The 57,671-nt window shown below is 45.8% G+C and carries 53 protein-coding genes (1 of these 53 running past the window's edge); 33 read left to right on the plus strand and 20 right to left on the minus strand.

The annotated features are described in order from the left end of the window. Nucleotides 1–196 precede the first annotated feature (196 nt). From RIH33_RS16445 to RIH33_RS16480, 8 genes are all read left to right on the plus strand, one after another. Entirely contained in the window at nucleotides 197–478 is a 282-nt protein-coding gene (locus tag RIH33_RS16445) for a uracil-DNA glycosylase family protein (RefSeq protein ID WP_406655248.1), read from the plus strand. Nucleotides 479–582: 104 nt separating this feature from the next. Then, nucleotides 583–936, plus strand: a complete 354-nt coding sequence (locus tag RIH33_RS16450; protein WP_406654975.1) for a hypothetical protein — start codon at nucleotides 583–585, stop codon at nucleotides 934–936. Between the two features lie 294 nt (nucleotides 937–1,230). Then, nucleotides 1,231–1,776, plus strand: coding sequence for a DUF7010 family protein (locus tag RIH33_RS16455; RefSeq protein WP_406654976.1), 546 nt, complete (start codon nucleotides 1,231–1,233; stop codon nucleotides 1,774–1,776). A 127-nt stretch (nucleotides 1,777–1,903) separates the two neighbouring features. Further along, nucleotides 1,904–2,452, plus strand: a complete 549-nt coding sequence (locus tag RIH33_RS16460) for a dihydrofolate reductase family protein (RefSeq protein ID WP_406654977.1) — start codon at nucleotides 1,904–1,906, stop codon at nucleotides 2,450–2,452. A gap of 332 nt (nucleotides 2,453–2,784) precedes the next feature. Then, entirely contained in the window at nucleotides 2,785–4,545 is a 1,761-nt protein-coding gene (locus tag RIH33_RS16465) for a helix-turn-helix domain-containing protein (protein ID WP_406654978.1), read from the plus strand. Between the two features lie 103 nt (nucleotides 4,546–4,648). After that, nucleotides 4,649–5,644: an NAD(P)-dependent alcohol dehydrogenase gene (locus RIH33_RS16470; protein ID WP_406654979.1), complete on the plus strand. Its 996-nt coding sequence runs from the start codon at nucleotides 4,649–4,651 to the stop codon at nucleotides 5,642–5,644. Nucleotides 5,645–5,677: 33 nt separating this feature from the next. Beyond that, nucleotides 5,678–6,388: a DUF4386 domain-containing protein gene (locus RIH33_RS16475; protein ID WP_406654980.1), complete on the plus strand. Its 711-nt coding sequence runs from the start codon at nucleotides 5,678–5,680 to the stop codon at nucleotides 6,386–6,388. Nucleotides 6,389–6,514: 126 nt separating this feature from the next. Then, entirely contained in the window at nucleotides 6,515–7,528 is a 1,014-nt protein-coding gene (locus RIH33_RS16480; protein WP_406654981.1) for a serine hydrolase domain-containing protein, read from the plus strand. A gap of 86 nt (nucleotides 7,529–7,614) precedes the next feature. Here RIH33_RS16480 and RIH33_RS16485 read toward each other — a convergent pair whose 3' ends face one another. Continuing rightward, nucleotides 7,615–10,731 carry a T9SS type A sorting domain-containing protein gene (locus tag RIH33_RS16485; protein ID WP_406654982.1) on the minus strand — a complete coding sequence of 1,039 codons (3,117 nt, stop codon included), beginning with the start codon at nucleotides 10,729–10,731 and terminating at the stop codon, nucleotides 7,615–7,617. A gap of 700 nt (nucleotides 10,732–11,431) precedes the next feature. Here RIH33_RS16485 and RIH33_RS16490 point away from each other — a divergent pair. From RIH33_RS16490 to RIH33_RS16575, 18 genes are all read left to right on the plus strand, one after another. Then, nucleotides 11,432–12,382 carry an SDR family oxidoreductase gene (locus RIH33_RS16490; protein ID WP_406654983.1) on the plus strand — a complete coding sequence of 317 codons (951 nt, stop codon included), beginning with the start codon at nucleotides 11,432–11,434 and terminating at the stop codon, nucleotides 12,380–12,382. A gap of 51 nt (nucleotides 12,383–12,433) precedes the next feature. After that, entirely contained in the window at nucleotides 12,434–13,528 is a 1,095-nt protein-coding gene (locus tag RIH33_RS16495; protein ID WP_406654984.1) for an MBL fold metallo-hydrolase, read from the plus strand. 26 nt (nucleotides 13,529–13,554) lie between these two features. Continuing rightward, nucleotides 13,555–14,373: a helix-turn-helix domain-containing protein gene (locus RIH33_RS16500; protein WP_406654985.1), complete on the plus strand. Its 819-nt coding sequence runs from the start codon at nucleotides 13,555–13,557 to the stop codon at nucleotides 14,371–14,373. Between the two features lie 11 nt (nucleotides 14,374–14,384). Next, complete coding sequence (locus RIH33_RS16505) at nucleotides 14,385–14,891, plus strand: hypothetical protein (RefSeq protein ID WP_406654986.1); 507 nt, start codon at nucleotides 14,385–14,387, stop codon at nucleotides 14,889–14,891. Nucleotides 14,892–15,286: 395 nt separating this feature from the next. Then, entirely contained in the window at nucleotides 15,287–16,078 is a 792-nt protein-coding gene (locus RIH33_RS16510; RefSeq protein WP_406654988.1) for a class I SAM-dependent methyltransferase, read from the plus strand. Between the two features lie 429 nt (nucleotides 16,079–16,507). Then, a complete protein-coding gene (locus tag RIH33_RS16515; protein ID WP_406654989.1) occupies nucleotides 16,508–16,960 on the plus strand; it encodes a GNAT family N-acetyltransferase in 453 nt (150 codons plus the stop codon). A gap of 88 nt (nucleotides 16,961–17,048) precedes the next feature. Then, a complete protein-coding gene (locus tag RIH33_RS16520; RefSeq protein ID WP_406654990.1) occupies nucleotides 17,049–17,291 on the plus strand; it encodes a DUF433 domain-containing protein in 243 nt (80 codons plus the stop codon). Then, a complete protein-coding gene (locus RIH33_RS16525) occupies nucleotides 17,275–17,598 on the plus strand; it encodes a hypothetical protein (protein WP_406654991.1) in 324 nt (107 codons plus the stop codon). The genes RIH33_RS16520 and RIH33_RS16525 overlap by 17 nt, the downstream gene beginning before the upstream one ends. 235 nt (nucleotides 17,599–17,833) lie before the next feature. Then, the gene (locus RIH33_RS16530) at nucleotides 17,834–18,625 is read left to right on the plus strand and encodes a DUF6090 family protein (RefSeq protein ID WP_406654992.1); all 792 of its coding nucleotides are present in this window, start codon (nucleotides 17,834–17,836) and stop codon (nucleotides 18,623–18,625) included. A gap of 68 nt (nucleotides 18,626–18,693) precedes the next feature. Then, entirely contained in the window at nucleotides 18,694–19,269 is a 576-nt protein-coding gene (locus RIH33_RS16535; protein WP_406654993.1) for a Crp/Fnr family transcriptional regulator, read from the plus strand. Nucleotides 19,270–19,347: 78 nt separating this feature from the next. Continuing rightward, nucleotides 19,348–19,848 carry an alcohol dehydrogenase catalytic domain-containing protein gene (locus RIH33_RS16540; RefSeq protein ID WP_406654994.1) on the plus strand — a complete coding sequence of 167 codons (501 nt, stop codon included), beginning with the start codon at nucleotides 19,348–19,350 and terminating at the stop codon, nucleotides 19,846–19,848. A gap of 17 nt (nucleotides 19,849–19,865) precedes the next feature. Next, nucleotides 19,866–20,324 (plus strand): zinc-binding dehydrogenase, encoded by a 459-nt coding sequence (locus RIH33_RS16545; protein ID WP_406654995.1) that lies wholly within the window; start codon nucleotides 19,866–19,868, stop codon nucleotides 20,322–20,324. 149 nt (nucleotides 20,325–20,473) lie between these two features. Continuing rightward, nucleotides 20,474–21,124, plus strand: coding sequence for a DNA alkylation repair protein (locus RIH33_RS16550; protein WP_406654997.1), 651 nt, complete (start codon nucleotides 20,474–20,476; stop codon nucleotides 21,122–21,124). Between the two features lie 60 nt (nucleotides 21,125–21,184). Beyond that, nucleotides 21,185–21,763, plus strand: a complete 579-nt coding sequence (locus RIH33_RS16555; RefSeq protein WP_406654998.1) for an SRPBCC family protein — start codon at nucleotides 21,185–21,187, stop codon at nucleotides 21,761–21,763. Between the two features lie 380 nt (nucleotides 21,764–22,143). Then, complete coding sequence (locus RIH33_RS16560) at nucleotides 22,144–23,013, plus strand: helix-turn-helix domain-containing protein (RefSeq protein WP_406654999.1); 870 nt, start codon at nucleotides 22,144–22,146, stop codon at nucleotides 23,011–23,013. Between the two features lie 69 nt (nucleotides 23,014–23,082). After that, nucleotides 23,083–23,301, plus strand: coding sequence for a hypothetical protein (locus RIH33_RS16565; protein WP_406655000.1), 219 nt, complete (start codon nucleotides 23,083–23,085; stop codon nucleotides 23,299–23,301). A gap of 98 nt (nucleotides 23,302–23,399) precedes the next feature. Further along, nucleotides 23,400–24,308 carry an NAD(P)/FAD-dependent oxidoreductase gene (locus tag RIH33_RS16570; RefSeq protein WP_406655001.1) on the plus strand — a complete coding sequence of 303 codons (909 nt, stop codon included), beginning with the start codon at nucleotides 23,400–23,402 and terminating at the stop codon, nucleotides 24,306–24,308. Nucleotides 24,309–24,482: 174 nt separating this feature from the next. Continuing rightward, nucleotides 24,483–25,193, plus strand: a complete 711-nt coding sequence (locus RIH33_RS16575; protein WP_406655002.1) for a membrane or secreted protein — start codon at nucleotides 24,483–24,485, stop codon at nucleotides 25,191–25,193. Between the two features lie 13 nt (nucleotides 25,194–25,206). Here RIH33_RS16575 and RIH33_RS16580 read toward each other — a convergent pair whose 3' ends face one another. Next, a complete protein-coding gene (locus tag RIH33_RS16580; RefSeq protein WP_406655003.1) occupies nucleotides 25,207–25,404 on the minus strand; it encodes a hypothetical protein in 198 nt (65 codons plus the stop codon). A gap of 1,107 nt (nucleotides 25,405–26,511) precedes the next feature. On the opposite strand from RIH33_RS16580, the gene RIH33_RS16585 reads away from it, so the two are divergent. Next, entirely contained in the window at nucleotides 26,512–27,645 is a 1,134-nt protein-coding gene (locus RIH33_RS16585; RefSeq protein ID WP_406655004.1) for a sugar phosphate isomerase/epimerase family protein, read from the plus strand. Here the strand turns inward: RIH33_RS16585 and RIH33_RS16590 are convergent. From RIH33_RS16590 to RIH33_RS16650, 13 genes are all read right to left on the minus strand, one after another. Next, nucleotides 27,642–28,367 carry a DsbA family protein gene (locus tag RIH33_RS16590; protein ID WP_406655005.1) on the minus strand — a complete coding sequence of 242 codons (726 nt, stop codon included), beginning with the start codon at nucleotides 28,365–28,367 and terminating at the stop codon, nucleotides 27,642–27,644. The two genes, RIH33_RS16585 and RIH33_RS16590, sit on opposite strands and share 4 nt — an antisense overlap. A 73-nt stretch (nucleotides 28,368–28,440) precedes the next feature. Next, nucleotides 28,441–29,748 (minus strand): DEAD/DEAH box helicase, encoded by a 1,308-nt coding sequence (locus tag RIH33_RS16595; protein ID WP_406655006.1) that lies wholly within the window; start codon nucleotides 29,746–29,748, stop codon nucleotides 28,441–28,443. 195 nt (nucleotides 29,749–29,943) lie between these two features. Continuing rightward, nucleotides 29,944–37,407, minus strand: a complete 7,464-nt coding sequence (locus RIH33_RS16600) for a S8 family serine peptidase (protein ID WP_406655007.1) — start codon at nucleotides 37,405–37,407, stop codon at nucleotides 29,944–29,946. Nucleotides 37,408–37,430: 23 nt separating this feature from the next. Next, complete coding sequence (locus RIH33_RS16605; protein ID WP_406655008.1) at nucleotides 37,431–37,571, minus strand: hypothetical protein; 141 nt, start codon at nucleotides 37,569–37,571, stop codon at nucleotides 37,431–37,433. A gap of 219 nt (nucleotides 37,572–37,790) precedes the next feature. Beyond that, nucleotides 37,791–39,407, minus strand: coding sequence for a tetratricopeptide repeat protein (locus RIH33_RS16610; protein ID WP_406655009.1), 1,617 nt, complete (start codon nucleotides 39,405–39,407; stop codon nucleotides 37,791–37,793). Nucleotides 39,408–39,483: 76 nt separating this feature from the next. Continuing rightward, nucleotides 39,484–40,776 (minus strand): hypothetical protein, encoded by a 1,293-nt coding sequence (locus tag RIH33_RS16615; RefSeq protein ID WP_406655010.1) that lies wholly within the window; start codon nucleotides 40,774–40,776, stop codon nucleotides 39,484–39,486. 63 nt (nucleotides 40,777–40,839) lie between these two features. After that, nucleotides 40,840–41,418, minus strand: a complete 579-nt coding sequence (locus RIH33_RS16620; RefSeq protein ID WP_406655011.1) for a GDYXXLXY domain-containing protein — start codon at nucleotides 41,416–41,418, stop codon at nucleotides 40,840–40,842. Further along, a complete protein-coding gene (locus tag RIH33_RS16625) occupies nucleotides 41,411–42,691 on the minus strand; it encodes a DUF2157 domain-containing protein (RefSeq protein ID WP_406655012.1) in 1,281 nt (426 codons plus the stop codon). Before RIH33_RS16625 ends, RIH33_RS16620 begins: the two co-directional genes overlap by 8 nt. 6 nt (nucleotides 42,692–42,697) lie before the next feature. After that, nucleotides 42,698–43,408 carry a hypothetical protein gene (locus tag RIH33_RS16630; RefSeq protein ID WP_406655013.1) on the minus strand — a complete coding sequence of 237 codons (711 nt, stop codon included), beginning with the start codon at nucleotides 43,406–43,408 and terminating at the stop codon, nucleotides 42,698–42,700. Between the two features lie 154 nt (nucleotides 43,409–43,562). Next, entirely contained in the window at nucleotides 43,563–44,000 is a 438-nt protein-coding gene (locus RIH33_RS16635; RefSeq protein ID WP_406655015.1) for an ester cyclase, read from the minus strand. Continuing rightward, entirely contained in the window at nucleotides 43,997–44,866 is an 870-nt protein-coding gene (locus RIH33_RS16640; RefSeq protein ID WP_406655016.1) for a PhzF family phenazine biosynthesis protein, read from the minus strand. Before RIH33_RS16640 ends, RIH33_RS16635 begins: the two co-directional genes overlap by 4 nt. 58 nt (nucleotides 44,867–44,924) lie before the next feature. Continuing rightward, nucleotides 44,925–45,467, minus strand: coding sequence for a sigma-70 family RNA polymerase sigma factor (locus RIH33_RS16645; RefSeq protein WP_406655017.1), 543 nt, complete (start codon nucleotides 45,465–45,467; stop codon nucleotides 44,925–44,927). Nucleotides 45,468–45,565: 98 nt separating this feature from the next. Further along, a complete protein-coding gene (locus RIH33_RS16650; RefSeq protein ID WP_406655018.1) occupies nucleotides 45,566–46,102 on the minus strand; it encodes a Crp/Fnr family transcriptional regulator in 537 nt (178 codons plus the stop codon). Nucleotides 46,103–46,308: 206 nt separating this feature from the next. On the opposite strand from RIH33_RS16650, the gene RIH33_RS16655 reads away from it, so the two are divergent. Next, complete coding sequence (locus RIH33_RS16655) at nucleotides 46,309–46,881, plus strand: cysteine hydrolase (protein ID WP_406655019.1); 573 nt, start codon at nucleotides 46,309–46,311, stop codon at nucleotides 46,879–46,881. Nucleotides 46,882–46,892: 11 nt separating this feature from the next. Then, nucleotides 46,893–48,128: an ATP-binding protein gene (locus RIH33_RS16660; RefSeq protein ID WP_406655020.1), complete on the plus strand. Its 1,236-nt coding sequence runs from the start codon at nucleotides 46,893–46,895 to the stop codon at nucleotides 48,126–48,128. Between the two features lie 51 nt (nucleotides 48,129–48,179). Here RIH33_RS16660 and fabF read toward each other — a convergent pair whose 3' ends face one another. The 4 genes from fabF to RIH33_RS16680 form a co-directional block, all read right to left on the minus strand. Then, on the minus strand, nucleotides 48,180–49,424 hold the full coding sequence (gene fabF / locus RIH33_RS16665; RefSeq protein WP_406655021.1) for a beta-ketoacyl-ACP synthase II: 1,245 nt from the start codon (nucleotides 49,422–49,424) through the stop codon (nucleotides 48,180–48,182). A gap of 49 nt (nucleotides 49,425–49,473) precedes the next feature. Continuing rightward, entirely contained in the window at nucleotides 49,474–50,022 is a 549-nt protein-coding gene (locus RIH33_RS16670; protein ID WP_406655022.1) for a TetR/AcrR family transcriptional regulator, read from the minus strand. An 88-nt stretch (nucleotides 50,023–50,110) separates the two neighbouring features. Further along, nucleotides 50,111–50,575: a hypothetical protein gene (locus RIH33_RS16675; protein WP_406655023.1), complete on the minus strand. Its 465-nt coding sequence runs from the start codon at nucleotides 50,573–50,575 to the stop codon at nucleotides 50,111–50,113. Nucleotides 50,576–50,804: 229 nt separating this feature from the next. Continuing rightward, complete coding sequence (locus RIH33_RS16680; RefSeq protein ID WP_406655024.1) at nucleotides 50,805–51,143, minus strand: single-stranded DNA-binding protein; 339 nt, start codon at nucleotides 51,141–51,143, stop codon at nucleotides 50,805–50,807. A 737-nt stretch (nucleotides 51,144–51,880) separates the two neighbouring features. Between RIH33_RS16680 and RIH33_RS16685 the strand changes: the two genes are divergently transcribed. Continuing rightward, on the plus strand, nucleotides 51,881–52,252 hold the full coding sequence (locus RIH33_RS16685) for a hypothetical protein (RefSeq protein WP_406655025.1): 372 nt from the start codon (nucleotides 51,881–51,883) through the stop codon (nucleotides 52,250–52,252). A gap of 19 nt (nucleotides 52,253–52,271) precedes the next feature. Here RIH33_RS16685 and RIH33_RS16690 read toward each other — a convergent pair whose 3' ends face one another. Next, on the minus strand, nucleotides 52,272–54,680 hold the full coding sequence (locus RIH33_RS16690; RefSeq protein WP_406655026.1) for an ABC transporter permease: 2,409 nt from the start codon (nucleotides 54,678–54,680) through the stop codon (nucleotides 52,272–52,274). Between the two features lie 185 nt (nucleotides 54,681–54,865). On the opposite strand from RIH33_RS16690, the gene RIH33_RS16695 reads away from it, so the two are divergent. The 3 genes in view from RIH33_RS16695 to RIH33_RS16705 are tightly spaced (at most 54 nt apart) and all read left to right on the plus strand, a layout consistent with a single transcriptional unit that may run on beyond the window. Beyond that, a complete protein-coding gene (locus RIH33_RS16695) occupies nucleotides 54,866–56,230 on the plus strand; it encodes a sigma-54-dependent transcriptional regulator (protein ID WP_406655027.1) in 1,365 nt (454 codons plus the stop codon). 27 nt (nucleotides 56,231–56,257) lie between these two features. After that, entirely contained in the window at nucleotides 56,258–57,613 is a 1,356-nt protein-coding gene (locus RIH33_RS16700) for a sensor histidine kinase (protein ID WP_406655028.1), read from the plus strand. Between the two features lie 54 nt (nucleotides 57,614–57,667). Further along, nucleotides 57,668–57,671: the 5' portion of an acyl-CoA thioesterase gene (locus RIH33_RS16705; protein ID WP_406655029.1), read on the plus strand. It continues 392 nt past the right edge of the window; only the first 4 of its 396 coding nucleotides appear in the window; its start codon is at nucleotides 57,668–57,670; the stop codon falls past the right edge of the window.

The following is a 57,671-nucleotide window of genomic DNA, read 5'->3' on the forward strand; positions in this document are numbered from 1 at the left end:
CCAGAAGACTATCGCCTTGCTTCAATCGATGAGCAGCCGTCTTCTTGAAGGTCTCAAAATCAAATTTGTCTTTGTTCATTTTTGTCAAGTTATGAATTTGTTCTAAAATCCTAACTTGACACACTTAATGTAACACTCTCAAGACGTTTTACCCAATGCCCCAAAACCAATAATTCAGGCAAGCACAACCTCGAAAATTGTAATTATAGGACAAGCTCCCGGACAAAAAGTTCAGAATAGTGGTATCCTATGGGATGATGCCAGCGGTGACAATTTAAGGGAGTGGTTAGGAGTAAGTCAACAGACTTTTTATGATGAAAAAATATTTGCCCTTATACCAATGGGCTTTTGCTTTCCAGGTGCAGGAAAATCGGGCGACTTACCACCAAGGCCTGAATGTGCTCCCTTATGGCATAAACAAGTTATAAAATCAATGCCAGAGGTGAAATTGACCTTATTGATTGGGCATTATGCCTAGAACTACTACTTGATAAACAATTCAAAAAAGACACTAACCGAAACTGTCGAGAACTATGATAAATATCTTCCAGATTTTCTTCCATTGCCAAATCCTTATTGAGATTGCAGTTTACTTACTGTACTGTAGGTTTATTATTTAATGTGGTCAGTCATGTAATGGTTAAAAACGGTCATCAGCCATTAACTCCAACCGTTCCCATTGAAGGCATTTTAGCCATGTTAGTCTATGGCCTTTTTCTTCTAACAGGGTATTATAAAAAAATAAGATTGTATAGGGCTTTTATGTTGATCTCAATTATCGTTTTTGGTTATGGTGGCGTCCTCAAGCATTATTTCATCTATCAAGAATCTCCAGAGTTATATCATTCTTTACTTATTGGTTTAATGGGTATTACAATAAACATGTTTGGTTTAATTGTAAACCTGTTAGCCGCAATGGGAAAATTTGAAGAATAAAAACTACCGCCAACAAAACACTATCATCCATAAGCTAACTGAGCTACCTGTCTGCCGACAGGCAGGTTCGCAAAGGCGAGTAAACTGAAATTAGAATGTGAGGAGCCTCGCTCCACATTGTTTGAAGTAGAATTTGCTGCAATTATGGATTGTTAAGCCGCTAAGTGTATCTTTAAACAAACTCAACTTAAAACACTAAAGTTGTGGTGGAGCATTTAAAAACAAGCATTTGCGAAAACATTCAGATTCAAAAAATCATAAAACCTATAAGAAAAAGGCTGACTGAATTAACCAATGAACAACAGAACACTTGAACAACAGCGGATTGAATTTATCAATCAAAAATTTCTTGCTATACCATTAGCTGGATTGATTATTTGGACTATAATCGGAATAATCGGAATCTTTTTCTCGGACTTTATTGCGGTTTGGTCAATTTTTATTGGAACGGGAAGTATTGTATATCTAGGACTATTTCTCTCAAAATTTACAGGTGAAAATTTTCTCGATAAACGTAAACCGAAAAACGAATTCGATACTCTTTTTCTTTTTACAGCTGGACAAGCGATTCTTGTCTATTCAATTGCAATACCATTTTTCCTTGTTGACTATTCTTCTCTTCCAATGACTGTGGGAATTCTGACTGGATTAATGTGGTTACCATTTTCCTGGATTATAAAACATTGGGTTGGAATTTTTCATACCCTGACTAGAATTATTACAGTTCTAACTCTTTGGTATCTCTTGCCAGAATATAAGTTTATAGCTATTCCTTTTGCAATCGTTTTGATTTATATTATTACATTAATAATCTTAAGAAACAGAAAGAGAACTGAATAAAAACGACACCACAGCAATGGCTATAAGTAATTGTTTGTTCTCGTCTACTTCTGAAAATCTCGCGAATGAATAGGGTTTCATCGGGCAGGATAGTTTCGTGCAGATAAGGAACAGCGAAAGAAATGATATGAGAAAAGTAATTGCGGCATTCAATATGACCATTGATGGAAACTGCGACCACACTGCGGGAATAGCAGACGAAGAATTACATCAGCACTACACTGACCTTTTGGATAATGCAGGCGTGATCCTTTATGGACGGACAACTTATCAATTAATGCAGTATTGGCAAACGCTGATAAAAGATCCATCAGGTGAAAAAGCTATGGATGATTTTGCCAAGGCCATAGACAAAATTCCTAAAATCGTTTTTTCTCGCAATCTCAAGAATACAGATTGGCAGTCTGCGAAAATTGCAACTGACCCTATTGAAAAAGTGATTAGTGAATTGAAGCGACAATCTGGTAAAGACATTTTCGTTGGAAGTCGCAGTTTAATCATACAGTTAATAAACCTGAATTTGATTGATGAATTACAGCTTTGTATTCAGCCGGTTATCGCAGGGAAGGGGTTACAGTTATTTGACCAAATAGAAGGTAGGGTTGTCCTGAAACTCATCAAGACAAAATCACTAAAGTCAGGTGCAACAGTGTTTTACTATGAGCCAACTCGATAGACCTAATCCCCGCTCATCGTAGCTGGTCAACACCAATATTTGCTACTCGTAGAAACCTGACTCATGAGAAAGCCTTTACTGCCAGGAAATATCATCTTTAACGATTTCGATTCTGCTGAATACCCATTGTTTAGGGGGGTATATGTGCGTTTTGTTAATGGGTGGTGGTGGTAGTGACCTACTGGCGGGCGTTGGACAGATCTCCCCTGTAAGAGTGTCCTTTCTCTCATTTCTTATGGGAAATCAATAAAATCAATTTATTTTCGAACTAAAGTACCACACCCAAACCCGTCATTCTGATCAGGCCAGCCCACACCAGAACGTCCATCGCCGTGCTGCCATTCGTCAATATGAGTACGGATGGCGAGAACGAATATTTCTGTGATGGCATCACGGAAGAGATCATCAACGCCCTGTCCAGGATCACACAACTCAAGGTGACGTCACGTACTTCCAGTTTCCATTTTAAAGGTCACAATGCTGCCATCCCTGAGATCGGCGAAAAGCTGGAGGTGTCAACCATCCTGGAAGGGAGCGTCCGCGTGGCGGGTAATATGCTCAGGATCACTGCACAACTGATCGATGTAGCGAGTGATTCACATTTCTGGTCAGAAACCTGGGACCGTAAGCTTGAAAACATCTTTGAAATACAGGATGAGATCAGTCTCCTTATTGCAGATAAGCTTAGAGAGCAGTTTGGCCATATGGAGATAGGGGATCACCTGGTCCATTCGCGCACTCAAAACCTCAATGCCTACGAGCTATTGCTCAAAGGAAAATACCTGTTTAATAAATGGAATCCTGAAGATGTAAACAAAGCGATCAGTCTCTTTGAGGAAGCCACCGGACTGGACCCGCTGCTGCTGGACGCTCACATGGGGCTGGCAGATGGTTATGGTTTTTTGGCCACGGCTGGTTTTGCACCCCGGGAGGCCTCCTGGAAGAAAGCTTTTGAGCATATGCAGATTGTGGAGCAGATCAATCCGGATCATGCCCCGCTCAATTATCAGCGGGCCAACCATGCTTTTTTCACTGAAGCTGATTTTCATAAAGCTTTCAAATATGCACTGAAGAGTATCGGGTCAAAGCCCAATTACCCGGAGGGGCAGCAATTCATGGCCTTCCTCTACTTGCTGAAAAATGACCTGGCCAAAGCGGAGGAGCACCTGCAGTATGCCCGTGCCATAGATCCACTCAATCAGGAAACACAGTTTTACCATGGCTATTATCTGTACCGCACGGAGGACTTTGAGCGGGCCGCTGAGGTCTTCAGGCAGTTACTGAATGCAAACCCCAGAAACTTACCAGCACTGATGGTGTATGCTTACTCTTTGCTTCATCTGGGGCAAATTGATCTGGTGCTTGAAGAAATAGCCCGGGAAGGGGAGCTCATGATGCCCGACGAAAAATCTGGCCTCAACGCACTGGCATACCTGATGAAAGGGGATAACCAAAGGGCGGCACCCTACATCCATCAGGTGGTCTCCCGATCAATGGACAATGCATCTTTTCAGGCGGATGCTTATGCCTTTTGGATCTATGCACAGCAATCCAGGGCCGATGAGGCCTTTGGGATTGTAGAAAAGTTGTTTACTCATCAGTCATCCATCCTGCTGCTCAATTATCATGATCCTCTGGCGAAGAACCTCAGGGGAGACGATCGGTTTGAGGACTACGCAGACCGCATTTATCCGGCCTTTCAGCCCAAAGCCGTCCCTGTCAAAACCAATACCTCACAGCTGGATGAAGCCACGGCAAAGGCCTGTGAGGAAAAGCTGCTGTCATTCGTGCAGGATGAACTTCCGTACCTGGATCCCACACTGAGCCTGAGGTCACTGGCTGGCCGAATCGAGCTCCATCCCAATCAGCTCTCCTGGCTGCTCAATGAAAAAATGGGCAAGAACTTCAATGAGTTTGTGAATGACTTCCGCATAGGGCATTTCAAGAAGCTGGCCACAAGTTCTGCTAACTCGCACATTTCACTGGTAGGACTGGCATTCGAAAGTGGGTTTAACTCCAAGACTGTCTTCAATACCTATTTCAAAAAGGTGGAAGGAATGACCCCCAGCGCCTTTCTGAAGCGCCAATCTTAGCCGAAAAGGTTCTATTTTATAATTCCGAACTCCTCCCTTTGGATTCGGAACAAATGCCGCTGCGCTTTCACTTTCATTTGCTTCATCATTAAAACTTGAAACGATGAAAGCAAACCAAATGAAGGCTATGATTGCCACCAGATACGGCACATCGGAAGTGCTGAAATTCACATTAGCAGAAAAACCAGTGCCTGGTCCGAAGGACGTGCTGGTGAAGGTAAAGGCATCTTCTGCCACTACAGCAGATACCATGATGCTCACCGGCAAGCCGTATATCGCCCGCCTGTTTGTAGGATTGACCAGACCAAAGTACCCCATTCCGGGCACTGGCTTTGCGGGGGTTATAGAAGCTGCAGGCAGTGCGGTTAGTCACTTCTCCGTAGGGGATGAGGTGTTTGGTGAGACAACACTCGGCTTCAGCGCCAATGCAGAGTACGTGGTGGTGCCGGCCAGTGGGGTTATACTGCCCAAGCCGGCTTCTTTGCCTTTCACAGAGGCCGCCAGCTATGGGGATGGTCATTTGACTTCCTACAATTTCCTCCGGCGAATAGCAAAAATACAGCCTGGTCAGTATGTACTGATCAATGGGGCCGCCGGCAGCCTGGGAACCTCGGCAGTACAGATCGCCAAATACCTGGGAGCCCATGTGACCGGAGTATGCAGCAGCAAAAATGTAGGAATGGTCAGATCTCTGGGGGCAGACGAGGTTATTGACTATCAAAAGCAGGACTTTACCCGGTTGACTACCCGCTATGATGTCATCTTTGATACCGTGGGCAAAAGCTCATTTACCCGGGCCAGAAAGGTATTGGCGGGGCACGGCGTTTACCTGTCGCCTGTACTTCGGTTTTCCCTGCTTGTGCAAATGCTCATCACCACCCTCTTCGGTAGGCAAAAGGCGAGGTTTGAAGCCACGGGTGTCAATGGAGAAGGGACTCTGAAAGCCTTGCTTCAGGAAGTACTGGAGCTTCATGAAAATGGAAAACTGAAAACCGTCATCGACCGGCAATACCCACTCGAAAGACTAGCTGAGGCACATCATTACATCTCCTGCGGTCACAAAAAAGGCAATGTGGTCATCGTAGTAGACGAAAATTAATATCAATCATTTAAACCCTTATCCTTCCAAATCATGAAAAACACGAACAGAAACCACGCCCTCATGGCGGGTGCCTCACTCCTCATGATGGCACTGGCCGCGGGCTATGCCTACGGCTATGTACACGCTGAGCTTATCGTACCTGGCGATCCGGCAGCCACACTTATTCACCTGAGCAATGCCAGAAACCTTTTTGGCAGTGGCGTGATCTCATGGATGATCATCCTCATCACAGACCTGCTGGTGGCCTGGAGTCTTTATCGGTTCTTTGTACAGGTGGATGCCCGGGTCTCGCTGCTCACTGGGTTGATACGGGCTGTCTATTCACTGGTTTTGGCTTTGGCCATCAGCCATCTGGTGGCGGCCTGGCAGATGCTCTATAGCCCGGACCAGGAGGCCAGAGTGGTGATGAATATGGTAGCAGGCTTTGAAAAATACTGGTCATTAGGGCTCATCCTTTTCGGTGTACACCTTTTTGGCCTGGGCTATCTGGCTTCAAAATCCACCGGCACTCCCAGTTGGGTGGGGTGGCTGCTGTACATGGCAGGGGTGAGCTATGCAGCCATCCATGCCGCAAAGGCCATGGCACCGCATGCTTCAGAACCCATCGCCATGGCCGAGATGATCCTGGCGGCACCTATGGCTATGGCTGAAATGGGCCTGGCCGTGTGGCTAATCTGGAAGGGAGGAAAGCCCGGAACATCCGTAACCAAAGTGGAGTCCGCTTCACTTCTCACGTCATGATTGATACCCGTGCATCATAGTTGATAGGCACTCATCAAACCTGATAGATTTCGCTGCATAGTTCTTTAGTCTGCATCACAGTAGTGAGGGACCTTTGTCAAAAAATGGAATACAAATAATTACCCTATGAAAAAGATTATATCATTGCCTGCACACCTTGCGATCATCGCGCTTGCCATAGCACTTAAGGGGTGTTCACTATTAACGCCGCTGCCTGACACTGTGGAGCAGGAATTGGAAAATGCCCTTGATCGGGGATTCGATGGCATCATCGTGTACGTGGAGCAGAGTGGAGAGTCTTCACTTTATTCTGCCGGTTGGAAAAACAGGGAAAATGGGGTTCCTGCCGACCCACATGACCTGTTTAAGATTGCCAGCATCAGCAAGTTGTACATAGCCGTGGCGGCCGCCCAAATGATCCATGACAAACGCCTGCCGCTGGATAGGGCACTTGCCGAGTACATTCCCGGACTGGTCGGTCGCATAGAACATGCCGAAGAGATCACCCTGAGAATGATGCTGAAACACCGGAGCGGCATTCCCAACTTCACCGATATGCCTGACTACCCCTGGAGTAATCCGCCGAAGGACAACAGAGAAATTCTTAAGTTGGTGCTGGACCGGCCTGCGGATTTTGAACCCAACCAAAAATATCAGTACTCCAATACCAATTATTTGTTGATTGGGGAAATCATGGATAGCACCCTGGGATATAGCCACCACCAGTACATCAAAGCCAATATTTTGAACCCTCTGGGGTTAAATCATACCTATAGCCTGCTGGGCGAGGTGGATTTGGATGCTGTGATGAGCGGGTACCATGTGGGGTATGAGCACGACATTAAATACAATGACTTTATACAGCCCGGAGGCTCTATGGTAGCCACGGCAGAAGAAGTGGGGATCTTTCTGCGCGCATTGATTGATGGATCTTTATTGGATGAGGACGAACAGGCCATCTATACTTCCCTTTATAAGTATGAACATACAGGTCTGTTGCCGGGGTACCAGAGCATCGCAAAATACAACCCGGATCTGGATGCGGTGATCGTGCAGTTTGTCAATACCAGCGGCCCTAACATGTGGATGAAATCTGAAACAGTGTACCGGCGTATCGTTCGGATTTTAAAGAAACAGTGAACCAACAGACCCTGGGTGCTATTCCAGACATCTGTGCTGATAGAACCAGGATTACACTGAGATATAAGCCGGAGACTTTTCTCTTACTACTCCTTTATAAATCGCACTATCTGCTCTTCATCTCCGTCAAAAATTTGCAACAAGTATATTCCAGGCGAAAGACTACTCAAATCAAGTGTGTGACCTGAATTTGTGATCATTTCCATGCATTGAGTGACCTCACCTTTTGTGGTGAAAATTTTGATGTGGAGGGAATCCGTCTGTTTATTTGATCTTATGGTGATCCGATCCTTTGTTGGATTTGGATATACCTCCCAGGTCTTGGTGTCCGCACTTTCGATATTTAGTGCCGTGATCACTTTCAGATCAATAGTGAATGTTTCACTATCATCTGTGCCATCATTTACGGATACAGGTACTTGGAGCAGACCAGTGAAATTTGGAGATGGTATTATGCTGGTTCCTGAAACGGAATAGTTATCTCCGGGAAGAACATTTAGTGTGAAATCATCAGGAAAAACATTATCCGGGTCTGTTACCAAGAAATCAGAAAGTGAAATTTTTACCGGGGTGTCTTTCAGGGTAAAAATGGGATTGTCAATTCCTGTGATTACGGGGATGTCGTTGACAGCAGCAACTTCTATGGAGATTTGAAATGCTGTGCTGCTGGCCTCCCCATCGTTGGCGGTGACAGGCACCAGCAATGTGCCATTAAAATCGAGCGCCGGGAGGACGTCATTATTGGATACAGTATAGTTTTCACCGCCGATGATGTTCAGCGTTAAGTCAGCAATGACGTTGTCAGGATCTGATATGAGAAAATCTGACACAGAAATCTGAATAGCAGTTTCTTCAAGGGTAGAGAAAGAGGTATTTACTTCATTGATGACCGGAATGTCATTCACGGCAGTTACTTCTACCCGTAGTTCATACTCTTCACTGCTATTAGTGCCATCATTGACCACTAGTGGCACGTAGAGCATCCCATTAAAATCTAAATCAGGGATTATTTGATTCTGAGCGATTAGATAGTTTTCCCCAGGCCTAATATAGATAGTGAAGTCTTCTGGGAAGGTATTGTCAGGGTCTTCTACCAGCAAGTTGGAACCCAGGTAGTTTAGAGGTGTATCCTCTGGAGTGGTAGTAGGGGAGCTGGTACCTGTCACGACAGGTACATCATTAACAGGAGTTACCTCTATCATGAGCCCAAAAGGTTGGCTATCATTAACTCCGTCGTTAACTACCAAGTCCACGAATATGAATCCATTAAAATTGGAAGCTGGGAGTATTCCATCTTCCAGGACGGAGTAGTTTTCTCCCTCGCTGATCTTCAGAGTGAAGTTTCCCGGAAAATCACTGTCATCATCAATTACCAGATGGGATAAGTTCAATTCCAGATGAGTATCTTCTTCGATAATGAGTGTTTGATTGACTTCCAGAATGATAGGAGGAAGGCTGATTTCTGAGGAAGGACGCTGCCAGACACTTGCTCCATTGGTGCCGGCAAAAAAGTGATCCTCGGTAAGTATGAGGGAGGTTAGGGATTTGTTAGTAAGCTGGTCGCTCACGTCGTACCATTCATCTCTTTGATCAGTTCCTATAAACAATCCCTGGTTAGTGGCTACATAGATTTGGTCCTCACCGATCACCATGTCTTGTATACCATACACCCCTACTGCTGTCGGGGTCCAGTTGACTCCCAGATCATCACTGAAATACAATCCCTGGGATGACCCTATGTAGAGCCTCCCATTGCGGATTTGCACTTCTTTAGTTGCGTATACTTGTTCAATGGAAATATCAGTCCAGGTCGCACCCAGGTCTTGTGAAACAAACAGTTCATTACCGGCAGTACTGGTTATGATCGTATCTCCTTGAATAAAGATGGTTTCGTAGCTGGTGTCTGTATTCAAACCATTGTTTGAAGCGAGGTTCCATGTATTGGCCATGTCCGTGGAAATATATACTCCTGTTCCATTGACAGCCGCAGCAAATACTCCGTTATCATAATGAAGAGCCTGAACCGATTTGTTAGTTCCGGGGTCCATGTGTCTGGTCCACAAGTCACCATTAATGGAAGTAGAGTACACGCCACTTCCAGACCCGAGGTAGACTTGATCCCCAACAATGATTATGTCATTGATAATATGACCACTCAGCCCCGAATTATTCCGCACCCAATTCCCCTTGAGGTCAGATCTAAAAATTCCCGCCCCTTTAGTTCCCACATAAAGAGATGATTCGCTTGCTGCTAAAGACCCAATAGTCATGGCGGTCATTCCATAGTTGCTTTCATACCAGGTTGCTCCTTCATCAATGGTGCTGTACAACCCTTCAGATGTACACATGATAATCCCCCCTTCTAAAAAAGAGATGTTGTTGACAAAGCTGTTGGTTTTGGTGTTTTGAACCTCTGTCCAGTTTAGGCCTTCGTCTTTCGTGTAAAAGAACCTTCCACCACCCGTGGTGAGATAAACACTGTCTCCTGAAACACCCATGGTTAATATGGTTCCGCCCAGGTTAATATTGGTCTGTATCCAATCATCTCCATTATGAGAGGAAAAGACATGGCCATCATCCGCGATAAATAGGACTTCTTCAGTGGCGGTCATTGAACTGATGCCGTTCGGACCCAGTCCCTCTACTTCAATTGCATCCCAGGTATCGCCGTTGTTGGAAGACCTGAAGAGTGATTGGCCTCCTCCATATACAGCAGAATTGAAAAAAGCCAAATCAAGCAGCTTTACTTCAGCGTTGCCCGCTCTCTTCTCTACCCAATTTGCTCCATTGTCTTCAGAGTAAAGCACCCCACTACTTGCATGGCTGTATACATATATTGTTGTACCCTGTATGGTCAGATCACTAAATGAACTGATGCCAGAGTAGCTAAGCTCCCAATTCTCTCCTTCATCCGATGAGATGTAAATTTCAAAAGTGGTTATGAGATACAAAAGACCATTACTTTCTTTGATACGCCAGGCATTTATATTGGAAGGGAGCGTGGTGTTTTTGCCTTCCCATGTGGCACCACTATTCATTGATTTGAATACGCCACCTCGGCCTGCAGCCACCACTAAGGCTGACCCGGTACTGGCAATGTCATTGGCCTGGCCTCCACTCGGACCACCACTTGAAAACCATTGTGCACTTACCAGCGTGTTGACAAGTAGAACAAAGCATATTGAGAGGTTGGACTTTTTCATGAGAGTAGGCGTTTTTTCTTGGTAAGTTGGATTGATTTACACCGCTATTGCCCCGGTAAAATAGTAGAATAATCATATTTCTATCAGATGTAATCAAAGATTATTTTTTGTGTAATCCGGAACCGTCGTAGATCTTGGCAGATCTCACCAGATCATACTATTCAGAACTGATGGCACATATCCGATAGCTGTGTTGTAGACAAGGGTGTTGGGGGAGAAGTATTCCCCATAGCCGATAGGGGTTTACTCAGGATTGGAAATCCACCAGGCCGGGTAGAAGGGTTGAAAATGTCTGATGGTTCGACGGAGCTCACCATGACATTTTCAACGGCAGTGATTCAAGATGCCCGTGCACTTCCTTGTCGTTGAATAGAGGAGCTCCAGTGATCCTATCTCCCTATAGCCGCTAATGGTTGGTTTGGGATTTAGTACTACATTTTGTAGGGTCACAAGCGGGTGGTGGTTGGCTGTGAGAAGCAAGAATGAAGGTATTGGGATTTAGACTTTGGAGGTTTCTAAAACCTCCAAAGTCTATTGTCTTATTTCGTCCCCACTCGTCGTTCCAAGCAATGCTCCACCGAACCCAGATCTCTCTCATAAAATTCCCCGACCTTTGAGCAAACAACAAACGACTTTTGAGCAAAGTCTTGCTTTCTGTTTCTCCTGATCTTTGTATCGTAAAAATCGAAACAAGACAGAGATGAACAATAACAATCCATTTGGAAAACAAGGATGGACACCTGATAGAATCGGGTCGCTTGCAGGCAAAACATTTGTAATCACAGGTACTACAAGCGGTACCGGATTTGAAGCCGCAAAAATCCTTTTGTCTAAAGGTGCCAAAGTGGTGATGCTCAACCGCAACCCTAAAAAGTCAGAGGATGTCATCGCGACCTACAAAAACGAGTTGGGCAACAACATCGATGTATCCTATGTGACTGTGGATCTGGGAAAACTGGCTTCTGAAAGGAAAGCGGCCGAAGAGGTGCTTCAATCGGTATCGCACATTGATGCTCTAATGCTCAATGCCGCCATAGCTCAAGTGCCTAAACAAGTGATGACGGAAGATGGTTTTGAGAGTCAAATGGGCACAAACCATTATGGCAATTTTTTGCTGCAGGGCTTGCTGTTTCCGCTGATTGAAAAATCCAAAGGGCGCATCGTGACTGTTGGGAGTATGGGATATAACATGGGCCTGAAAACCATCAAGTTTGACGACCTGAACTGGGATAAAGACTACACACCAAACGATGCTTATAGCCAAAGTAAGTTGGCGCAAATCATGTCTATATACGAGTTGCAGGATAGATTAAAAGCAACTGGGAAGACAGATGTAAAAGCCTATGCCTGCCATCCAGGTTCGTCTCGAACAAACCTCATCAATACCAGTGGTAGCTTTATGATGAAAATGATTTTTGGTTTGATGAAATTGTCGCCACTAACACAATCTGCCGAAAAAGGGGCGTACCCGGAACTGATGTGTGCTACCGAAGAGAACCTGGATCAGAAAGCGTTTTATGGCCCAACGGGTAGAAGTAACTGGGTGGGCCCGGTGGGTGCACACAATATAGAACCACACGCAAAAGATAAGGCTGTAGCCGAAAAGCTTTGGGAAGTGTCGGAAAAGGCTACGGGTATCGTATGGCCTTAAACCTGAGGTACATTTGTGCCGGTAATCAAGCATGGACTAATCAAAAAAATAATGGCGGTATTACTTTTCATCGTGGCAATCATTGGGGTGGGCACCTGGGTGTTCTTACAGACTGAAAGGTTTGGGAAACACCCATCAGGACAGCGGAAACTAAAAATAGAACAGTCCGCGAACTATGAAAAAGGAGGATTCAAAAACCTGAACCATACACCCACCCTGACTGAAGGCGTGAGCTATGGGAAGGTTCTATACGAGTTTTTCTTTTCGTCAAAGCCTAAGGAACCAACGAAACCTTTGTCTACTGTTAAAACAAGCCTGAAATCCTTAAAAGCTGATGAAAATGTTCTGGTTTGGATGGGGCATTCATCCTATTTTATCCAGTTGGATGGAAAGAAAATTCTCGTGGATCCGGTATTGAGTGGGAATGCCTCCCCACTTTCATTCACTACGCGGGCTTATAAAGGGGCTGATATTTATACCACAGACGACATCCCTGAGATTGATTATCTGTTTTTGTCTCATGATCATTGGGACCATATGGACTATCGAACACTTAAAAACTTAAGGTCCAAAATAAAAAACGTGATTACCGGCATTGGCAATGGGGCCCATTTTACACATTGGGGATTTAACCCAGAAATCATTTTGGAAGGAGACTGGTATGACTCATTTCAACTGGAAGAAGGGATAGAGGTGCACGTCACACCCGCGCGCCATTTTTCCGGGAGGGGACTGAAACGCAACCAAACGCTTTGGGCTTCCTTTGTACTGAAAACACCTTCATCATCTGTTTACATTGGTGGTGATAGTGGTTATGATACCCACTTTAAAAAGATCGGCGAAAAATACGGTCCGTTTGATTTGGCTATTCTGGAAAACGGGCAGTACAATGAAAGTTGGAGGTATATTCACATGCTGCCAGGAGAACAATTGAAGGCAGCAAATGATTTGGGAGCCAGGACCATTTTCCCTGTTCATTCGGGGAAATTTACCCTCGCCAATCATGATTGGGATGAACCCTTAGCAAAGATTACGGAATTGGCATCCGCCAATGACACGAGGGTAATCACTCCGAAAATTGGTGAAAAGGTTAACTTGAATGATGATCTTCAGCAGTTTGAATACTGGTGGAGATCTGTAGAATAACTTGGAAAGGACGTAAGATGAAACCAATGACAACCAATAAGGGCCGGGTATTTTTATCGGGAACCGTCCATAAAGACTACACGTGGGAGCACATATCGCCCGAGCACATCATCGTGTTTATCTATTCGGGTGAGATGACCTTATCCTATGGGAAAAGCACCCTGTCTTTTGTGGCCGGTGATACGATTCTCGTACCTAAAAATCAATTGATACGGGTCTTCAAAACACCTGTGGACGGACAGCCATTTAAAGCCGTTTCCATGCTGCTTCCCGAAGAGGAGCTGCGAAAATTTTATCAGGATCGCACGGTGCTGGAAAACTGGGAGGAGAATATGGCGAAGCAAAGACCCATCAAGCCGCATCCCTTATTGGAGAGCTTTTTTGGATCCTTGTTTTCCTACTTTGACATGCAGCATGAGCTCCCTGATTCGCTGGTGCCCATCAAAATACAGGAGGCACTGACCATCATTGATGAGGTGGATAAAAAAGCCAGTGCGATCCTTGGGACCTTCAGCGAGATCGGTAAAATCGACCTGGAAAGGTATATGGAAGAGCATTTTATGTACAACCTGCCGTTGGAGCGATTTGCTTTTCTCACAGGCAGAAGCCTGACCACATTCAAGTCTGATTTTAAGAAGGTTTTTAAGTCCACACCGGGAAAATGGCTTACAGAGAAAAGACTGAACCTGGCCCATTATAAGCTCACCACCAAAAAGCAAAAAGCCACCGAGGTATATCTTTCGGCAGGTTTTGAGAACCTTTCACATTTTTCGTTTGCCTTCAAAAAAGCATTTGGATACAGTCCGAGTAACATTACTAACCATCAACAATCAAAGGGATTTTAAACACAAAAGACATGGAAATATTAAAAGCAGCTACAGAGTGGGCGAGGGCAGAAGTTTTCTCCACACGATTCTTCATCATTTTTGCGATTTTGTTTTTAACCGCGGGTATCGCATTTTGGCAGCTCGGCAAAACCGAAATGGCCAAAGCCTACATCATCCCCATGCTGGTGGCAGGGGTACTGCTGATGACCATCGGGCTTGGTTTATTTTTCACCAACAAATCGAGAATTACCCAATTTGAAACAGCCTACCAGCAGGATGCCACGGCGTTTGTGGCATCAGAAATTGAACGTGCTGAAAGCACTATAAAAGAGTATAAAAACGTGGTTTTTACCGCCATCCCGTTGATCATCGCGGCGTGTGCGCTGGTTATTGTGTTCATCAACACGCCTATATGGCGGGCAAGTATGATCACGACCATTGCTATGCTGGTCGTTATACTGCTGATTGACGGTACAGCGCGTGCCAGAATTGAAGCCTATTATGAGCAATTGCAGTTGGTAGAGAAGCAAGAATGAAGGTATGGTGATTTAGACTTTGGAGGTTTCCAAAACCTCCAAAGTCTATTGTCTTATTTCGTCCCTCGGTATCTGTACCCTTCCCGCGTCATCTTTTACCCTTCCCTCGTGGTTTATGACCCTTTCCACGCCACCTACACACCTTTCCTCGGCATTCATTCCCCTCCCCATGGCGTGGGAGGGATGATTTCACCCGAGGGAGTCACTTTTAATGAAGCGGACTGTTTGTGGTACCGGGTTGTATTACTCTTTCTGTCTGTTGGGAGGTTTGTACAGGACTGAAAATCTGTTAGATTTGGTAGCGTTACAGGTGGACGGCAGATGTTGACAGCATTGTTCGGCTGAGTAGTAGAATTGCTTAAATAGTTAAAAAAAACAGAAATATTCAATCGGAAATGACAAGAGAAAAATGGTCAAAGGAATTGATTATAGGAGAATTGGAACGCCTTGCTCCCTTTCACCATAATATTGAATTGCCTTATGGTTTAAGTACCTATATACCGGAAAAAGCAAAAAGATCCATTGAAGAAAGTAGGTTTCCGAACCTAATAAAACATGCATTTCCTACACTACTAAATGAATTTGGAGGAACGCTCGAAGGAAAAAGGGTGCTTGATTTGGCATGTAACTGTGGAGGTTTTGCAATCGAAGCCAGTAAATTAGGTGCAAAACAAGTTTTAGGCATAGATTTAGTTGAGCATTACATTACTCAAGCAAACTTCTTAAAAGATATTTTGGGAATTCCCAATGTCGATTTTGAAGTAATGGACATTAACTCTATTGACGTAAAACTGACTGACCAATTTGATATTACTTTTTGCTTTGGGATTTTGTATCATTTTGAAAATCCTGTTTCTGTAATGCGGAAAATATGTGAGCAAACCAAAGATGCCATATTTATTGACACGTCTGTTCTGAAAACACCCAGGTACTTAAAATATCTCTACAACAAACCTGTTTGGCTCATGAATTTCCCCACTAAATCAGATCAGTCGGATCTCATTTCTTCCACGAGTTTGTGGAGAACACAAAAACAAGCTCAATTTCTTCCCAACGAAGAGGCTGTGGTTCAGCTTTTAAAATATTTGGGATTTTCCAAAATCACTAGAATTAAGCCTAATCAAAAAGGACTAGAAAAAAGGTATTACAAGGGTACAAGGATAAGTTTATTGGCGAGACGTCATTGATCTAAGAGATATTCCTAACAAAGAAAGTAAGGAGTATGGCCTGCTGTAAAGATTCCTCACAGAATGCATTTCAAACTTGCTATAATATTGGCTGGCAAGGAAATTAAATAAACACATAAGAGGCACTACTATCACCCAAAGTGAGTTGAATACGCCAAGGATTATTGGTTTCCTGGGGTATCTGGTGGGCGTTTTGTCACTTCTGGCGATCATAGGATTGTCAGGTTGGGCGAAATCCAAAAGAACTGGAATTTTCACCACCGTAATAAGCACAATTACTTTTATTCTTTTTATTGTGTCGATAATGTTTTAACAGCATGGAGTGTTTTTTTGGGATGTGCTGCACCCGGAAGATCATAGTGAAGCAATGGAACACGAACTCATTTTTTACTTTCGAGATATAAAATGGAAGCAAGATTGGAAATTGTAATGAAGCCGTTGACCTTGATGGATGAGGAAGAAGTTTATGGGCTTTTCAATAATGATCTGGTGCTTCAGTCGTATCCTGTAAAACCAATTGACACCAGAGAACAGACACCGGCTTTCATCCGGAGAATTACCACGGACGGGTGTTGGAGTTGGAAAATAACTCCACTGGAAGGCAGTGACCTGATAGGTATTTGCTCGCTTCATCATCTTGATGAAGTGAATAAAACCATCGAAATAGGAGGGACACTGCTTCCTCAATATTGGGGGAAGGGAGTAATGGGCAGCGCATTTGAAATAATCATAGAAAGGGCCCAAATGGATTTCAAGGTTGAGAAAGTGATAGGCAGGACCTTATCATCCAACATCCAGGCAATACAGCTGGTAAAAAAGCTTGGATTTGAGCTGGTCAGCGCCGGAGGTTCAGAAACTGTCCTTGCCAAGCCGCTGGTTTGACCTACTCAGGTTCTTTAGGCGAGTGTGGGAATATACTCAAGCAGAATCAGTCACATCATTTACCTCTTCAATTTCGTATCTTTGGTATATGGGCGTCATCGAAACACACATTAACATAGATCCTGAAATTCAGAACGGCCAACCCGTTTTTTCGGGAACTCGCGTACCTGTTCAGTCTCTTTTCTGGCATCTGGAAAAAGGTATCACTATAGCGGAGTTTTTGGAAGACTTCCCGAGTGTAAGTAAAGAACAGGTGATAGGTGTGCTTGAAATTGCTAACAAAATTGTGAACTCAGCTCACCTGGATCAAATCTATGAAGCTATTAATTGACGAGAATCTGCCTAAAAAGCTTAAACTTGATTTTCCCGAACACCAAATTTTCACGGTCAGCGATATGGGTTGGAACAGCAAGAAAAACGGTGAACTTCTAAAGCTCATGTTGGATCAGAAATTTGAGGTGCTTCTAACCTTTGATCGAAATCTTGAATACCAGCAGAACTTTGTGAAATACCCAATCGCAGTTTTCGTATTGAACGCTCAGGATAACACTTATATAACTCTGAAACCACTGGTTCCGGTCATTCAGCAACATCTGAATGAGGAACTGAAACATGGGCCGACCGAAATAAGCGCCTGAGTGAATAGAGGTAATTGTTCCGCAATCCCTCCAAAACCTGAATGTCATTGTTCAAACCTGCGAGGGAAAACCATAGGTCTACACCCGAAGTAATTACTTATTTTAGATCATCAGACCGTCCAGGGGCAGGGTGAGGATTACTTCATCAAAAGATGCCAGATAGGCCCCTGCGCCTATGACATTTGATAAACATGTATTAGCTTCAGTTTTCAGTATTAGAGCCAACCCCTCACCAATGATGAAATTCTTCAGAAAAATCAGACAAAAACTACTGACCGAAAATAGCTTCGGCAAGTACCTGATCTATGCCGTTGGTGAAATCGTGCTGGTTGTGGTCGGTATCCTGATTGCTCTGTCCATTAATAACTGGAGTGAAAAACAGAAGGATTTAGAAAAGGAGCAATTGATCTTAAAACAGCTTTACAGTGAATATCAGAACAATCTGGCCCAGCTGGACGATAAAGTTCTCATGCGCAATGAAGGACTAGAAGCTTCTTATGTATTACTTGATCAAATTGATCATCCGGAAATCATCGATGAGGAGGTGATATATAACTCATTCTGGAAAATTGTCAGAGATCCCACATTTGACCCCATTAAGAATGATATTGTGGGTACTGAGAACCTGCGCCTCATACGAAACGAAGAGTTGGTTAGGATTTTGTCCAATTGGTCTTCTGAGGTATACCAGGTTCAGGAGCTGGAGCTGGAGTATAAAAAATTCAGGACTGAAATCATTATTCCATGTTATAACAGGCTGGGTGTTGCCCGAAATTTGAACAATGCCCTGTGGAAAGATGGCTACTCGCCTCCGGAAGCGCTGGATAAGAAGAGTCTTTATAAATTCACCATAAAACCCACCAAAAAATCGTTGAACTTTCAGGAGATTCTTGCCGACGTTGAATTAGAGGGCATCATTAGTGAAGTGATAACATTCAATCAGGTGACTAATCTTCAGTCTCAGACCTTACGAGTGAGAATGGAAGATATGCTCAAAATCATAGAGCAGGAAATAGAGGAAAATTAACGCATAAACCCCGTGGCCCACGGTGAGAATCAACCTTGCACACCGTTTGGGAGAGAAAGTGGAAAGAAATGAACCCATACATTGCCAGAATCAAAGATTTATCCAACCATTTAGACCCTCAGGTTCGCTCAGAAATGGAGGGCGGGTTTGTAGATAAGAAATTTTCAAAGCGATCTTGCCTGCTCAGGCCCGGGCAAATATGCACCGCCCATTTATTGGTCAAAGACGGGATTGCCAGAAAGTATTACAGGCACCATGACAAAGAAATAACCACAGAGATCTACTTTCATGATGATGTGGCGGTATCTCTCGATAGCTATATCATGCGAAAGCCGGCAGATGTGTACATAGAGGCCCTGACAGACCTGGAGGTAACTATCATTGACTACAGTCGGTTCCTTAGTGTCAAAAAGAAGTACTCGGAAGTAATGATGCTGGATAAAATGTTCATAGAGTACTATGCCGTATGGTTTGAGCAAAGACTCAAAGAATTTCAGACGATGGATGCCTCAGAGCGATACCTCAACCTGCTCGAAAAAGAACCAAAGATTGTTCAGATGCTTCCGGTGACCATTATGGCCTCATATCTGAATGTTTCACTGGAAACCCTGTCCAGAATCAGATCAAAAATGACAACCACCTGATTATTTGACTTATGTCAAATTTCTGCTTGATGAAAAGTCCCACTTTTGTTTGGTGAAAACAGAAATATGGCCAATCAAATGAAAGCAGTTGTATTCGAGCGGTATGGAAAGCCCGAAGTGTTAGAAATTACAGAGATAGAAAAACCAAGCCCTGCTAAAGATGAGGTGCTGGTGAAAATTTATTCCACTTCGGTCACGGCAGAAGATCCAAAAATGCGAGGTTTTAATCACCCGCCACTTTTAAAGCTTCCAGTGGGGCTGATGTTTGGTTTCAAAAAACCAAAGTACCCTGTTTTAGGAATGGAGTTCTCAGGGATCGTAGAATCCGTAGGGCAAAAAGTAAGAAACTATAAGCCGGGGGATCAGGTATTTGGCTACTCAGGCCTGAGTTTCGGTACCTACGCCGAATACAAATGTATGCCAGCAAGTGGCCTGATGTACTTTAAGCCGGAAAATTTATCCTTCGAAGAATCGGCCTGTATGGTCAATGGGCCACTTTCAGCACTGGTGTATCTGAAGAAAAAAGGCAGGATCAAACGAGGAGTCAGGTACTCATATATGGAGCCTCCGGCTCAGTAGGTACTGCAGCGGTACAGTTGGCCAAATACTTTGGAGCGAATGTGACCGGCGTTTGTAGTACCAGAAACGTACAGCTGACCAGGTCTCTCGGCTCAGACTTTGTCATTGACTACACCATGCAGGATTTCACCCGAAGCGATAAGAAGTATGATTTGATATTTGATACTGTCGGTAAAACCTCGATGAAAGCATGCATGAAATTACTCACACCCAAAGGTAAATACCTGCTCACCGACTTTGGATTTTCCCATATGGTTGCGGCATTCATTTCTTTGTTCAGCAGCAGAAAAGTCATTATTTCCTCGTCCAATTTCCACTGGAAGCGAGAAGACCTGATGTTTTTGAAGGAAATAGCAGAAAAGGGGTACTTCAGGCCCGTTATTGATAAGGCCTTTCCTTTGGAAAAGATTGTGGATGCACATACCTATGTCGAGCGCGGACATAAGGTTGGTAATGTGCCAATTTCGGTCAGGTGAGTAATGGCCAGGAGCCAAAGGAGCACGGGAAGTTTGAGACCATCTTTAAGGAGGCTTACCAGAGGCCCTGGTCAGGATAGCTCTGATGCTTTGAATGCACAGACAGATTCACTAATTTCATAACAAATCAAAAACGGATTAGCGAAAGAATGACAGCCCGGGAATTCATCGATACTTTGGAGGTAGTTAGTGGTGAATATTCCGGAGCCATTCCTAAAAGAGAGATATTTTCTTTGGCGAAGGAATTTCAGCAGATGCCCGTCACGGAGGTGGTAACATTGCTGAGAGAGGGGAATGATGATCACAGACTGGGTGCAGTATCGATCCTGGACTGGAAAGCTCGTGATAAGGAAACCTCAGCAGAGGAAAAAGAAGAAGTTTACCGGGCCTATATCAATAACCATCAATGGATAGATGATTGGGGTATGGTGGACAGGGCCGCGCCGTATGTCGTCGGAGGGTATTTGTTTGATAAGGACAAAACGGTGCTTTATGATCTGGCAAGATCCCCACATCCTATGGAAAGAAGAACTGCGATTGTGAGTACTTACTATTTTATTAGAAAGAATAAGATAGACGACACTTTCAAAATCGCGGAAATCCTTGCAAATGACCCAGACGAATACGTCCAAAAAGCTGTGGGTAGCTGGGTGCGGGAGGCTGGCAAGAGGGACGAGAATAAGTTAAAAGACTTTCTGAATAAGTTTACACCAGGCCTACCAAGAATTACCTTGCGGTACGCCATAGAAAAGTTAGATCCTGAGACCCGAAAACATTATTTGGAATTGGGTAAATTGTAAACCCGGGGTAGGGGACGCATCCTGCAACGGATGAGTTTTGAAAACGAAAATATCAGATCTATGAAATACTTAAAATACACCCTTTTAGGAGTGGCCATCCTGGCTCTTGGATTTTTGCTTATCGGAATGATTTCTCCAAAATTGGACTACGACTGTGAAATCATGGTTGAGAAATCAGCGACTGAATCCTGGAATGTACTCCAGGATGAGGAGAAATTGTCGGAGTGGTTGCCAGGATTGCTGGAAATCGAACATGTGAGTGGTACCCCCGGCACAGAAGGTGCAGTGTCCATGGTGCACTTTGACAATGATGGAGAAAAAATGTCCATAAAAGAGACCATTACGGCCATTGTCCCTCAGGAGAGTATCGCTATGAAATATGAAGACGATTTCATGAACATGGCCTATCAGATTTCTCTGACCCCAATGGGCGGGAAAACGAAAATTGTGTCAAATACCTCTGCCGAGGGTAATGGGATGTTTGCGAAATCCATCATTGCCTTAATCGGTGGCTCCATCAAGGCACAGGAGGAAGCCAATCTAGTGAGCCTGAAGAAGACCATTGAGCAAAATACAAAGGACTATGTCCCGTCGGAAGAGGAAATTAGTGAAATGATCGAAACTGAGGAGGGCTTGTAGGGATGGTGCTTGTTTGGTAGTTTTATCATTCCCTGCCAATGTTTCGGGACCCATTCGCCAGATTAGTTGCATCTCAGACGAGGCAAACGAAGAAAGAACATATAATTGAAATCAGAGATGTGGTCGACAGAATCACTTTGGTTTGAAATCGCTATTGTAAGCATAGTATATGCTTTAGGCAATATTTTAATGGGGCATTTAGAAGAATGGACCCCAAAAGTTCGAAGGGTTGGTAAAAAGGAATCAATGGTTGGACGGGAGAGCCCAAAAGTAAGTATTATGAATTTCGTAAATGGACAAATACATATCCCCAAAATAAGCAGACTAGTTAAGACAGGTATTGGGATCAGATGCGCCGTAGCCACAGTCAGCATCAGGTCATGAAACCCATACCGGTCAGGCATTTAACCGATAGTGTTCAAAAACCTGCTATTGGTCATTTTCAGATCAGGAAGCTTGATTTTGATTTTTTTGGTCCGGATAGGGCCCAACCCACCCATCGTCATAATTTCTATTTTTTATTGTTCATTATACAGGGTTCAGGCAAGCACACCATAGATTTCAAAGCGTACAATGTAGTGGATAAAAGTCTGTTTTTCCTAAGACCGGGGCAGGTACATTCTCTCACCCTCAATACGGAAAGTAGGGGTTACATCGTTCAGTTCGATTTCCCATTTGTGGATTCCTCCTACGACACTATGAAACACCTTCTGAGAGAGGTGACTCACCTCAATTTTTGTGCGTTGAATGAGCTGTCTTTTGGCAAACTGGAAAACACCCTGCATTTAATCTTTCAGGAGTATCAAGAATCGAGAGAAAAATTCCTTGAATCCATCGACGCACTCTTGCAGGTTTTTCTGATAGAGCTCATCCGAAATCGAAACTCGGGGATGGGCTCCAGACACGAAAGCAGTTCATATGCTCAAGATCGGCTTTATGAGTTTTTGGAGCTGTTGGAGCAGAAAATCACCAAGGTAAAACAGGTTAATCAGTACGCAGACCTCATGAGTCTGTCTGTCTATCAGCTGAACAAAATTTTGAAAGACAATCTGGATAAAACCTGCATGCAAATGATTAGTGAGCAACTTATTGTGGAATCTAAGAGGTATTTACTGGCCTCTTCCAACCGGGTGAAAGACATAGCCCACCTCCTGGGTTTTGAAGATTTATCTTACTTTGTTCGCTTTTTTAAGAAGCATACCGGGTTTACTCCGGAGGCTTTTCGCGAAAAGTTCGGCAATGTCCAATAAGACTTAACTTTTGTCCTGTCAGGGGTGCTTGAAAAGCCGGAAGTTTGCACAAAACAATATGTAAACTATATGAGCACCAAAGCAAAATTGATCGCTTCATTGAAGATATGGGTGGTTATTTATCCTTCTATTACCTTTTTTCTGTACGTCTTCAATGCCCAACTGAGTACCATGCCATTGGCTTTAAGAACCTTTCTGATCACTATCTCATTGGTTCCGTTTATCGTGTTCCTGGGGGTTCCATTTGTAAATTGGATACTTGGGGTATTTAAGCCTTCCGGCAGATAATGACCCATTCTAGGCGCCAATTCATAAAGCATGCGGCCTTTGTTTCTATATTCATTGGCCAGGCACCAAATCAAATATTAAGCGAGAAACGAATAAAGATGAAATCAAATACCCATTACGAAGTAATCATTGTTGGAGGAAGTTATTCAGGTCTTGCCGCTGCGATGGCATTGGGGAGATCATTGAGAAAAGTGCTCATTATTGATGGGCAGCAGCCCTGTAACCGGCAAACACCTTTTTCTCACAATTTTATTACCCACGATGGTCGTCCTCCCCATGAAATTGCAGCAATTGCCAGAAAACAAGTTTTAACCTATCCAACCGTACACATACTTAATGATTTGGTGGTAAAGGGAGTTAAAACTGAAGCCGGGTTTCAGGTTGAGACACTTGAGGGCAAGGTCTATAAGGCGGACAGGCTTGTTTTTGCCTCGGGTGTCAGGGACTTACTACCCGAAATTAGTGGCTTGTCAGACTGCTGGGGCATTTCAGTACTTCATTGCCCGTATTGTCATGGATATGAGGTGAAGGGCGCCGATACCGGAATCCTTGGGAATGGTGAATTTGGCTTTGAATTTTCAATGTTGATCTCCAATTGGACCGATAGGTTAACGCTGTTTACCAATGGTCAATCTACCCTGAGTCCCGAGCAAACGGCGAAGCTTCAGCGTGGCAATATCAAAATTGTGGATAAAAAGGTGGACCTACTGGTTCACAAAGATGGCATGATTAGCCATCTTCATTTTGAGGACGGTACAAGTCATCCAATTGAGGCGGTTTATACACATGCTCCATTTGAGCAGTCGTGTAAAGTTCCCGAACAACTGGGATGTCAGCTAGATGAGGACGGCTACCTCATGGTAGATTCCAGGCAAAGAACGACGATTGAAGGTATCTATGCCTGTGGTGACAATACAACGCGAATGCGCACAGTGGCCAATGCCGTAGCCATGGGAACAACTGCGGGAATGATGTTGAATAAGGAAATGGTGTTGGGAAAATTTTGAATGACAGGCAAAGTTGCCGAAGTGTATCAAACCGGAACAGAGCGTTCTAATGACAGTTGCAGGAAACGGCAGTTTTCACTACTTTCATCTTGGTAACCCTGGTGACATACCATATCTGGCCTGTGGCCCTCCAATGCAAAACGATTCACTGCTACGGAATTAAATATCAAAGGGATGAAAAAAATAATTTTATTGATCGCTTGTGCGCTCTTATTGTCTGAAAGCAAAGCCCAGGGTGTTATTGGCGCCTGGGAAGCATTTGAAACTACCGAAAATGGGGACACCCTGAGAAGCGTGGTTCTGTTTGCGGACGGCTATCAGGTATTGACCACATATAATGCCTCTACTGGTGAATTTGTTCACTCCAATGGTGGCACATGGAAGCTGGATGGGCCTATCATGACGGAAAAAGTAGAATTTCATTCAGACAATTCGGAACGGGTAGGAGCTGAGGTAAGCTTTGAAATAAGTGTCAGTGAAAGCACATTGCAAATTGTAAAGAGTGGTAAGGAGTTTACGAAAATTGACAATGGTGCGCCGGGTGAATTACAAGGAGCCTGGTTAATGTCTGGAAGAGTAAGTGAAGGCAAAATGCAGTCACGAGATACCAGCAGGTCGAGAAAAACCATGAAAATTCTGTCCGGAACCCGGTTTCAATGGATCGCCTATGACACAGAAACAAAGCAGTTTATGGCCACAGGTGGAGGCACATATACCACTATGAATGATGAATACACCGAGAACATCGAATTCTTTTCGAGGGACCAATCCAGGGTTGGCATGAGTTTGAAATTTGGTTATGAACTTGTTGATGGGAATTGGCACCATTCAGGTTTCTCCACCAAGGGAGACCCCATCAACGAAATATGGAGTGTGCGGAAATAGCTTGAATAAGATGTTAACTGATACCGGAGATGTCGCTCCTGCGGAGCTCGAAGCTGTCCATTGTTTTGGTGTTATTTACATTCAGCACCTCTGGCGCCGAGGGTTTCCTCATCATTATTTGATAGGAGACGTGCACACATAAGCCCAGACGAAGCGATTCCGAGAAGGCTTCGAGATTGTCTTTCTGAAGGATTGCTCCGTAGGAGCTCAATGTCAATGGATTTTTTGAAAATCAATAGGAAAGCTGCGTAGCAGCGAAATGTTGTCTTTCTACGATGCGTGTGAGTTTGAATAAGATGTTAATTGAAACGGGAGATGCCGCTCCTATGGAGCTGGGAGATGTTTTATGCTTTTGTGCTATTGATATCTAGCACCGCAGGTGCTGATGGTTCCTACCATCATTTGAGAAGGGGATTTGCACGGATAGCGTCAATCCAAATGATCTCAGTGATTGCTATCGAGATTCCCTTTCTGAGTCATTGCTCCGTAGGAGCTCAATGTCAATAGAAATTGTAAGAATCAAATGGGAGCTGCGTAGCAGCGGAATGTTGCCTTTCGGCGAGATTTGCATTGGGTTGAATATGGTGTTAGTTAATACGGTGGGATGCCGCTCCTACGGAGCTGAGGGCTTTCCGTTGTTTTGGTGTTATTAACATTCAGCACCTCTGGCGCCGAGGGTTTTCTCATCATTATTTGATAGGACACGTGCACACATAAGCCAAAACGAAACGATTCCGAGAAGGCTATCGAGATTGTCTTTCTGAGACCTTGCTCCGTAGGAGCTCAATGTCAATAGAAATTGCAATAATCAATGAGAGCTGCGTAGCAGCGGAATGTTCCCTTGGGTGATTTGCATTGGGTTAAGTATGGTGTTAGTTAATGCGGCGGGATGTCGTTCCTACGGAGCTGAGGGCCGTCCATTGTTTTGTGTTATTAACATTCAGCACCTCTGGTGCTGAGGGTTTCTCATCATTATTTGATAGGAGAGGTGCACACATAAGCCTCAAACGAAATGATTTCTAGAAGGCTATCGAGGTTGTCTTTCTGAGTCCTTGCTCCGTAGGAGCTCAATGTGAATAGAATTTTTGAAAATCAATAGGAAAGCTGCGTAGCAGCGAAATGTTACCTTTCTACGATGCGTTTGGGTTTGAATATGGGGTTAGTTGAAACGGGAGATGTCGCTCCTACCGAGCTGGGAGATGTTTTATGGTTTTGTTCTATTCTCATTTAGCACCTCCGGTGCTGAGGCGCTCAAACCCCTGATTTGCTTTTACCCCCTCGTTGTGTACTTTTAGGTCTTTCAAAAACTCTACGAGCCATGAATAATCCGCTTTGGTTGATGACCTCCGCTTTTGATCACCTGCAGCTACCTCAAATCATAGAGAAGGCACAGCAGGTAGGTGTGCAGGGCCTTGATCTGTGTGTCTTTCGCCGGGATGGGACTCGGGCAGACCATGTAGCCACCCATTTGGACTATGAAGGCTTTGGACCAGAGGAGGCCAAAAAGGTGATTATGCAGTTCAATGCCACCAACCTGAAGCTCTCCATCGGTGCATTCGAGAACTTAATCGGTGGAGACGAAGGAGAACGACTAAAAAATCAGAATCATCTGCTCAAACTCATCCGCATTGCCCATCTGCTGGGTGGAGATGCCAACGATGTGAAGGTGGGTACCTTCGTGGGCTACAACCATGAGCTGGGCGTGCAGGAGGGGGGCTTTCAGCGAAACCTGGAAGCCTACCAGCAAGTGTTTACACCCATCGTGAAGTATGCCGCAGACATGGGGGTGACCGTCCTTTATGAAAATTGTCCGATGGAAGGCTGGAGGTCGGCTGGCTACACCAGCACGTACAACAACCTGCCCGGGGTGCTGGCCGCCCGCAAGCTGATGTATGAGATGATTCCAAGTTCTGCGCATGGGGAAATCTATGATCCGTCGCATGATGTATGGCAGGGCATCGACCCCACGGAAGTGATCAAAGCGATGGACATCAACAGGCTCCATCGCATACATGTGAAGGCCACCCGAAACCTTCACAACGACACCCGAACGCATTGGGGAGCCATGTACCCCATGCAGTCGGTAGATCAGGCGTTGGCTCAGAAAGCAGGCGTACCCGTACCCGCACATGATTGGGACCGGCACAACTATGAAGCCATGATGCCTGGATTTGGCGGGTCAGACAGCATGGACTGGCGTGCCTTTGTGGATGAGTTGATGAACAGAGGGTTTGATAGGCCTTTCGAAATGGAAAATGAGGCTGCACTGAGCAAAGCCACAGGCAATGATGGCGCCATTATGCAAGGGTACAGAGCGAGCTTGCTTTTTCTGGCCCCTATGCTTTGGCCCCTGACTGATGCAGGTTATCAATATAACCACGCTGGAGTAACTCCTCTAAGGGAGCCACCAGCTCAGAACGTGCCCATTGTCACCATGAAAGAACTCCGTTAGGCACAGTCGTCACCCGGGGCACAAGCGGGCCCGTCGATGACTTCTATAGGGTTGGCATTTTCCTTTTTCCATTCTTCAAAAGACTTTTGAAGGGTCTGCATAAACACCTGCGTGTCCTGCGCACCACTTACCCCGTATTTCCTGTCGAAAGCAAAAAAGGGAACTCCCCGCACACCCACCTGCTGTGCTTCATAGATGTCTCTGCGCACCGCCTCGGTATAGTCGTCACTTTCCAGCGTAGCTCGTACTGTAGCACCATCCAATCCGATTTCCTCACCTAGAGCCACCAGGGTTTCCAGATCGTCGGTGTTTTTTCCTTCAGTAAAATAAGCCGAAAAGAGTCTTTCCTCAGCTTCATCCTGTTTGCCTTGTGTTTTGGCGTAGTGTGAAAAGCGGTGGGCCTTCATAGAGTTGGCCACCACCGCCTGGTCGAAACGATAGGAGAGCCCCACCTGAGCGGCCATGTCCGTTACATAGTCATTCATACGCTCAGCCTCTTGTATACTGATGCCCTTGTGTTCGGCCAGGTATTGATGGATGTTTTTCGAAGGATCCGTGACCATGTGAGGAGAAAGTTGGAAGCTTTTCCATGTGATGGCTACCTGGTCCTTATCCGGAAATTCCGCCAGAGCGGCCTCAAATTTCCGTTTACCAATATAACAAAAGGGACACATCACGTCACTCCATATTTCCACTTCCATTTTTTGCCCTGCAGTATTCATTGCTACGATGTTTTTTTAGATTCAGACCTTCTAACAAAAAACCTAGGTTTAGGTTCCGATAGGTGCCTGAAAACTAGATGATCGAAATTCGGACTTTTTTCTTTTTGATGCGGGTGTTGTCCAGGGTCTTTACCACCCCGTTGGCTTTCGCCGAATGGATGGCCACAAAAGCACAGTCCTGCTTGATTTCTATGGTACCCACTTCTTCGCCGCTCAGGTTAGCTTGTTTGAAAAAGATCCCGGCGATATCACCTTTGGAAATCTTGTCTTTTCGGCCGCCGGAGATGAAGAGCGTACTCCAGATAGATGGGCCGGGCAGGGCGGTTTTGGTCAGTTTTTCTTCTTTGGCTCCCTTGATAAAATCGGGGAGGGGTTCTTTCTCCCACTGTATGAGGTAGGCCGTTCCTTCCTGATTCATTCGGGCTGTTCGTCCGTTTCGGTGGGTAAACTCCTCTTCTCTGGGAGGCAGCTGGTAATGGATGATAAACTTCAGTTCGGACACATCCAGTCCGCGGGCAGCCAGGTCTGTAGCGATGATCAGCTGATGCGTGCCGTTCCTGAATTTGATCAGTACGCGCTCTCTGTCCTTTTGCTCCATTCCGCCATAGAAAGTGCCATGGCTCACCCTGTTTTTGGTAAGGTGGTCACTCACATACTGGATGGTTTCTTTGTAGTTGCAAAAGATGATGCCGGGTTGGTTGCCAATGTGACCAAGAAGAGCGGTCAGTGTCTGGAGTTTGTCCTTGTCAGGAGAAGTAACCTTTTTCAGTTGCAGCTGTGAGGTTTTTTCACCCAGGTAATCAATGTAAGTGGGGTTTCTCAGCTCCACAAAACCGGGAATCTCTACACCGTGGGTAGCAGAGGTCAGGATTCTCTTTTTGACTTTGCGCAGGCCGCTTAGGATCTCACGCATTTCCTTTTCAAAGCCCACTTCCAGGGATTTGTCAAATTCGTCCAGCACCAGGGTTTTGATGAATTCAGTAGGCATATTGTCCCTTCTGAATCGATCAGCAATACGGCCAGGCGTTCCAATGAGGATGGCCGGCCGGTGCTTCAGGTCCAGCTTGTCTTTGGAGCCTGCACGACCACCGTAGATGGCGTTTACCTTGTGACCTGTACCCATTTCGCGGAGTACCTGCTCTATCTGCAGGGCCAGTTCTCTGGAGGGTACCAGTATCAGCACCTGTACTTCCTCACAGTCTGCTTCCAGTTCCGAAAGGATAGGCAGTAAGAAGGCGAGGGTTTTTCCGGTACCGGTAGGGGAGAGCAGCACCACATTGGCGGTGGAGTGAATGGCCTGGCGGGCTTCTTCCTGCATCGGATTGAGCTTTTCAATCTTCAGCTTGTCCAGTATGTCCTGTTGATTTTTTAATGTACCCATGATGATGTGCTCCCTTATAAAAATTTGAGTGGGCAAAGATGGGGTATTTATTGCTGGTATGCCGGGTTTAGTCCGGGTAGGTCCTGATCAGGAAGGGGAAGGTCGGGATGAATTAAGGTTCAAACCACTAAAAAAGGAAACCGTGAGGGCTGTGCCCCCACGGTTTAAACCTACTCATTACACAATTCAAAAACATTAATCTTTGAGGATTCTGGTCGTATAGGTACCTGTTTGATCTGTGATTTCAATGAAGTAGATTCCGGTTGGAACCCGGGTCAGGTCAAGTGTGGTGATAGAGCTGGCGGCAAATTCTCCGCTCATCTCCATGACACTTATACCCAGCAGGTTGATTAATCGTACTTTACTGGTGGCACGGTTTTCATCGGGCAGCTGAATATGAAGCTTACTGGTAGTCGGATTAGGGAACACCGATATCCCATAACCTTCCGCTTCTTTGGCTGTTCCCATTACAGCGCCCACCGTCAGGTTGATGGTTTCTACACTTACTGCTCCATGCGCATCGGTGGTGGTGAAGGTCAGTGTTGTTTCGCCGATAGTCTTAGATGATATTAAGAACTTATCTGAGGCAGCAAAGACCTCTGCAATACCGTTTTCACTACTTGTGACTGTGAACGTAAACTCATCTCCGTCAGGGTCACTAAAGAACTCGCCGATGAGGTACTCCAGCGCTTCACCTTTGATTTGCACCAATGGTTCGGTAGCGATCAGTTTCGGAGCCTGGTTGGTATGGGCCACTTCGGCATTCAAGGTTACTTCCGCTGTAGCACCGTACTCATCTGTAGCCACAAAGGTGTAGCTATAGGTACCCTCGTCTCCATAGTTGGGCGTGAGGGTGAGGGTAATCAGCCCATTTGATTCGGCGAATGATAGATTTGAGTACTCCTCTACTGCCGTCACCGTGAATGCATTGTTTTCACTATCCGTCACTTCAAAGCTCGCTACCAGGGTGTCATTTTCGTGGACGAAAAGCGATGCAGGCACTTTGGCAAACATGGGCGCTTCATTCATGTGGAGCGACACGGGGATTCTGGCTTCCGGGTTGTTTGGATCGTTGGAGGTGATCACCACCTCTGCAATCTGATCACCACGTTTTGCCAATGCACCGCTAAAAGCAAGGCTGATAGAAGATTCTGCACCCATTGCTACTTCACCACTCAGGTCAGAAGTAATGGTAAGCCAGGGAGCATCGCCAGCGGTTTCCTCTGCGGCATACATCAGCCAACCCATCGTTTCGAAAGAGGCTACTTGCTGCAAGTTGTACCAGGAGCCTTCATCGAAGTAGTAATATCTTCCAGGGACAGTCTCCTGTCCGGAAACAGACCCCTGAGGGTACTGAATCCCTAGCGGATAGGTGATGAGTACATAGAAATCCTCATTAGGATAGATGCCTGCTGGCTCATCCAGAGCAATCTGATGCCATGCACCTACTTCATCATCTCCTGATCCGGTAAAGGTCATTTCACCTTTTGCCAGTATCACGGTCTCATCTATAGACGAGCTGCCTGCTCTGACCTCTACCATTAGTTTGCCTGTTGTGGTGGTTTCGGGGTTGAACCAGGTTTCGACATGTGAAATGTTGAAACCTTGCTCACCGGCATTGTATCGGGTGGCCAGGGTGAAAGGTGCTCCACCACCAATTCCTATGAAGGTATCGGGGGTTTCCTTTTCTGTATGGCTCAAAATCCGGTTGTAAGAAGCACTGGTGCGTGCTTTGCTGGTCAGTTCCTTTTGCAGACTTTGAGATTGGAGCGTGAGACTGGCTGGTTTTGCAGCCGCTCGTTGATTGCTTGCGGAAGTAGCTCCTGCCCTGCCATAGTCAATGCTCACTTCATACTGGAGGGCTGACAGTCCCTCGGTATTGCCAAAAACAATGCTGCCAGTAGTTGCTTCGTCCATGGTATTCATCACCACATCTACTTTTTCTGTGGTGACGTCCATGGCCGGTGGTTCGAACCCTGTTCCTGTCATGATGATGTCGATCTGACCAATGTTGGTAGTAAGCACTAGCGTATCTCTGAAGTCTCCGGAGTAAGAGGGTGCAAATACCGCTCTGGTCTCCAATGCATCTCCCGGTTTGATGGTGAACGTAGGTGTGGTCCATGCCCATGGTGAGTACAGCTCTGAGATGTCTGCCCACCGCCACTCAGGTCCGAACCATCCGTCTACCAATGCCCAGATTTGTAAACTCATTCCTTCCGCACCGCTTTTCATTTGGGCCCAGCTCACATCCACCTGAGCAGATCCTTCATTGGTCATTTCCAAATCCAGATAGTTGGACAGAGGAGCCCCCCATTCCATGGCGATCATTTTGCTTCCAAAATCTACGGCTTCTTCCACTGCCAACACAGCCTCTCCGGTTACTGTCAGTTCCACTGGTTTTTCCAGATTTTCACTACCAGGAACGTTGGTTTGTATTTTCAGTACTTGTGAATATGTGCCCCCGTAGATGTTTTGCGCATCGATTCCGATCTCGCCGACCAGGGTAGTTCCGGGCGCTACCGTATAGGTTTCTGCCGGCACCAGTATATAAGCCAGTCCGCTGCCATGGTCGAGATTGTTCTGGTTGGAGATTCCTACGCCGTTGGCAGAACTCTCCTGAATACCCACTGCTGTGAAGGTGGAAGTAAGGTCTGATCCAAATTCTTCTACCTGGTACTGGAACTTCATGCTGCCATTTTTATATAAAATGAGCTGAGCAGAAATAGGATCACCCATGCCCCCGAAATTGTTTACGAGGTAGCTCCAGGTGATGATAATCTTGTCATCATAAAACTGGTAGAATATTCCCACTTCATCCTCAGGGAAGAAGTACGTATCAAATCCTCCAAAAGTCCAGTAGGGCATAATGAAGGTACCATCATATCCCGCACTTGGGATGGCATCATTGAAGAACATTACTTCAGGATCTTCTTCCAGGGATACGATACCATTTTCACCTATTTTGATGGTCTCATATTCCTGGCCATAGACCGTCACAGGGAAGGGGAGGGTCAGGTCTCTCCAGAAGTCTGCTTTGTCAAATACGTCTTCAGCGAAGGGCATTTGGGTACCTGTTTTTCTGATGTCGATCCACTGATAGAATTCACCGGCATTGTACTTCTGATAGGCGTACCCGTGAGAAGTGGCGGATATTTCCGTGTCGAAGGTCAGCCATTGCTTCCCGGTGATGGTGAGCGATAATGGAGCCAGTCCGGTATTTTCGATGGTAAAAGGCTCGGTAGCTGTTTCTCCATAAGCGAGGGTTTGCTGCATTGCAGACAGGTCTGCGTTGATCGCCGGAGGATCTACCACTGCTGCAGATGTATAAATAGTGCTTTTGGTTCCACCCGAATAAGAGATGGTAAGCACATCTTCCAAAGTGGCGGTCGTAGCTGTGGGAACGACTATTTCATACTTTTCATACAGCCCAGGTTTGATGGAGACAGGTTGGGAGCCTGCCAGTGTGAACGCGTCATTGGCGAAAGCCATATCCGTGATGCTCACATTGGCAGTTCCTTCATTTTTCACCGTGAAAACTGCCTTGCGCACAGCACCTTGAAAGACATCACCAAACTCAACAGTATCCATGGATACCACCGGAAGAGGAGTTCCTCCAGAGGTGATCTCCAGCTGTACCAACGCACTGGTTTGTAAGTTGGCCGGATCATTACTGATGATGTTGACGTATCGTTTGGTCGTGCCTTCTACCAGCGTGGAGGTGTTCAGGGTTAAGTTCACGAATGCACTGCTGTCTGGTGCCAGGATGCCCGAAGCATTTTCGATACTACTGATGATATTGGGGCCCGGGTAGTCAAAACCCAGTGCGAGACCGCTGTATAATGTAATCTTCTGGTTGAAGTTGTGAACGAGAATTCCATCCGCCCGATTTAGATCTTCAATCAAAATGGTCAGATAGGATTGAGACCAGGAGTCAAAGCCCATTTCGTCATAATAGAACCTGATGTCTCCGTTGGAGTGAAGGACCATTTGAGCAGTGATGGGGGCATTGTATCCGTCTGTTACATTGTGGTATTGCACAATTACACGGTCAGCCTCTACCTGATAGAACACCTGTCCCTGAGCTGAGAAGTCCAGAAATGTGCCCAATGGGGAAATATATCCTTTTGGACTATAGAAATTATTGAGTGTGGGCGTGTTGACGGGTCGCACACTGTTGTCAAAGGTGGTGAAACCTTTTTGGGCGATGTAAAGTGTCTTTAATGACTCTCCGTAGTAGGGAAAGTCAAAGCCCATGTCTACTTCAAAATAAGCTCCATCATCTTTGATCGTTTCAGTCACGTCTATGCCCGAGCCAGAGATATCCTGAAAGTCATAGGCAATGGGGTTGGTTTCCGACGCATCGCTGGTTTTATACTTATAACCATACGTGTGGTAGGAAGACGGCCAGTCATTACTCACTCCTTTGGTGTCAAAACCGGGAATAAAGTATTTTAATGGGTAGGCACCTGTGTTTTTAACAACTACTTCAGCATTGATGACATCACCAATTGTTACATTGTCCACCACCTGCTCGGTAGGAGTGATGCTGATCTCGGAAGTTTCGGCTCCCACTCCGAATAATGAGATCTCATAAGTCTGATCGCCATTGGTGACAGTGAGGAGTCCGTTGGCATTGCCGGATGCGGTCGGTTGATAATTAAGCTTCAATATGACCTCTTCCCGAGCCTGTATTTGCCATGGGGCATACCCGTCTATGGCAAACTGATCGCCAGTTATATTGAAGGACGGGCTGTTGAAGTTGCCAAAACCCTGGTTGTCCAGAACGATTTCCATAGTTTCAGAGGTACCAATGAAAACACTTCCAAAATCAACGATATCTGTATGGACAATGCGCGGCTGATGACCACTTACATTCAGACTCACGGGAACCCTTAGTTCCTGCTGGCTGGCATCATTGGAAGCAAGCACCAGGTTGGCATTATACGTGCCATTGATGAGGGTGGAGGCTTCTGCGGTGAGGGTAGCAGTCATCTCACTGTTCCCTTCTATATCTCCATTGGCTGGATTCAGCGTCAGGTAAGTGCCCAGGTGTTCGTTGTAGCTATCGGCAGCCACTGCGAATGCAAATTCCTTGCTATCCAGCAGATCTTCCAATAGTGCCCAGGTGCCACCCAGGTCAAAGGACATGAAGCAATTTTCAGAATATTTTGGGTCAGTCTCATAACCAATACCCAAAGGAAACAGGTTTCCTGCAGGTACGTGGAAGACAAGCCAAAAGGTAGAGCCTGACCCAAAATATAATTGTTCGTTGAGGGTAATATATGCCCAGCTTTCACCTGAGCTCCAGTTGCTGTGCTCCTGGGCGTAAATCAGATTTTCTTTGGATGGCGCATCACCTTCATACACTTCCATGATCACCGGTCCCAGTGCGGGATCGTGCTTCAGGTACATGCGGGCCTGAGTTAGGTTAAAACCTTGCGCTTCAGACACCATAAATTTGGCAGCGGCTGAGTTACTCAGGTTAATGTCTGTTTCACCGATGATGTTGGTGGCCCAATCAACGTACGATTTGACCACAGGATCGAATGAGGATGACTCTGCGGAGTTACCTCTGAGCTTATCCTGGCTATCGCTTGCGTTGCGCTGCATTACTTTCGCCGAGGAAGCCTTTTTAGAAGCAGTTGCGGTAGGGTAGTTCAGACTGGCCGCTCCATAGGCAAGTGCGGAGTTGCTGTGACGTGCGAAATGCTCCCAGCGCAGGATGCCCGCAGCCTGGTTGAGGATGGTAAGGTCGTGAGTGGCGGTTGTACTTCCGGAAACGTCTACATTCAATGAGATTTGCAGGCTGTTCTCGTCTACCGCGATGGAAGGTCCTTCGTTGGTGGTTTCTGAAATCACATCGGAGAGTTCGGATACATTGCCCCACCTGTCTGTGGAAGTGATCGCAAAATAATAGGTGGTTAGCCCCAAAAGGTCGTTGACTTCATAGGTCACATCACTTCCGGCAGATTGAGTGTTTTTAATGGTTTGCTTGGAAGCTGAGGTAAGATTGGCACTGTTGATGGGTGCTGTATGGTAGTAAAGGGAGAAGGAAACCGGAGTTCCGTCATCTTCGTCTGCGGGTACTTTCCAGCTCAAAGTGGCAAATTCCTGAGCGATTCCGGTGACGGTAAGGTCAGAGATTGTCGCTGGAACCTTGCCCAAATCATTCTTAATAGCCAGTGCTGCGTCTATGGCCCCAGAACCGAGAAGGCCTTCGTAACCGGCATTCAGGGCAGAGATGTCCACTACCCCTGTTTGCAGTTTGTTCCAAAGCTCAGTGTTGGTGATCTGAGTAGGGCTGTTGACCAGTGCCAACGCGGCGATTCCGGAAACATGAGGACATGCCATCGAGGTACCTTCCAGGTACGCGTACTGGTCATTGGGGATGGTACTTAATACGCCGTTTTTGGTTCCATATTCGGTGTCCCCACCAGGTGCTGAAAGTTCTATCCATGTTCCATAGTTAGAGTAAGCCGCTTTTTTCCATTCCGGGCCGATAGAGGCCACTGTGAAGGCACTTTCGTAATACCCAGGGTACCAGTCCGCATCGTAGTTAGCGTTTCCTGCTGCAAAAATGACAATCCCGCCTTTCATGGGGCTGCCTTCGTAATCTCCGGCTTCCGCAATGAAGTAGTCAATGGCATCCAATACGGACTGTTCCACTGAACCAGGGTAGGAATAACCCCAACTGTTCTGAGAGATCACTGCTCCATTGTCAGCAGCGTAAACGAACGATTTTTCGATCGCCGCTCCACCAAGGATCTGCATGGACATGATTTTTACGCCGTTTCCAGAGCCATCTCCACCTGCTACCCCCGAGATGCCTATTCCATTGTTATTGATGGCTGCAATGGTGCCTGCCACGTGGGTAGCGTGGTACTGGGGGTCTATTTCGCCTATTTTTCTTTGAAAATTGTAGCCGTGGATATCGTCCACGTATCCGTTGTTGTCATCATCTACGTCTGGTTGGCCATTCAGCTCTTTTTCATTGATCCAGATGTTTGCTTTTAAATCCTCATGGTTCACATCCACTCCTTCGTCGTGTACGGACACGATGATGTCACTTGCTCCCGTCACACTGGTCCAGGCTTCAAAAAGGTTGATATCCGCATCTGCAAATCCTGTTTGCCCGGTATTGTCATAGTGCCATTGATCTGCCAGCAGTGGATCATTAAATGGGAGGCTTGCTTGCCGGCTGGTGGAGGTGGAAGGCACATAGGCTTTCACTTCATAAGGGGCAATGACTTTTACGCGCTCCGCTTCAGCTACTTCTACTTCATCTAGCATCATAAGCTGTGCGGCAGCGGCTTTTGGGTTGATGTCTTCACTGATTTCCAGTATGTACCAGAGGTGAAGTCCATGTTTGTGGAGCTTGTCTTCTTTTGCCGGGTTGACAGGGAAGAGCCTGTACATGTCAGAGGCTTTCACCTGATTGGCAGTGGCATCAAACAGCTTCAGGCCTGTGACCAGTTCGTTTTTCTTACTGGTGACCGTCATTTGCTGGAGGGAGGAAGTCATCTCCGGTGAAAACTTCACCTTAACAATTCCCTTTTTCACGCCCGGCTCTATCTTTTGTGCCCAGCCAAGTGTGGCGCACAAAGTGAATATTAGCGCGAGCAATATTCGGTTGGTCTTAAAAGGTAAAAAATGATTCATAGTACGATTGGTTTGGATTCTAACTAAGATTTCTTTTTAGGGGACTTGGGAGGTTGCTGCTTATTGCTGATCTCACTGAGGAGCTTCGCAAAGGCATCATTCTCTTCTTTCCGTTTTTTAATCAGATCGTTGATTAATTTTTGGTCTTTGTCCTTGTCTTTCAAAGCTTATTTTGTTTACGGGGCAACAACACAAATAAACTTTGGGAATTGGAGGGATCTAAATAATTGGCCTTTGAATAAATACTACAGAGACGTTTTTGACCATAGAATTACCACTCAGAGGGAGGTTTCTTACCTTAACATTACCATAACAAAATGGTGTAAAATGCTCTATTTATTGAATGGGAGTGCTTTTTTAGGAAATCCCCAGAATTGCTCTTTTTAGTGTAATGACGAGAGGTAAGTGACCAGATTGGAGGTGGTATTGGTAAGGTTGAGCTTTTTTCGGAGGCGTGCTCTGGCTACTTCTACACTCTTCACGCTCTGCTGGGTGATGGCCGCTATCTCTTTAGAGCTCATGTTGAGCCTCAGGAAGGCACAGAGTTTCTCATCGGCCGGTGACAGGTCGGGGTGGAGTTCGTGGAGCTTATTGTAGAAATCAGTATGAACCTGATTGAACCTCAATTCAAACTCGGCCCAGCTGTCGTTATCCGCCTCTCTTTGCAAATCCAGGATAATGTTGTGAATCTCCTTGTAGTTCTCCGGGAGTACGTTGGGCTGTAACTTCAGCAGTCTTTCAGCTACACTGTTGATAAGCTCATTCTTTCTGATCAGATACATTACATTGGTGGTGAGCTCCTTATTCTTGATCTCCACGTCCTGTGACAGGTTTTCTTGCAGCAGGGCAGTTTGCCGGGCACGGGAGCGAATGATCACGGTTATGAGGATGGCAATCAAAAGGCCGATAGATAACGTGATGATGATAGTGATGTACCGGAGCCGCGCCTGGCGCCGCTCTTCTGCTCTGGCTTTTTCTGCTTTGTCAAAATCATATTGCAACTGCAAGCGGGTAATTTCTCTATTGGCCTGCATGTCCCTGAGGCTGTCACTTTGGGCTTTGAAGGTCTTATAGGTATCCAGAGAGGCTCCCGTCTTACCTTGTGCTTCTTCTATTTCGGAAAGGCATAAATAGGCATTCATGGTAGTCTCCATCGCGCCGATTTCCTCTGAGAGCGCAATGGATTTTTTGGCAAAGGGTTCCGCTTTATCAGGTTGATCCAGCCTCAGGTAATAGTTGCCAAGGATCACCAGAGATTTAGCAATTTCTGCTTTATCTCCGTATGCTTCCCGCACCTTAAGGCCTTCCAGAAGGTATTCGATGGCCTTTTCGGGCCGGTCCAGGTCCACCATGTAAAGTTTGCCCAGGTTATTGAGTGCGGTACCCTGTAAGGGGTGGTTGTTGGATTCTTTAGCCAGCCGCAATGCACTGGTGTAATATTGGAGCGCCGAGGAGGTGTCCCCCTTGGTCTGGTAGATATTGGCGATGTTATTGTGAAGAGTAGGTAGTCTGAAGGTGATTTCAGCAGAGGGCTTTTGCAGATTGAGCAGCATTTGTGCTTTGAAATACTCATCCAACGCTTTATCATACTCGTGCAGCCGGTCGTAGATTACCCCGAGATTGTTGTGCATGGCCAGCAGACCCAGGGTGTCTTTGATGTCCTCGTAATAAAGCAGGGCATTGAAGTAGTTGATGGAGGCATTTTTGTAATCACCCATCGACAGGTATACGTTGGCAATGGCCCTTACTGTTTTGGCTTCAAACTCTTTGATTCTGGATCGGATAGCAATATCATTGGCCTGCTTGGCCGCCTCCATGGCTTTCTGGTAGCTTTCATGATGATAGAGCTGACTGATTTCCAGCAGCGCATTGATTTTTACTGTATCCTCCTTGCTGGTATTGACCAAAAGGTAAAGACTGTCCATTTTAATTTTATCCTGAGCCATCAGCGGATTGCCAACCAATAACAACAGGATAATATAATGGAGTCTGAATCTCATTGATACAAATAAAGTGATTTTTGCGGGTTCACCGCAATGATTGCAGAGAGTGCAGGCAAATTGGTTATGATTCGGGCTATTTCAAGCTTCCGGCTGTATATGGGTTGCTGAGTAGTTCTTTAAAGACTGACCAGCGTGTTTCAGGATTGTCAGCGGTTCCACCCTTAGCTTCCACATAGCTGGCTACCAGATCCTTGCCGAGGTTATAATTGATCACGTAGCTCCCGTACTGGTCAATAAACCGGGTACGCTGGAGCGCTCGGTCGGGAGCATACAGGAGGTACTTCCCGAGCCAGGTTGCGCATTCTTCCCTGGTGATTTTACCTTCCAGATAGTTTCTCGCAGCCTCATTGCCTGCGTAGTTGAGCTTCCCCGTGAGTGCCAGCGCCGCATAATACTGATCAGCTTTGGAGGAGTCCAGCCCTGCCAGAGGGAATAAATAGGTTTTCTCAAAATTCACCCTTTCGCTACCCGGAAAGGCCACTTCTATTCCATAGTTGGCGCTACCCTCTGCGATGAGTGACTGAGGAGAGAAAAGCGGATATACTGAAAACTCCTTCCAACCTTTGCCATTCACCAGATTCTGCTCCAGCAGGGCATTGAAAACGTGATGGCCGGGATAGCCCTCATGGCAAGCCAGGTCTATGGCACGTTGTATGAAGATGGGGAAATCAGTATTGATCTGAATCAGGCTTTGGCTATTGCCCTGATAGTAATTATATCCGGACCAGCTTTTGTCATTCACATATTCCAGTACAAAATTCTCATTTTCCGGAAGGTCATAGTGCTGTAACGTCCGCTTTCGGGCTTCCCCGATGGCCACCTGAAAAACCGTATCGATCTTCTCTTTAGGAATGATAAATTGGTTAGCAAAGCGCTCATATCGAGCAGATAGGTCTCCTTCACCCGGGATGAGCTGATCAAGATTGGAAAGTAAGCTGTCAAAATAAGTTGTTGGGAAGTGCGGAGGTTCTGCATCATAAAGGAGCCTGGCTTCCTCATCAAAGCTATAGGTAATCCCATCCATGATTTCCACCTTGGTTTTTACGGCGAGAAGTTGCTTTTTTAGCATGGCAAGCCTGGCCAACTCGGACTGAGTATATCCTGTAGTAGCCAGTTGATCACACTGCATTAGCAATTGCGAGGATCTGTTGATGAACGCCTGAGCCGGCAAGGTATCTAATTTAGGAGCTGTTGGTTTCCATTCTTCAGGCCCGTAATAGGCATCCACAAAATCACCATTGTACTGACCGATTTCAAGAACCAGTTTTACGTAGTCCTCAGCAATGCGATTAATGTCCATCTTTTCCGTGGGGGTGGTACATGCGTAACCGATCAGAGCAAGTAGAAAGATCCAGGAGTTTTTCATCTGATAAAGTTAAAACCTTTGTGTCAAACAAATGAAAGCAAGGCACGACCGGAGGGGAATGTATTATTCCTTTTCCGACCTGGACCGCTCAACCCACTCCTGAATGGAGATATTGTTAATCCTGACATCCTTCAGCACCGCGCTTCCCTCCATGATGTGCACTACGGCATAAGTGAGTGTGGTATCACCCTGTACCGAAAGGTTGTATTGTTGCTCCGCTTCATAGGCCTTGGACTCTTCCATGTAAAAGCGCTCAAAAGGATAGGTGATCATAAGTACATCATCATAAGTGACATAGTCCACTTTGGCTTTGAGAAAATAGGGGGTATCCATAGGTTTTTTCTGACTTACTGTTTCGATTTCTGCCAGACCGTCGCCATTTTCTGAGAAAGTCAGGTAAATAGAGGCCCCGTTTGTCCAGTCATCTTTATCCTCAATGGGATAATTCGCAGCTTCAAAATTGAGCTGTATGTATTTGCCCCTGAATGGATCGGTAGGGTCGATGGGAGCAGTTTCGAAAAGGTATTCCTTTCCGAGGGTCAATACCTGCTCACGATCCCAGATCATTCTTGCTGGCACATAGAGCTGTATGAGCGCGACGCAGATAAATGCAGAGATGAGTATTTTTTTGGTGCTAGACATTTTCTTTCCTCTTTTTGAGCATCCAATAATTGGCAATGAAAAAGCCGATTCCTACCAACACAAATAGGATTCCACGCCATACAAAGGGAATTTGATTGTCAAAAAACCTACTGACGACCAGCAAGGTTACAATGATCAGCCCATAATTTAACAGCCCGAGATGCGATTCTCTGGCGCCTCTACGTACAGTCAAAACACCCAGGGTAAGTATCATCAGGTTGATGATGAGTACTGAAATGGTTGAGAAAAATCCAACCATGAAGATGGGGATGAAGAGTAGAAAGCTCCATTCCATGGGCTGAATATGGCTGAGTCCCGCCTTTCGAATTCGGAGAGAAAATACCCAGAAGGCTCCGAGCGAGACGAACAGCCCAATCAGAAATTCTGGTGTGCTGAGTACCTCCATCAGGGGCCACTCGGTTTGAGAGAGGTGACTCCAGAACTCCTCGAAACTCAGGATCAGTAGAATGGTGAGTGTGCCCAGTGCGCCGATGAGTTTATAACCATTGACAAACATACCGGGAGACTGAAACACGCTGAAATGGGCGGCAGCATAAAATAGCCCGAACAGACTAAAGTAGGCGATGAACATCAACTCCTCATGGGAGTCTGCCAATGTGCCCAGCACGCAGGTCAGTGACAATGCCAGCAACCAATGATGAATCTGAGTGAAGTAGCTCTGTGGGCGTTTTTTCAGTAACAGGTAGTAGTGTGGAACGATACTCAGAAGCATCGGCCAGTAGTACCATTCTGATGAATATAGTGATGAATAGCCGGTTTCTGCTCCATATCCAGTAATGCCAATAAGATAGAGTATAGAAATCATGGAAGATTTCATCACATAGACCAATGGCAAAGCGAGTAGCATCCATGTCAGCAGAAATGCCGGCATGTCACCAGGGAGGTTATATATCTGCCCGATCATCGCGATGACTGCAGCCAGGGAGAAAAACAAAAATGAACCGGAACTCTCAATCCAGCGCTGATTCCCTTGTTTTTTGATCAGGGCATATGCACAGAAACCCTGAGCGGACACCAGTGGAATAAACGCAAGGATGGTTTTCTGAAGCCGACTGAGGTCATCCCAGTTGTGGGCAATAATCAGGATCAGTCCCAGCCCAACCAGTGTAGCCCCCAACACCCCAAATACGACGAAGAGAGAGTTGCCGGATGACCCTTTCTTCGTGGCATAGTAAGCATCAATCTTATCGGCAGTTAGCCGGGAGATGACATCCTCCTTTACCAGTTCGTCAAGGTCTTGATGAAGGCTCATATGATTTTAGTCGTTGGTGCAGAGTTGATCATATACATAAATGTGCTCGGCGAAGTTTTTCCATATGAATTTTTCACCTTCATAGTTTTCGGTGAAAACCGCACAGTTCTTATAGAGCTTTTCCAAGGCGTCTTTTTTATAGCTGGATTTTTTGTAGACCTCAGACTTATTGCCATCATACACCACCAGATAGGATTTGTCTTCACCACCGGCCAGGTTAATACCCCCGGCACTCACGTTCATTGTTTGGTTGGCATTGGGATCAAGGTATACTTTTATTTTCGAATCAAAGCCGGGGTTGAGTAGCTGCATCATCACATATTTGTCCTTCTTTTTGGGAAGCAAAGCCTGCTCAAAATAGACCCACTCTCGGTCTATGATCTCACTAAAATCCGTTTTCATTGTTCTGGAAAGGTTGGGCACAGACATGGCACTGCTGATGTTTGAAAGTTTGCTGGGTGCTACGGCCAGCAGTTTCACGTCGGTAGATTTAAACTTCTGCTTGTTGCCATCATCCTCTTTTATCGTGAAAGACCTCAGCTGGCCGGAGATTATCGTGGCTGAGAGCACCCGACCCCTGACGGTATCATCGGCGTTGGTTACCACGTAGGCTTCCTTAGCTATGGAGATTTCAGAATTGTCCATTGGCGGAATAAAATACTGCGCTTGTGTGATGAAGAGTGTGAGACAGAAAGCGATTGTGAAAAATGGTTTCATGGGATCTAAGGGTTAGCGTGTAAAATAATAAACCCGGGTCAGATCTCCATCGGCTGACTGCCCAGGTTTGTTTCGATCAAGCTTACCAAGAACCGGGCCATATTTCCGGTTCTCTTTGTAAGTATCTCAAAAAAAGACACTTAACACATTTCGTTTACACAAACTGCCCCGGGCTGTCAGTAGTGATCAGGTGTTGGTAGAGCTCATATGCGCTCCGCTCCGCCCAGCACCTGGCCAACCGCCCATTTCGCACTTCCCATATCGCAATACCACTGAAGGATACTTCACGACCATCTGCGGGAAGGCCGAAGATCCCGTTGTTACGGCCGGCACAAGTCCATCTGGAGACCACTTTGTTTTGGGCTTCATTATAGAAAATGTCTTCGCTATCCGTGCGGGCATCGAGCAGGAGGGTTTGAAAACCCCGAATCCAATCCTTGAATTGTTCTCTGCCTGCCACGGCAGTTCCGGCAGTATATATTACATAGTCTTCGGTCATCAGCTCATCGATGGCCTCCACCTCATGTGGCGCATGCCATACCCGTTCAAAGAAAGTTAACACGAGCGTTTCAGGATTTTGAGAGGTTTTCATATTTCAATGGTTAATTGTTGAGAGATTTTGCCTTTTCCGCCAGCCAGCAGGCCTTCGATGGCTCCGTTTTGGGTGCTGAGATGCACCTCTATGAGGCTTGGAGAGGGCTTGGACATAAATTTTCCCTGGCGGATCAAAAACACTTCGTGTTTGATCCCAAGGACATCATACAGGTAACAGGCCAGAGGCCCTGCAGCCATGCCAGTGCCAGCCTCTTCGTAGATCTGATAACGTGGTCCAAACATGCGGGTATCCGCAATGCGTTTGGCTGTGCCGGTATCCAGAGTGAATGGATAGAAACCGATCAGGTCTAACGCCTCACTAAGCTCAGTGATTTCCGTCATGTTGGGAATGATGGCCGCCATGGTTTTTGCATCTTTTACGGGGATAATCAGGAAATTATTCCCGGTGTTGACTACCTCCAGGGGAGCGCCAGGGAGTAAATCAGATTTTTGGAGTCCCAATGCACGTAGAATGGCAGTTTCGAGATAGTTGGTATGCCTGTAAACGGGAGCCAGCTGCTCCATGTAGGCCTGTTCTCCTTTCAGACGTATTTCACGCCGACCGTCAATGGTTTCCTTTGAAGTGTATGACCCTTGTATTAAGCCCAGTTGTCGCAGGTAGGAAAATGCACCTATGGTGGCGTGCCCGCAGTGAGCAATCTGCCTGTTCGGTGTGAAAAAATCCAGCTTGAAATCCGCAATTTTGGAAGATGAGACAAAAGCAGTTTCTGAAAGTCCTATTTGCGCAGCGATAGCCAGCTTCTGGACGCTGGTGAGGTCATCGGCATTTAGCACCACGCCAGCCGGGTTTCCACCAGTTTTTGCTTCGGTGAAAGCGTTTACAATTTGAACATCTACTGTCATGTTTCTAAGGTTTGTTTGAACGATAGACGAACAAACCATCAAAAAGACGCAAAAAAAATCAGTCGCCGGAGTAATCTATTGGCTGTCCGGTGGTGGAGGTCTCCAGATTGTCACAGTTGAGCAATGCATCCTTCAGGTGCTCCCGGGCTCGTTGCACCCGTGATTTGGCGCCCGAGAGGGAAATCCCCAGGATATCTGCCAGCTGCTGTTGGCTCAGGTCCTTAAAACTTGTGAGGAGTACAGCATCACGATATTTTGGAGGGAGTTGAGCGATCTTGGTGTTTACGCAGTTGGCCAATCGGGCATAGAGTGGTTCGTCTTCAGGAACCTCTGCGAGAGGCAATGGCCCTTCAGTGGCCAAACGTCTTTTTTGTTTTCTAAAATGATCAGAAAGGGTGTTTCGTGTGATCTGATAAACCCACGAAGTGAGGCGTTCGGGAGACTGGAGGGTATGTACCTTTTGATGAACTTTGAGAAAAACTTCCTGTAGAAGATCCTTGGTAAGGTCAGGGTCATTCACCTTACTGTTGATGAATCTATCCAATTCCAGGTGGAGATCTTTCCAGATGGCTTGTAGGGGCGGATGCATATTTTCGACCATTGGGTTGGGGTTTTGTCTAGTCACTCCATTTGGTAAACGAAAAAATGGTGGTTGGGTGTCACTTCCGATTGTTCCGGCAAAGACAATCGAAGAAAGTATCAGTCTTTCTTGATTCGGGAAAGGGTTTCTGGGGTCATGCGGAGATAGGAAGCAATGTATTTATGAGGAATCTCCTGAAAGAGCCGCGGGCTTCTCTGGTGCACCCTCTGGTAGCGCTCCACCGGGGAGGAGATGAGAATGTCCTGTTCGCGTTCCATTTGCTGATATATAAGGGCCATAAGTACCTTCTGCCAGAGTCGCAGGTTTGTTTCGGAACTGTCTATGAATTCCTCAAATACTCGTTTACTGATGACCTTCACTACCGTTTTCTTCAGGGCCTGAATATAGAGGTCAGAGGGTTGACCGGTGATGTAGGAGTCCAGGGCTGTAAGGATGTCGCCCTGATAACCGAAACGAATGGTATGTTCTTCTTTTTCGTCCGTGACGAATACACGCAGACTCCCACTTGCTATCAGATAAAGACGGGTTTCTACACTTCCTTTTACTTTCAGGTATTCATTTCGGCTCAGCGTCAGTTGCTTTTCCCAAAGCCCATGACTTTCAATTTTTTCGAGAAGGTCTTCCAGGGGATTCATGGCAAGTCACATTATCAGGTATAAATGTAGGAGCATCTTATAAAATATATGTCCATGATCCCCGGCAATATTCCGAAAATACCATTCGTCTACACTTAATGACGTTTGATCTATAGCAAGATGCATGTCACGGGCCTTCCTCATCCGGTTAACCTACCCCAGAGTAAATTCACACTTTTAAAAGTTAACAAAACAGAAGCATTGACATGAAAAAGGCCATCATACTAATTGGATTTCAAAACGACTATTTTTCCGAAAATGGAATCTTACGCGGAGTAGTGGAGGAATCTTCCAAAGTGACTAATATCATTGAGAATACGGTCAATATGATCAGAAAGTCGGAGGACACCTTGATCATTTCGACACCCATTATTTTTTCTCAGGACTATTCTGAGCTGACCGATCCGGTAGGTATCCTCAAAACAATCAAGGAGGAAGGGGCTTTCAGAAAAGGCACGAGCGGATCCGAGACTATTCACCAAATCACCCAGTTTGGTGATAAGGTCATGGAGATTCCCGGTAAGCAAGGGCTTAATGCTTTTGTTAATACTTCTTTGGAACAGACGCTGAGGAACCAAGGAGTGGAGCAGGTGATCCTGGCCGGAACGGTGGCGTCAATTTGTATTGATTCTACAGGGAGATCTGCTTTTGAAAAAGGTTTTAAGGTAACGATGCTTTCTGATTGTATTTCTGGACGCACGGTGTTTGAAAAGGATTTTTACTTTGATAGCGTGTTTCCACTATACGCTGAAGTCTCTTCATCCAGAGAGATCGCTTAACCCCCGCTGTTATGAAGCCTAATTGCACAATCCAGGATGAAGAGAGTCTGAATATTCAGATTCAACATAGACTCATTGAAAAATTAACAGCAACGAACAATGAGCTAATGACCATCAATTCCTTTGCTGAGACCATACAGGATGGGAAAGGTACCCACGAGGTTTTAGACTCAATGGTGAAAAAACTCAACAGCCTGCTGGGGTTTACGGACTGTGAAATTTTCCTGATGGATGAAGCTGGAGAGCATTTGGTTCAGTCGGTACGATTTATCGATGGAGATTGTCAAACAGAGATTGATGACCCGGTGATTTTCAAAATCGGTGAAAGTTTGGTCGGAGAAGTCTGTGTGACAGGGCATGCCAGGATTGCTGGCGATGTGTCACTGGAGTCTGAAGAATCCCCGAGTTTTCTTTCGGAGATAGCCATACCGATGACCCATGATGAGCGAAAGGTGATGGGAGTGATACATTCCAGACATCCGGGAAAGGATTTCTTTCAGGAGAGTCATCTCAAAACCCTGACAACTATTGCATCAATGGCTGCCACCAAGTTGATCCAGACGAAGAATTACGAACGAATAGCAGAATATCAGACCCAATTGGAGGAGTATGTACACATTGTTTCACATGATCTAAAATCTCCCCTGAGGTCAATCAATGCCCTGGTAGCCTGGATCAAAGAAGACAACATCGGAAAATTGGATGACAAAACCCTCCAGAATATAGACCTGATCAACCACACCCTTCAGCAGATGGATAACCTGATCACCGGCACCCTGAATTACTCAAAGTTAGCCTACACAGAGGAGTGCATGGAAGAGGTGAATCTTAACCACATCATTCAACAAATTGAAGGAATTCTTTATTTCCCTGAGCATATATCCATGAAGTTGGATTCGGTCTTGCCCACGGTGATCGGCGACAGTACAAAGTTTCTCCAGATCTTCCAAAATCTGATTGGAAATGCCCTGAAGTTCATAAATGAGCCTGCCGGATTGATCACGATCAGTCATGTAGAGAGAGAGGGACATTATGAGTTTTCCATTACCGATAATGGGATAGGAATCGAACGAAAATACTTTCACAAAATATTTGAAGTCTTTCAGGCCCTTAGTGTGTCTAAAGATTCCTCTGGGGTGGGGCTTTCCATTGTCAAAAAACTTGTCAATTACTATGGAGGGGATATTTGGCTGGAGAGCACCGTGGGGGTTGGCACTACATTTTATTTTACGCTCAAGAAAGATTGATTTTGATCAAACAGGGCGCCGAATGCGCCCTGCCTGAATCTCCTTTTTTTATCAGCTTACTTTTTTGAAGATCACAATGGCATTGTGTCCACCGAATCCGAAGGTATTGCTCATGGCCAAATTCACTTTTTGCTGAATGGCCTCTTTGGTCACTATTTGGATACTCTGCGGAATCTGCGCATCTATCTTGCTGGTGTTGATAGTAGGTGGGATCACACTCTCCTGAATCGCTTTAATACAAAGGATTCCTTCAATGGCTCCGGCGGCTCCCAGCAGGTGCCCTGTCATGGATTTGGTAGCACTCACCTTCAACCGCTCCGGTGCATCTCCGAATACCTTTCTGACTGCATTGATTTCACTGATGTCTCCCACCGGGGTGGACGTGGCGTGGGTATTCAGATAGTCAACATCATCCGCGTGGTGCCCTGCTTCTTCCAGTGCCAGTTCCATGGCTTTGGCTGCTCCCAGTCCATCAGGATGCGTAGCTGATATGTGATAAGCATCAGCTGTCATGGAGGCTCCCACCATTTCTGCATAGATTTTCGCGCCTCTTGCCTTGGCATGTTCGTACTCTTCCAACACCAATGCACCGGCTCCTTCTCCCATTACAAAACCTTCCCGATCCTGATCAAAGGGCCGGGAGGCTTCTTTGGGATTGTCGTTATTGGTAGACATGGCTCGCATGGCGTTGAATCCGCCGATGGATGACTGAGTCACCGGAGATTCAGATCCACCTGAAATGATGGCTTTGGCCTTGCCAATGCGAATGTAGTTGTAGGCATCCATGATAGCGGTGTTTGAGGTGGCACAAGCGGACACCGTGGTGTAGTTGATGCCCATCAGTCCAAACTTGAGGGAGATCATTCCTGAGGCCATGTTGGAAATGAGCTTTGGCACAAAGAAGGGGCTGAAGTGAGGCTTTCTGCCATTGGAGATATAGTCACCCACTTCTTCTTCAAAAGTAAGCATACCGCCCTGTCCGGTTCCCCAGATCACACCTATGTCGAAAGGGGACATAGCGGCTACTTCCAACCCGCTGTCCTGCAGTGCCTCAGTGGCTGCGTAAATGGCATATTGTGTGAAGAGGTCGCTTCGCTTAATTTCGTTTTTTTCAAGATAAGTTTCAGGTGCAAAGTTCTTGACTTCACAGGCAAACTTGGTCTTGAAGTGGGTGGTGTCGAATTTGGTAATTTGATCCGCACCGCTTTGTCCGCGAATGGCATTTTCCCAAAATTCCTGAACTGAATTACCGAGGGGGGTGAGTGCGCCCATTCCGGTTATAACTACTCTTTTCATATCAAGTGATTTGCACTTACCTGGTTGGGTAAGTAGGTGATTAAATGATTTAGATGGTTTGGCGGATCAGGCTCACAACGTTTTCCAGGACCTGATCCCCGGTGACTCTGTTGAGAATAAGTGAGGCCAATAGTGATGTAATGATGACGTCAGCTTTTTCTTCCACGGTTTCATTAAAATGAAATGCATTTTCCTCTATTCCCTTATTTAAAATCCATTTGAGCCAGTTCCTGATCTGCAGCCCAGCTTCGGTCAGTTGAGCCCTCATTTCTTCGGGCAGACTCTGATAAGCAGGACCCAGAGCCCCCATGAAACAGATGAGGTTGGACCGACTATTGAGCGAATATATTTCAATAAAGTTAAACAACTGCTCTCTCGCAGGAAGTCCCTCCCAGTTAGCAAAGCAATCCTGAAGAACCTCGATGTTCTTCCGGATCACTGCCACACCCAGGTCCTTTTTTGCAGGGAAGTGATAATGAATGGCAGCATTTTTTACCTTTAGTGGGGTTGACAGGTCTTTATAACTAAAGGCATGATACCCTCGTGATCTTATGAGGTACTCTGCCAGGTCGAGGATGTCTTGTTTGGTATCAGCCATGCGCAAATATACTTACTAGTTAGTAAGTATTGCAAATTCAAAATTCTGAATCAGGACAACTCACTTCTTTCGGTTCTAAATCAGCGCTTTACCGTTGAGGAATGTACGCTTCGATCCATTCCCTGGCTTCGGTTGGATTGGTAAAGAAATGCTCGGCATCCCTGCTAAATTCAGCTTCGTAGCGTGCTATCTTGGATTCATCCTGATGGGCATGTGCCGCTGCCAGGCACCGGATGCCTCTGGTATGGGTGTAGGTAATGTGCCGGGCTTCATCCTCAAATAAGTCCACGTAACCAACCTTCCAGCCGTACTGTGCGAGGGTGAGGGGTATAATGGATCTGAAGCGTTTATGAGCGTCCAGATCGATGGCTTTGAACCCATGAATGTTGATAAAAATTTTGAAAAATGAGTGGTCGTCTATCTGGCTCAAAGCGTCTTGCAGTGATTCCTCCCAGTAGACTATATCGGATTGATCCACCTCACCACTCAGTTGGGTGATGAGTAGGTTTTTGTTGGGATCCCAACTCGATGCGATGGTTTTGGTATTTGTCATGGCTGTCATTTTAGTTTAAAGAGTCACCAGGCATTCCGATTGCCGGGCTGCAAGGAGATTTGCACGTAAAAGCCAAAATACCGGTTTCGTTTGATGGCTCATGATGTAGTCCTCACGACATTTATATCAGGACGGGGTGTGAATGTGCTGTTACAGAGAAAAAAGAAGGGCCACAAGCGCCGGATTGGATTCCGTGCTTGTGGCCCTTGCCTTAGAGGAGTAAAAAGTATCAGGCTCCTTTTTTGTCCATCAGCAGGAGTTCATTCAGGCTGATTTCAGTTATGTACTTCTTTTCGCCATTGCTTTCATAGCTCCTGTTGATCAGCTTGCCCTGTACGCCTACCTCGCTTCCTTTTTTGAGGTATTTTTCGGCTATGTCTGCCTTCTTGCCCCAGATCACAATGTTGTGCCACTGGGTGTCCTCTACTTTCTCGCCTTTGGCATTGAGGTAGGTCTCGTTGGTGGCGAGTGAGAAGGTGGCCATTTTTTTGCCACTATCAAAGGTTCTTACCTGAGGATCGTTACCTAATCTGCCGATTAATTGTACGCTGTTTTTTAAAGTTGTCATGATGTTAAAAAATTTGTGTTAAACATGAAAGTCTCTGATTGGCAGATGACTTGTGTCGATTGACGATGACAAAGTTGAAGTGAGGTGGAAGCGTTATTCGTGTGGTAACCGACTACAGCCGATTATAAACGGTTACAATCGGATATATTATTGATTATAAGTAACTTATTTATTTTAAGAAAAATCAAAAAAAATGTGTGATTGTACGGAAAGATAGCTTCAAGGGACAAAATTGAAACTGGAATGACAACCTGTATGCCCGCACAGAGAGCGGGTAGACTGGTCAATAGAGGCAAGAAAATCAATCACAGAAAGAACAGAGATGATGAGAGATGAAAGATCAGGGACAAGTCTGAGATTTCGTCCAGGAACTCACCTTATGAGCCATGAGGGAGATGGAGAGGTGCTCACAAAAAAGCCGTCGTGTGACGGCTTTTAAACGCTATTAATGCTCGAATAATCGGAACCTGTTTTGTCGTCTTACGATAAACTTCCAGAGGCTCTGGATAAGGTCATCGAACGCATAATGCAATATGTTTTTCAGATTATTGAGATGATTGGGCTTTCTCATGATGCTGGATTTATCTTATAACTGGTTGTTAATTATACATTGAATTTAACCTAAAAACGACCGCAAAATCAAAATAGTTTCGGTGAATGGGTATATTTCATAGATGAACAAGGGTGGTTGCGTATAATGCGGGGAATAATTAATTTAGAATGGTAAGAAGCCCTGTATGAATCCTGAAAGTAAAGTTTGTATAGAATGCGGACGTGAGTTGTTCGGAAGGTCGGATAAAAAATTCTGTTCCGATGCCTGCCGTAGCGCCTACAACAATAAGTCCCTTGCGGGTGGAGATAAGTACATTCGCACGGTCAACCGGCGTCTGAAAAAGAACCATAACATCCTGCTGCAACTCAATCCTGATGGCAAGACCACAACCCATAAGGAGAAACTTCTGAAAGCTGGTTTTGACTTTGACTATTGTACCAATACCTACACGACGAAAGACCAAAAGGAATATCGGTTTTGCTATGATCAGGGCTACCTTCACCTGAGCAATGATTTCATACTTTTGGTGAGACGGGAGCCTTCGCCCACGGGCTAAGGCTCCCGTTTTTTAGCCGTTACTCATACCTCAGCGACTGGATTGGATTAGCCGTTGCAGCACGATAAGATCTGTAGCCGACTGTTCCTAAAGCAATAACAAAGGATATCCCAAAAGCAATGACAAAATAGCCGTAGGAGATGTCAATCCGGTACGCGAATTCATCCATCCATAAACCCATGAGCCAATAGGCCAGGGGGGCGGCCACCACAAAGGCAATGAGCATCAGCTTAGTGTATTCTCTTCCGAATATGCCCAGAATACTTGATACAGAAGCTCCGAAAACCTTTCTTACCCCTATGTCTTTGGCGTTTTTATTGGTCATGAACGAAACCAGTCCATAGAGTCCCATCGTGCCCAGAAGAATCGAAAGTATGGAAACGAATTTGATAATTTGATGGAGCATATTCTCCAGTACGTAATGATCCTGAATCTCATCCCTGAGCACTTCAAACTCAAAAAGGTCACTGGGGTAAAACTGTCTGAAAGTGGCTTCTATATCAGCCACCACGTCTGGTGAGGGCTCAGACTTAAGCCGCATAGCCAGCTGATTGAATTCATCTGATTTGTACATGAATATAGCGGGTTTCAGAGCATATTGTAGTGGGCGTACGTTGTAATCCTCCATTACCCCAATGACCTTTCCCTCGATATAACCCATGTCGATCCATTGCCCCAGGGCCTCCTCATGTGTTTTCCAGCCCAGAGTGGCCAGTAGCTTTTCATTGACTATGATGTCATAAGTTGAATCATTGATGTGCTGCTCCGCAATATTTCTACCAGATAACAACTCAATGTCATAAAAGTCAAGATAATTTTTGTCTCCGTGTTTGATGTTGGCATTGTTGCCATCGATGTACTCTTCGCCTTTGATGAAGTAAGAATTGTTCCAGTTGCTGCCAGAGAGGGGAGTGGTTCTGCTTTTGCTGACATCTTCCACGTAGCTTTTGGATCGGTATTCTCCGGCAATGGCATCCATTTTCAGATAGGCCCCGTCAGGAAAATCGATGGTGACTACCCGGTCAAAGTTGAAGCCCAGGTCTTTGGACTTCATGAAATCCATCTGTGCGGCTATGATTACAGTACAAATAAGCATGAGGTTGGTGAATGCAAACTGAGTAATCACCAGAATCCTCCGCAGATTGATGTTGCCACTCCCTTTTCTGATGTTGATCTTATGGTTGAGGGCATCCACGGGTTTGTATCCGGAGAGGATAAGGGCAGGGTAAAGCCCGGCAAAAAACGCTACGATCACAGCCAGGAGTATTGCAAACCAAAGAATATCACTTCCATAGGAGAGGTCGTACTCAATTTCTGTCAGGAAGGTGTTGAACTTCGAAATGAGTATTTGCCCCAGGGTGAGTGCGATCACCATGGCTACTAATACGATCACCAGTATTTCAATCATAAACTGCCAAAAAAGCTGAGATTTAAGGCTGCCAAGCACTTTACGAACCCCCACCTCTTTGGCCCTGCGAATGGCCTGGGCCGTGGAAAGGTTGATAAAGTTGAGGCAGGCGGTACCCAGGATCAGTGCGCCTAACAGTATAAATGCCCAAATCATCAGGGAAGGGGTGACGTAGTTTTGACCATCTCCGTATCGCTCGTCATTATGGATTTCAGAGAGTGGCTGTAGCTTCATTTTTGATTTTTCCCGGTCTTCCAGGTCCTTGTCGTAAGCATCCATGGCAACATCCAGTTTGCTTTCCAGGGACGGAATGTCGGCATTTTCTGGCGCCAGCGCATAGCATGAGTAGGCCCAGGTCATGCCCCAGTTGTCCCTGAAGGCATCAGGCATTCTCAGGCGCATGGTGGGAAGTGAAATGATCATTTTGAAAGGCAGATTGGTGTTTTTTGGCGGAGTTTGTACAATACCTACCACTTCCAGGTCTTTGTCATTATTGAGTTTCACCATTTTGCCTATCGGATCTTCATCACCATAGTATTTGGTGGCCATTTCCTGGGTGAGGTATACCTTATAGGGATCTTTGAGCGCACTACCGGGCGCTCCTTTGAGTATTTCAAAATCCATGACTTCAAAAAAGTGCTCATCGGTGTATAGGATACCAGATTGCCTGAAAACCTGGAAGTTGCCAGAGGCATCGATCAGGGAGATCTTTTCATCGTCAGGCCCGTGAAACTGCACGATCTTTTCGAAATCTGGCAGGTCCCGTAAAATGGCATCTCCCGTGGGATAAGGGAGGATTCCGGAGTAATAAATTCTGTTGTCCCCGTGGTAGTGGGAGACCACCCGATAAATCCGGTCCTTCTTCGTGTGCCAGTTGTCAAATGAGTTTTCATACCTGATGATGGTAAAGACAAACAGGCAGCAGGCCAGTCCGATGGCCAGTCCAAGGACATTCAGAAGAGAATAGGCTTTGTTTTTTCTGAAGCTTCGCAGCGCGATGACAAAGTAGTTTTTTAGCATGGGATTATTTTTTTAACCTATCCGGCCTGTTTCAATGGATGTGCCATTAATTCAAATAGCTGATTGTCAGTATTTTGTGGGTTTTTTGATTTGTGAGACTTGTTTCATACTGAAACATTTCATTGATTTACATTGAAACACTTTTGTACCTGAGACCATAACCGTGGGATCATATCTGAGCCCTGATGAAGCAAAAAGGACACCTATTGATTGTAGACGATGACGCGGATGTGCTGCACACAGCGAGACTGGTACTGAAGGGGCACTATGAGCAGGTAACTACGGAGAGTTCTCCGCTTCGTCTGGAGTCATTGCTCAGAAGGGAGTCGGTTGACATTATCCTGTTGGATATGAACTTTAAGACAGGCGCAACCACTGGCAATGAGGGCTTGTTCTGGCTCAGGAAGATTAAGGAAATTAATCCCTATGTCTATGTCATAATGAATACAGCTTATGGTGACATACAGCTGGCTGTAGAGTCTATGAAACTGGGCGCGGTGGATTTTCTGGTGAAGCCCTGGGAAAAAGAGAAACTGCTTTCTACGGTCAATACGGTGTATCAGCTTGCCCTTTCCAATAGAAATGTAGAAAAACTCAAAGGGCGAGAGTCAGCACTCACCCAGGATATTGATGCTGGCTATGGTCAGCTGGTGTCCGAAAGCGAGCCGATGCGCGCAGTGCTTGCTCAGATAGATAAAGTAGCTGCTAAGGATGCTTCTGTTTTGATTCTGGGTGAAAATGGCACTGGAAAAGAACTGATAGCACGTGAAATTCACCGGCGGTCCCTCCGCCGTGATGAGGGCCTGATCAAGGTAGATCTGGGGGCATTACCGGAGAGCCTGTTCGAGGCTGAAATGTTTGGCCACGTGAAGGGAGCCTATACAGATGCGAAAGAGGATCGGCCAGGTAGATTTGAAATAGCCGATGGAGGCTCACTTTTTCTGGATGAAATAGGCAACCTGAGCATCTCTATGCAGTCCAAGATGCTTTCAGTGTTGCAAAACCGCTCAGTGACCCGTGTGGGCTCAAGCAAAGCTGTTCCTTTTGATGTACGGGTGATTAGTGCCACCAACCAGCCCCTTTATGCGCTGGTAGAGGAAGGTCACTTTCGTCAGGACTTGCTCTACAGGATCAACACAGTGGAAATTGAACTACCACCCCTGCGTGAACGAAAGCCGGACATTCGTCTACTTTGTCTTTATTTTTTGAAGGAATATGGCGAGAAGTATCAAAAATCAGGCTTAAAAATAGATGAACGAACACAGCGGCAGCTGGCTAACTATCCCTGGCCCGGGAATATCCGCGAATTACAACATGCCATAGAACGTGCCGTAATCATGTCAGAAGGAGCAGTGATTGGAGCTGAGGATATCCTCCCGCAGAGGAAAGGGAAAGTAAAAGAGGCCCAGTCACTTCGGGTGGAGGATGTGGAGAAAAGCACGGTGATCAGGGCCATTGAGAAACACGGTGGCAACCTGAGCAAAGCAGCAGATGAGCTGGGAATGGGCCGGACCACCCTCTATCGGAAAATGAAGAAATACGGCATATGAATTGGCAATTTTAAACCTGTGCGTGCATTGAAGTCCTTTCGCCTCCATGTAGTTATCAGAGTAGTTTTAGCCGTGGGTTTTGGACTGGCGGCTTACTATTTTGGAATGCTGACGCCCTTTTGGTTGATGAGTGCCTGGATGGTTCTCTTTTTTGTGGTGACCATTGTTTCGCTGATCCGCTTTGTGGAAAAGTCTGATCGGGAGCTATCTGGTTTTCTGATGGCGATTCGTCAAAACGATTTCACCAATACCTACCCCTCTGCACGCAGACACACCAGCCAATTGCACAGGGCTTTCAATGTCATCACTGTGGAGTTTATCAAATTGAGGAGTGAGAAGGAGTCCAATTTTCACTTTCTGAAAACCGTGGTGGAGCATAGCGGAGTGCCACTGATGGCCTACACGGTGGATGACGAGGAGGTGACGCTCGTCAATCAATCAGTCAAAGCGCTTTTTGGGATTCCGTATTTTACCAAGCTCGGTTCGCTTCAGCGGGCGGACTCTGCCCTGGTAGATACGATCCGGTCACTCAGAACGGGAGACAAGGTCCTGGTCAAAGTGAAGATCAATGGCGAATTGATGTATCTCTCCATTGTGACCAGGGAGCTCATTTTGCAGGGGCGCCGCAATAAGGTCATTGCCTTTCACAACATCAATGCCGAACTGGATCAAAAAGAAGTGGAGTCCTGGCAAAAACTCATCCGGGTGATGACCCATGAAATCAAAAACTCGGTGATTCCAATTTCTACTCTGGCGGAAGTGATCAATGATATGCTCAAAGGAAATGGCACTGAATCATCTGCACTTGGGGATCTTTCTCCGGAGGATCAGGAGGATCTCATTGTGAGCATACAAACCATAGAAAAGCGGAGCAAAGGATTGGTGAAGTTTGTAGCCAGCTATGGAGACCTGGCCCGGGTGCCCAGGCCGGAACTTCAGGAAGTAGATCTGTGTGAGCTGGTTCGTGAGGTGGTTCGGTTACAGGAAAAGCCACTCCATAAGGCCGGAATTAAGTTGGAAACCAATTTCCCGAAAGGTGCCCTTCTTCTTTCGCTGGACGCTGAAATGATTCAGCAGGTGGTGATCAACCTGGTGAAGAATGCGGCCGAAGCCCTCACGGATGCCGGTACCAGAAATGGGCAAATCCAATTGATCATTGCCAAACATGCCTCCGAAGTGGTGGTGCAGGTGGTAGATAATGGCCCCGGGATCGAGGAGGACATAATGGATCAGATTTTCATTCCGTTTTTTACTACCAAGAAGGAAGGATCGGGTATTGGCCTGAGTTATAGCAGGCAGATCATGCGTGCACATAATGGAAACCTGCGAGTAAAGTCTACAGGATCCGGTGCGCTATTTGAGCTTGGTTTTTGGGTGATTTGACCAGTACCTAGTATCTTTCACGAGATTCCTTTACACACCAGATTGAATTCTCTCATGA

The sequence above is a fragment of the Marinoscillum sp. genome, assembly GCF_040222955.1.
In the GTDB taxonomy this organism is placed as follows: Bacteria; Bacteroidota; Bacteroidia; order Cytophagales; family Cyclobacteriaceae; genus Marinoscillum.

What these genes read in the sequence shown, in the direction of transcription:
- RIH33_RS16455 (WP_406654976.1), top strand. Translation starts at nt 1,231, where the DNA reads ATGAACAACAGAACACTTGAACAACAGCGGATTGAATTTATCAATCAA.
- RIH33_RS16640 (WP_406655016.1), bottom strand. Translation starts at nt 44,866, where the DNA reads ATGACAGTAGATGTTCAAATTGTAAACGCTTTCACCGAAGCAAAAACT.
- RIH33_RS16610 (WP_406655009.1), bottom strand. Translation starts at nt 39,407, where the DNA reads ATGAGATTCAGACTCCATTATATTATCCTGTTGTTATTGGTTGGCAAT.
- RIH33_RS16475 (WP_406654980.1), top strand. Translation starts at nt 5,678, where the DNA reads ATGAAAAACACGAACAGAAACCACGCCCTCATGGCGGGTGCCTCACTC.
- RIH33_RS16650 (WP_406655018.1), bottom strand. Translation starts at nt 46,102, where the DNA reads ATGAATCCCCTGGAAGACCTTCTCGAAAAAATTGAAAGTCATGGGCTT.
- RIH33_RS16550 (WP_406654997.1), top strand. Translation starts at nt 20,474, where the DNA reads ATGACAGCCCGGGAATTCATCGATACTTTGGAGGTAGTTAGTGGTGAA.
- RIH33_RS16570 (WP_406655001.1), top strand. Translation starts at nt 23,400, where the DNA reads ATGAAATCAAATACCCATTACGAAGTAATCATTGTTGGAGGAAGTTAT.
- RIH33_RS16480 (WP_406654981.1), top strand. Translation starts at nt 6,515, where the DNA reads ATGAAAAAGATTATATCATTGCCTGCACACCTTGCGATCATCGCGCTT.
- RIH33_RS16630 (WP_406655013.1), bottom strand. Translation starts at nt 43,408, where the DNA reads ATGAAACCATTTTTCACAATCGCTTTCTGTCTCACACTCTTCATCACA.
- RIH33_RS16660 (WP_406655020.1), top strand. Translation starts at nt 46,893, where the DNA reads ATGAAGCCTAATTGCACAATCCAGGATGAAGAGAGTCTGAATATTCAG.
- RIH33_RS16515 (WP_406654989.1), top strand. Translation starts at nt 16,508, where the DNA reads ATGAAGCCGTTGACCTTGATGGATGAGGAAGAAGTTTATGGGCTTTTC.
- RIH33_RS16560 (WP_406654999.1), top strand. Translation starts at nt 22,144, where the DNA reads ATGAAACCCATACCGGTCAGGCATTTAACCGATAGTGTTCAAAAACCT.
- RIH33_RS16670 (WP_406655022.1), bottom strand. Translation starts at nt 50,022, where the DNA reads ATGGCTGATACCAAACAAGACATCCTCGACCTGGCAGAGTACCTCATA.
- RIH33_RS16495 (WP_406654984.1), top strand. Translation starts at nt 12,434, where the DNA reads ATGGCGGTATTACTTTTCATCGTGGCAATCATTGGGGTGGGCACCTGG.
- RIH33_RS16695 (WP_406655027.1), top strand. Translation starts at nt 54,866, where the DNA reads ATGAAGCAAAAAGGACACCTATTGATTGTAGACGATGACGCGGATGTG.
- RIH33_RS16505 (WP_406654986.1), top strand. Translation starts at nt 14,385, where the DNA reads ATGGAAATATTAAAAGCAGCTACAGAGTGGGCGAGGGCAGAAGTTTTC.
- RIH33_RS16625 (WP_406655012.1), bottom strand. Translation starts at nt 42,691, where the DNA reads ATGAGCCTTCATCAAGACCTTGACGAACTGGTAAAGGAGGATGTCATC.
- fabF (WP_406655021.1), bottom strand. Translation starts at nt 49,424, where the DNA reads ATGAAAAGAGTAGTTATAACCGGAATGGGCGCACTCACCCCCCTCGGT.
- RIH33_RS16685 (WP_406655025.1), top strand. Translation starts at nt 51,881, where the DNA reads ATGAATCCTGAAAGTAAAGTTTGTATAGAATGCGGACGTGAGTTGTTC.
- RIH33_RS16635 (WP_406655015.1), bottom strand. Translation starts at nt 44,000, where the DNA reads ATGAAAACCTCTCAAAATCCTGAAACGCTCGTGTTAACTTTCTTTGAA.
- RIH33_RS16590 (WP_406655005.1), bottom strand. Translation starts at nt 28,367, where the DNA reads ATGAATACTGCAGGGCAAAAAATGGAAGTGGAAATATGGAGTGACGTG.
- RIH33_RS16565 (WP_406655000.1), top strand. Translation starts at nt 23,083, where the DNA reads ATGAGCACCAAAGCAAAATTGATCGCTTCATTGAAGATATGGGTGGTT.
- RIH33_RS16510 (WP_406654988.1), top strand. Translation starts at nt 15,287, where the DNA reads ATGACAAGAGAAAAATGGTCAAAGGAATTGATTATAGGAGAATTGGAA.
- RIH33_RS16460 (WP_406654977.1), top strand. Translation starts at nt 1,904, where the DNA reads ATGAGAAAAGTAATTGCGGCATTCAATATGACCATTGATGGAAACTGC.
- RIH33_RS16585 (WP_406655004.1), top strand. Translation starts at nt 26,512, where the DNA reads ATGAATAATCCGCTTTGGTTGATGACCTCCGCTTTTGATCACCTGCAG.
- RIH33_RS16615 (WP_406655010.1), bottom strand. Translation starts at nt 40,776, where the DNA reads ATGAAAAACTCCTGGATCTTTCTACTTGCTCTGATCGGTTACGCATGT.
- RIH33_RS16690 (WP_406655026.1), bottom strand. Translation starts at nt 54,680, where the DNA reads ATGCTAAAAAACTACTTTGTCATCGCGCTGCGAAGCTTCAGAAAAAAC.
- RIH33_RS16525 (WP_406654991.1), top strand. Translation starts at nt 17,275, where the DNA reads ATGAAGCTATTAATTGACGAGAATCTGCCTAAAAAGCTTAAACTTGAT.
- RIH33_RS16620 (WP_406655011.1), bottom strand. Translation starts at nt 41,418, where the DNA reads ATGTCTAGCACCAAAAAAATACTCATCTCTGCATTTATCTGCGTCGCG.
- RIH33_RS16575 (WP_406655002.1), top strand. Translation starts at nt 24,483, where the DNA reads ATGAAAAAAATAATTTTATTGATCGCTTGTGCGCTCTTATTGTCTGAA.
- RIH33_RS16645 (WP_406655017.1), bottom strand. Translation starts at nt 45,467, where the DNA reads ATGGTCGAAAATATGCATCCGCCCCTACAAGCCATCTGGAAAGATCTC.
- RIH33_RS16600 (WP_406655007.1), bottom strand. Translation starts at nt 37,407, where the DNA reads ATGAATCATTTTTTACCTTTTAAGACCAACCGAATATTGCTCGCGCTA.
- RIH33_RS16655 (WP_406655019.1), top strand. Translation starts at nt 46,309, where the DNA reads ATGAAAAAGGCCATCATACTAATTGGATTTCAAAACGACTATTTTTCC.
- RIH33_RS16555 (WP_406654998.1), top strand. Translation starts at nt 21,185, where the DNA reads ATGAAATACTTAAAATACACCCTTTTAGGAGTGGCCATCCTGGCTCTT.
- RIH33_RS16500 (WP_406654985.1), top strand. Translation starts at nt 13,555, where the DNA reads ATGACAACCAATAAGGGCCGGGTATTTTTATCGGGAACCGTCCATAAA.
- RIH33_RS16675 (WP_406655023.1), bottom strand. Translation starts at nt 50,575, where the DNA reads ATGACAAATACCAAAACCATCGCATCGAGTTGGGATCCCAACAAAAAC.
- RIH33_RS16485 (WP_406654982.1), bottom strand. Translation starts at nt 10,731, where the DNA reads ATGAAAAAGTCCAACCTCTCAATATGCTTTGTTCTACTTGTCAACACG.
- RIH33_RS16530 (WP_406654992.1), top strand. Translation starts at nt 17,834, where the DNA reads ATGATGAAATTCTTCAGAAAAATCAGACAAAAACTACTGACCGAAAAT.
- RIH33_RS16470 (WP_406654979.1), top strand. Translation starts at nt 4,649, where the DNA reads ATGAAAGCAAACCAAATGAAGGCTATGATTGCCACCAGATACGGCACA.
- RIH33_RS16540 (WP_406654994.1), top strand. Translation starts at nt 19,348, where the DNA reads ATGAAAGCAGTTGTATTCGAGCGGTATGGAAAGCCCGAAGTGTTAGAA.
- RIH33_RS16680 (WP_406655024.1), bottom strand. Translation starts at nt 51,143, where the DNA reads ATGACAACTTTAAAAAACAGCGTACAATTAATCGGCAGATTAGGTAAC.
- RIH33_RS16535 (WP_406654993.1), top strand. Translation starts at nt 18,694, where the DNA reads ATGAACCCATACATTGCCAGAATCAAAGATTTATCCAACCATTTAGAC.
- RIH33_RS16595 (WP_406655006.1), bottom strand. Translation starts at nt 29,748, where the DNA reads ATGGGTACATTAAAAAATCAACAGGACATACTGGACAAGCTGAAGATT.
- RIH33_RS16520 (WP_406654990.1), top strand. Translation starts at nt 17,049, where the DNA reads ATGGGCGTCATCGAAACACACATTAACATAGATCCTGAAATTCAGAAC.
- RIH33_RS16490 (WP_406654983.1), top strand. Translation starts at nt 11,432, where the DNA reads ATGAACAATAACAATCCATTTGGAAAACAAGGATGGACACCTGATAGA.